This window comes from Micromonospora vinacea (assembly GCF_015751785.1).
Lineage (GTDB): Bacteria > Actinomycetota > Actinomycetes > Mycobacteriales > Micromonosporaceae > Micromonospora > Micromonospora vinacea.
In genome coordinates this window covers 7,189,644-7,246,904 of the sequence record NZ_JADOTY010000001.1, presented here as the reverse complement: position 1 = coordinate 7,246,904, position 57,261 = coordinate 7,189,644, and the positions used below count along the sequence as shown (strand labels likewise).

Sequence of the window (57,261 nt, the reverse complement as noted above, 5' to 3'; positions counted from 1 at the left end):
TCGATCCATGATGGAGGGGCCTCCCGGGCACCGAACACCACTACATCCTGGTTCGAGCGCGATCTTGGCGGCCCGTGGGCGCCCGAACCCTGGTCCCGGTCTGTCGGGGGGCGGCGTTCGTCGTCAAGATCCGCGCAATATCGGGGATGTTGCTGTCTCCTGCTTGTCGGAGGCAGCAATATCGGGGAAGTTGTGGAGATCTTGGCGCGGGGCGCGGGGCGCCGGGCGCCGGGCGCCCGGCGCGGGGCGCGGGGCGCGGGGAGCCGGGACGGGCGCGGTCGCGGCTTGGGGCGGGGTGGTTGGGAGGTCGCCGGGCCGTGCGTGGGTTTGGCGGCGGGCTTGTTGATCCGGTTGACTGTTCGGGTGCTGAGAGTGGGGTTGACCGGCGGGATCGGGTCGGGCAAGAGCGCGGTGGCCGCGCGGCTCGTCGAGCGGGGCGCGGTGCTCATCGACGCCGACCGGGTGGCCCGGGAGGTCGTGGCGCCGGGTACGGACGGGTTGGCCGAGATCGTGGCCGCCTTCTCCGACGCGGTGGTGGACGCCGATGGCGCGCTGGACCGTGCCGCCCTGGGAGCGGTGGTGTTCGCCGACGAGAGCGCCCGGCGTCGGCTGGAGGCGATCACCCACCCCCGGGTGCGGGCCCGTACCGCCGAGCTGGCCGCGGCGGCGGCACCTGACGCGATCGTCGTCAACGACGTACCGCTGCTGGTCGAGGTGGGTCTCGCGCCGACGTACCACCTGGTGGTCGTGGTGCAGACGGCCGTGTCGACCCGACTGGAGCGGCTGGCGCGCGACCGGGGGATGGGTCGCGCGGAGGCCGAGCGGAGGATCGCCGCCCAGGCCGACGACGCCCGCCGCCGGGCGGCGGCGGACGTGGTGCTGACCAACGACGGGAGTCTGACGGCGCTGCACGACGCCGTCGACCTGCTCTGGAAGCAGCGGCTGGTGCCCTATGAGGACAACCTGCGCCAGCGGCGGGTGGTTCCACCGGCTCCGGCCGAGCTGGCGGGGGCCGACGCGAGTTGGCCGGAGCAGTACGCGCGGCTGGCCGCCCGGATCCAGCACGCGCTGGGTTCGGATGCCCTACGGATCGATCACATCGGTTCGACGGCGGTGCCCGGTCTGGCCGCCCAGAACGTCATCGACGTGCAGGTGGCGGTCTCCAGCCTCGCCGACGCCGACGGGCCGTTGGCCGATCGGCTGGCGAACGCCGGGTTCCCGCGGGTGCCGGGGCAGTGGTGGGACGACCCGCGTCCGGCCGGCCGGGGCCGGTGGGAGAAGCGGCTGCATGGCAGCGCGGACCCGGCCCGCTCGGTTCGTCTGCACGTGCGGCTGGCGGATTCGCCGGGCTGGCGGTACGCGCTGCTGATGCGCGACCACCTGCGTGCCGACCCGGATCAGCGGGCCGCCTACCTGATGTTCAAGCGGGACCTGGTCGACGCGGCGCCGGAGGTCGGCGATTCCGGCACGGCCCGGAACCCGTGGTTCGACGAGGAGTACCTGCGGGCCGAGCAGTGGGCCGCGCAGACCGGCTGGCGCCCCTGAGGTCAGCGGGCACCGGGCCGAGGGGCCGAAGACCGAGGGGCTGATGGTCGAGGGGCGGCAGGCCGGGGGTTGGCGGCCAGTCGCGGTACGACGGCAGGGCGGAGATCCAGGTGGGCCCACGCACCGGCGTCGGTCCGCAACTCGAGCCGGCGGAGCGACCCGTCGCGGTCGATCCAGTAGCGCAGCCGCGCGTCCGCCGGACCCGACTCGATGATGTCCACGGTCCGTCCGGCGGCGACGTCCTCGCGTACCCGCACGGCGGTGCCGCGGTGCCCGACGGATCCGGCGGTCACGGCGGCGTCGACCAGCACGCTCAGGGCGTCCCGGCCGGGTCGGGAGACCCGCCACGCCACGGCCGGGGGCGGCAACGGCGGCCGGGCCGGCGCCTCAGCGGTGCCGCCGCCGGCACTGGCCGCCGGCAGGTCCGCCCGGGCCAGACCGGCGGCGTCGCGTCGCAGCAGCGTCCGGCGATCGGGTACGCCCAGGTCGGCGACCGCGAGGTACGCGCTACGGGCGGTCCAGCTCAGCCAGCCGGCGCCCCGCAGGTTCGTGGTCGTGCCCATCGGCGCGGTCAGCGTCAGCGTGGCGCCACCCTGGGCGCGGAGTCGGGCTGGCAGCCGGTCGAGCCGACGTTGCTCGGCGTCGGTCAGCGCGCGGGGCAGACCGGGTCGGCCGCCGAGTGCGTCCACCGGACGTAGTGTCGGCCGGTCGGCCCGGTTGAAGATCATCGTGACCGGGCCGGCGCCGGGCAGCCGGGTCACCAGCTTGTGCAGCCGGGCGTCCTGGTCCAGCCAGTACCGGGTCTGTCCGTCCGGGGCGGGCGTCGCGGCGCCGGGGGTACCGATCGCGGTGCTGGCGGCCGGCAAGCCGCGAGCCAGCGGTGCCTGTATGACGTCCAGTGCTCCGGCCGGCACGGTCTCCCGGGCGATCCAGCGTGCTCCGCTTGACGGCGCCGTCCGGGTCGTGGTGTCCGGGCGGTCGGCGGCGAGGTCGAGGAGCAGGTCGAGCACCGGTGCCAGTTGCGCCCTGGGTGCCAGTCGGTGCAGCCGCCACCGGTCCTCCGGGGCTACCAGTGGTGGCGCGGCGGGAGTGGGTACCGCCGCCGGATCGGGCCGGATCACCAGCACCGGGCCGCTCTTCTGCAACAGCCCGCGTTCGGCACCCGCGCCCGGCCCGCCAACGTCGAGGTAGAGCAGCGACCGGGACCAGTCCACCCAGCCCACCAGCTCGATGCGGGTGGCGCCAGTGCCGGCCGTGACGCGTACACCGGCGCGCAGGTCCCGCAGGTTGGTGACCCGCACGGCGGCCAGCCGCTCGCTCTCCGCCACTGTCAGCGGCCGGGCCGGCTCGGGTGGGTCGGGCGCCCAGCTCAACAGCCCGAGCACCAGGGCCGTCGCGGAGGTCACCGCCGTCAGACCGAGCAACAGCAGCACCGTACGCCGACGACGGCCGGCCGAGGTCGGGCCGGTGGTGTCGGCGGCGCCGGTGGTGTCGGCGGTGTCCGGGGTGTCGTCGCGGCGGGCGGTGTCACGGTTCTCCGCGAGGCTCCGCGCGGCGGCGGCCCGGCGCGTGTCGTCGGTCTTGCGGCCGACGGTGGCTCGGCGCGCCCCGCCGGCGGACCGGCCGGTCGTGGACCTGCTCTTGGTGTCGTTGGTCCGGCTCGCCGTGGACCTGCTCTTGGCGTCGTTGGTCCGGCCGGCCACCGAGGCGCCACCGGCCGAGCCGGTGTGGTGCCGCCCGCTGCCGCTGGCCGGGCCGCTGCCACCACTGGTTGGGCCACTGCCCCCGCCGGCCGGGCCGTTGCCGGTGCTTCCGGCCTCCGGTCGGGGTGTGGCGGTGCGGGCGGTGTCGGGCGCCGGGGTCGGAGAGGTGTCCACGGAGGTGAAACGGGCGGGGACGCGCCGGGGTGACGAGCAGGGGCGCTCGCGGCGGCCGGTCTGCGCCTCGAGCGCGACCACACGGGTGCGCACGCCGGACGAGCCGGGTGCTGCGACCGCAGTGCCGGGGGTGACCGGCCGTGATGTTGGCCTGGCCACCGGCCCGGTCGGCCGCCGCGAGCGGCCTACATGAAGAGGGTAGTCCCGGTGACATGGGCCACACAATGGGAATATTGAAGCTGATCACGTACCTGCCGTGACGGCCGTTCCTGTCGGACCTCCGGCGTACCGTTGACGGCATGGCGCTTGACATTCCCCGGCTGGACAGCCGCTTCCAGGTCGTCAGTGAGTTTCAGCCGGCCGGCGACCAACCGGCAGCCATCGACGAACTTGAGCGCCGGGTTCGGCGTGGCGACCGCAACACAGTGCTGCTCGGCGCGACCGGCACCGGCAAGAGCGCCACCACGGCGTGGCTGATCGAGCGGCTGCAACGCCCCACCCTGGTGCTCGCCCCGAACAAGACGCTCTGTGCGCAGTTGGCCAAGGAGTTCAGCGAGCTGCTGCCGCACAACGCTGTCGAATACTTCGTGTCGTACTACGACTACTACCAGCCCGAGGCGTACATCCCGCAGACCGACACCTACATCGAGAAGGACTCCTCGATCAACGAGGAGGTGGAGCGGCTGCGGCACTCGGCGACGATGTCGCTGCTCACCCGCCGCGACGTGATCGTGGTGGCGACCGTCTCGGCGATCTACGGTCTGGGCACCCCGGAGGAATACCTCAACCGGGCGGTGAAGGCACAGGTCGGGCAGGAGCTCGACCGTGACCAGTTGCTGCGCCGGCTGGTCGACATCCAGTACACCCGCAACGACATGGCCTTCCAGCGCGGCACCTTCCGCGTCCGCGGCGACACCCTGGAGATCATCCCGGCGTACGAGGAGCTGGCGATCCGCATCGAGCTCTTCGGTGACGAGGTGGAGAAGCTCTACTACCTCAACCCGTTGACCGGTGACGTGGTCCGCGAGGTCGACCAGCTGGTGATCTTCCCGGCCACCCACTACGCGGCGGGTCCGGAGCGGATGGAGCGGGCGATCCGCGACATCGAGGTGGAGCTTGCCGAGCGCCTCGCCGAGCTGGAGCGGCAGGGCAAGCTGCTGGAGGCGCAGCGGCTGCGGATGCGCACCACCTACGACATCGAGATGATGCGGCAGGTGGGCTTCTGCTCCGGCATCGAGAACTACTCGATGCACATGGACGGGCGGCTGCCCGGCAGCCCGCCGCACGCCCTGCTCGACTACTTCCCCGACGACTTCCTCACAGTGGTCGACGAGTCGCACGTGACCATCCCGCAGATCGGCGGCATGTACGAGGGCGACGCGTCGCGCAAGCGGATGCTCATCGACCACGGCTTCCGGCTGCCCAGCGCGGCCGACAACCGGCCGTTGCGCTTCGACGAGTTCCTGGAGCGGGTGGGCCAGATGGTCTTCCTCTCCGCGACCCCCGGCACGTGGGAGATGGAGCAGGCCCAGGGCGAGTTCGTCGAGCAGGTGATCCGACCCACCGGTCTGGTCGACCCGGAGGTCGTGATCAAGCCGACCAAGGGCCAGATCGACGACCTGATGCACGAGATCAAGCTGCGGACCGACCGGGACGAGCGGGTGCTGGTCACCACGCTGACCAAGAAGATGGCCGAGGACCTGTCCGACTACCTCCTGGAGAACGGCATCCGGGTGCGCTACCTGCACTCGGAGGTCGACACGTTGCGCCGGGTGGAGCTGCTGCGCGAGCTGCGCAAGGGTGACTACGACGTGCTCGTCGGCATCAACCTGCTCCGCGAGGGTCTGGACCTGCCCGAGGTGTCGCTGGTGGCGATTCTCGACGCCGACAAGGAGGGCTTCCTCCGCAGCGGCCGGTCGCTGATCCAGACCATCGGGCGGGCCGCCCGTAACGTCTCCGGTCAGGTGCACATGTACGCCGACAAGATCACCCCGTCGATGGCGGCGGCGATCGACGAGACCGATCGGCGTCGGGCCAAGCAGATCGCGCACAACGAGGCGCACGGCATCAGCCCGGAGCCGCTGCGCAAGAAGATCCACGACATCCTGGACGACATCTACCGCGAGGCGGAGGACACCGAGAATTCCCGGGTCGGGGGCGCGGTGCGTCAGCTCTCCCGGGGCAAGGCGCCGGTCAAGGAGACCCGCAGCCGGAGCCGGTCCGCCGCCGGCACCACCTCGCGGGAGGGGATGGCCCGCGCCGACCTCGCCCAGCTCATCCAGGAGCTCAACGACCAGATGTTGGCCGCCGCCCGCGAGCTGCAGTTCGAGTTGGCGGCCCGGATCCGCGACGAGGTCTCCGACCTGAAGAAGGAGCTGCGCGGCATGGACGCCGCCGGGGTGAAGTGACAGCCACCCGGTCGGCCACGCCCAGCGCTCCGCTGGGGTCCGGCCGACCGGGTCACGCGAAGGGCGGGCACTGTTGACGACGGTGGTGCCGATCGGCGAGATGGTCCTCGGTCTGCCCGATGCCAGCCTGCGTCCATTCGTCGACAGATACGTGGGCTATCGGGAACGGGCGGACGTGCCACTGGTCCGTCGGGAGTCGGCGGGCGTCTTCGTGGTGCTGATCCTGGGTTGGGGCGCTCCGCTGGACGTGACCGACCCGCGCAGCGCGGAGCGCGGTGTCACAGCTGTCGACTCGTTCGTGGCCGGCACCTTCGACAGTTGGTGCACCACGCGCACCGTGGGTGTGGGGGAGGGCGTCGAGTTGCTGCTCGCCCCGCTGACCGCCCGTCGGCTCCTCGGCCTGCCACTGAGCGAGCTGACCAATCGGGCCGTCGGCGTCGGGCAACTCCCGGGCCGTTGGCTGGATCGGCTGCGCGGCCGGCTCGCCGAGGCCCCCGGCTGGCCGGAGCGGTTCGCCCTGCTCGACAGGGTGCTCACCGCCCGGCTGGCGGCGTCCCCGCCGGTGGACCCGCGGCTCGACTGGGCGTGGCGGTGGCTCGTCGCCGATGCTGGGCGGGGGAGCGTCGGGGTGCTCGCCGACGAGTTGGGCTGGAGCCGCCGGCACCTCGCGTCCCGGTTCCGGCAGGAGGTCGGGCTGCCGCCCAAGATGGCCGCCCGGCTGCTGCGTTTCCAGCAGGCCCACGCGGCGTCGACCCAGGTCGGCGCGACCGGGCGGGCCGTCGACTGGGCCGCCGTGGCGGCGGGCTGCGGCTACTACGACCAGTCCCACCTGATCCGGGACTTCCACCAGTTCGCGGGGGCGACCCCGGCCGCGCTGCTCGCCGCCCGCTGACGCCGGCCGGCTGACCGCAGCCGCGTCGGCGACCAGCGGAGGTCACATTCGTCCAATCCGGATCGGCGCCGCCGGCAGCAGAATCGGGTCATGCGAACCATCTATCCGATCTTCCGTTATCCCGATCCCCGCGCCGCGATCGACTGGCTCGGCGCCGCCTTCGGTTTCCAGGTGCATGCCGTGCACGAGGCGCCGGACGGCACTGTGGCGCACGCCGAACTGGTCCTCGACACCGGCATGATCATGCTCGGTGGACGAGCCGACGCCCGGCCCCGGCCGGCCGACGACGACTGGTCGGTCTACGTGGCCGTGCCGGACGTCGACGCGCACTGCGCCCAGGCCCGCGCGGCCGGCGCCGAGATCACCCGCGAGCCGTTCGACACCGACTACGGCTCCCGTGACTACGCCGCCCGCGATCTGGCCGGCAACGTGTGGTCCTTCGGCACCTACCGACCCTGAGCCCCCGCCGCACCGGCGGGACGCACGGCCCGCCGGGATCGGACCTCGCCGGCCGTAACCGCTGCTGACCTGTGGAAACGGTACGTGTGGGCCGGCCCGGCCGGTCAGCGGCACCGAATGCCCTGATTGCGGTGTGCGAGCGCGCTATTGCACTGGGTGATCGTCCTGCGTAGTCTCCCTCGGTGGGGAGGCCGGGATGCCGCTGCCAACAAGTCCTGTTATTCGACGTGCACGTCTCGGCGCAGAACTGCGCCAACTCCGTCGGCGCGAGTCGCTGACCCTGGAGCAGGTCTGCGACCGGTTGGGCTGGGCCTCGACGTCGAAGCTGTCCCGCATCGAGCTGGGCCAGAGTCGCCCGGACCTCGCCGACGTGCTCGATCTGCTGGACGTCTACAAGGTTTCCACGCCCGCCCGGGAGGCGCTGATCGTCATCGCCCGGGACGCGGCGACCAGTCGGGGCTGGTGGAAGACGCTGGGCGAGATGAGCGAACGGCAGCGCACCTACGCCGAGTTGGAGGCCGGCGCCGCCGACATCGTGGAGTACCAGCCGTCGGTGGTGCCGGGGCTGCTCCAGACGCCCGCGTACGCCCGGGTGCTGGTGGCGGCCGGCGCCCAGCTCACGCCGGAGGTCGATGTGGAGGCCGAGGTGCGCGCTCGGGCCTTGCGGCAGGAGGTGCTGCGGCGGGCCTATCCGCCGCGCTACACGGCGGTGCTCGCCGAGGCCGTCTGCGACCCCGGTGACCTGCCGGTGGAGATCTGGCGCGAACAGCTGCGGCATCTGGTCGCCGTGACCGGCCTGTCCCACGTCACGGTGCGGCTGTTGCCCCGCGGGGCGGCCGGTGGCGGGCTGCACCCGCTCACACCGTATTCCTGCTACGCCTTTCCCGACCCGGCGGACCCGCGGACGGTGATGCTCGAGGCGTTGACCACCGACGTCCGGTTGGCCACAGTGCTCGACGTCGACCGCTACGAACGGATGACCGCGGCGCTGCTGGCCGCGGCGCTGTCACCGGAAGAGACGGTCACCGTGCTGGCCCGCCGCGTCGGCGAGTAACGGCTTCGGGTGTCGACGGTGCGGCGCCGCGCGGCCACCGGGCCCGGCGCCCCCGAGCCCGTCGGGACCGGCGGCCGGCGCGTGCGCCCGGCACGATAACCCTGGGGTACGACAGCTCGGCTCAGGCCGGTACGTCGAGGAAGTGTTCCACCACGGGCGGTCCCGCGAAGTGGGGCCCGATCAGCGCCCGCCACTGCTCGAACCGTTCGGTGGCCCGGAAGTTCTCCTCGTGCGCCTCGACCGAGTCCCATTCGACGAGCAGCACGAAACGGGTCGGTGACTCGATTCCTCGGGTCATCCGCACGGACCGGCAGCCGGTCGCCCCGGCGAGCACCGGGTGACCCTCGGCGTACGCCTTGGCGAACGCGTCCTCGTGTCCGGGAAGTACATCGATCAGCGCGACCTCAAGCACCATGTCGGACAGCCTCCCACGGTGGCCGGGGCCGGTGGTGTCGCGGGGGTCTGTTCCGGCGCCGGCTCCGCACCTAGGGTGGCCTCGTGATCATCGACTGGCTCACCGGCACCGCGTTTCGGGTGGCCGGTACGGGCACCACCTGGGCGGAGCTGCTGGGGTTTGCGACCGGTGTGCTCAACGTGTGGCTGGTGGCCCGGCAGAAGATCGCCAACTGGCCGATCGGCATCGCCAACGTGCTGCTGCTCATGGTGCTGTTCTGGACCGCCGGGCTGTACGCCGACGCGGGGCTCCAGGTCGTCTACGTCGCGCTCGGCTGCTACGGCTGGTGGCACTGGCTGTTCGGTGGCGAGCGGCGTAGCCGGCTCACTGTGAGCCGGACGGGGCGGCGGGAGTGGCTGGTGCTGGCCGCCGCCGGGGTGCTGCTCACCGGCGCGCTCTGGGTGCTGCTGGACCGGGGCACCGACTCGACGGTGCCGCTGCCCGACGCGTTGACAACGGCGCTGTCCCTGCTGGCCACGTACGGGCAGACCCGCAAGCGGGTGGAGAGTTGGTGGCTCTGGATCGCCGCCGATCTGATCTACATCCCGTTGTACGCGTACAAGGGACTGCACCTGACCGCAGTCCTCTACCTGGTCTTCCTCGCCCTGTGCGTACTCGGGTTGCGGGCCTGGCGGGCCGACCTGCGTCGGGCCGACCGGCCGAGCGCGGTCCCGCCCGGCCCGGCGCCGGTCACCGCGTGAACGCCGAGACGTCCGGCCCTGCTCCGGTGCCTCGCGGGCCGGCCCGCTCGGCGGAGTTCGGGCACGGGATGGTGGTGGGAAAGTTCTATCCGCCGCACGCCGGGCACCACGCGCTGATCGGGGCCGCCGCCGCCCGCTGCGCCGAGGTGACGGTCGTCGTGGCGCCCTCACGTCGGGAGTCCATTCCGCTCCCGCTGCGCCTCGGCTGGTTGCGGGAGGTGCACGCGGACACACCGTGGGTCCGTTTCGTCGGCCGGTACGACGATCACCCGGTGGACTACGCCGATCCGGCGGTCTGGGACGCGCACTGCGCGGTGTTCCGTGCCGCGGTCGGGTCGAGGCCGGTGGACGCGGTCTTCTCCTCTGAGGCGTACGGGGCCGAATTGGCGCGCCGCTTCGACGCCGTACCCGTGTCGGTGGATCCGGACCGGCGGACGGTGCCGGTGTCCGGGACGGCCGTGCGCGCGGACCCGGCAGCTCACTGGCGGTGGCTGAGCCCGCCGGTGCGGGCGTGGTTCGTCCGGCGGGTGGTGGTGGTCGGGGCCGAGTCGACCGGGACCACGACGATGGCGGCGGCCCTCGCGGGGCACTACGGCACGTCCTGGGTGCCGGAGTACGGCCGGGAGTTGACCGCTCGCAAACTGGCAGGGTTGCGCGAACGCACACCGGAGGCGACCGTCTTCGACGTCACCTGGGACCGGGACGACTTCCGCGCCGTGGTCCGCGAGCAGCAGGCGGCCGAGGACGCGGCGGCCCGGACGAGCGGGCCGCTGCTGGTCTGCGACACCGACGCGCGGGCGACGGCGGTGTGGGAGGAGCGCTACCTGGGCAGCGCATCGGAGGAGGTGCGGGCGGCGGCCCGCCGGCCGGCGCTGTACCTGTTGACCGATCACCGGGGGGTTCCGTTCACCGATGACGGGCTGCGCGACGGTGAGCACCTGCGGGCGTGGATGACCGAGCGGTTCCGCGCCGAGCTGGCGGGGTGCGGGGTGCCTGTGGTGGAGCTGACCGGGTCGCACGCCGAGCGGTTGGCCCGGGCGGTGCGGGCCTGCGACGACCTGCTCGCCGCCGGCTGGTCGCTCGCCGACCCGATCGCCGCACCCGACCTGCACTAGCCTCCTAGGAAGCCCTAGGCGAGGTGTGCCAGGCCGCAGGTGGTCAGCGCCACCCGGTGCCCGGGGTGCGATCACGGGGCGTGGTGGGCAACAATGGTCACCGAGGAGGGGAGTATTCCCCCGCAACGGAGTCGTCAGCACGGTCGATCGCCGGAACCACGGTGACCCGACCCGGCCCCGTAGGTCGCCGCCCCACTTCGGGGCGACGGCGGAAGAGACCTCCGACAGTCACCAGAGTGAGCGACAGCGGCACGCCGGCTCCCGCAGGGGCGTACGGTGTGCCCGACGCCGCGTGTCTGCCGGAGGAATGAACGTTGGACGTGTCCGGATTGGTGTGGGCGGGGACGCTTGTCGCACTGACTGCGGTCCTGCTCGTCGACCTGTTGATCATTGGTCGGCGCCCGCACGAGCCGAGTGTGCGGGAGTCGAGCCTCTGGGTCGCCTTCTACGTCGGTCTCGCCCTGCTCTTCGGCGCGGGTGTCTGGCTGACCTCCGGGGCCAGCGCGGCCGGCCAGTTCTACACCGGCTGGCTCACCGAGTACAGCCTCTCGGTGGACAACCTCTTCGTCTTCGTGATCATCATGGCCCGCTTCGGGGTGCCTCGGCAGTACCAGCAGAAGGTGCTGCTCGTCGGCATCGTGCTGGCGCTGGTGATGCGTGGCGGGTTCATCGCCGCCGGTGCGGCGCTGATCACGCAGTTCTCCTGGGTCTTCTACATCTTCGGCGCGTTCCTGATCTACACTGCGGTGAACCTGGCCCGGCAGGGTGAGCCGGACGAGGACGAGTTCTCCGAGAACGTGCTGATCCGGTGGAGCCGCAAGGCGCTGCCGATCTCGAAGGACTACGACGGCGCGAAGCTCACCACCCACGTGGCCGGCAAGCGGCTGTTCACCCCGATGCTGATCGTGATGATCGCGATCGGCACCACTGACCTGATCTTCGCGCTGGACTCGATCCCGGCGATCTTCGGCATCACCCAGGAGCCGTACCTGGTCTTCACCGCGAACGTCTTCGCGCTGATGGGCCTCCGGCAGCTCTACTTCCTGCTCGGTGGCCTGCTCGACCGGCTGATCTACCTGAGCTACGGCCTGGCCGTCGTGCTCGGCTTCATCGGGGTCAAGCTGGTGCTGGAGGCGCTGGCCGACAACCAGCTGCCGTTCATCAACGGTGGCGAGCACGTCGGCTGGGCGCCGCACATCCCGATCTGGTTGTCGCTGCTGGTCATCATCGGCACCCTGGGCATCGCCACCGCCGCCAGCCTGATCAAGTCCTCCCGGGACCGGCGTCGCGAGTTGGCCGACGCCCGACGCTGACCGGTCACCGGCCGGGTGCGGACACGCGCCCGGCCGGTGAAGGGCGGCTTCCGAAACGCGCCCTAGGGCCTGTTTCATAAGAACTGGCCGGCCTGCGGCGGGCCCGGACGACGACCGGCGGCGTTGCGGTTTCGTCCGGATACGACACCGGTATCCGGACGAAACCGCGCCTTGCCGGATCGCCGCCCGGACTCCGCCTCGGCTCGACCGCCCTTATGAAACAGGCCCTAGACCCGGTGCGCGCCGACCAGCGTGGCGGTCCGGTCGGCCGGCAGTTCCTCTTCGATGACCCGCCGCCGCCGGTAGCAGGCGTGCAGCATCCGGCGCTGACCGCCGTCGCCCGGCGTGGCGGTGACGATGCCGATGTGGTGGATCTTGCGGCCGGGTCGGGCGAAGAAATAGAGGTCGCCGGGGCGTTCCGCGCCCAACGGCAGTGGGGTCGTGGCGACGGCCTGGTCGTCGGCGTCGCGGGGCAGCAGTACCCCGAACCGCCGCCAGGCCAGATGCACCAGCCCCGAGCAGTCGATGCCGTGCGCGGAGAGCCCGCCCCAGATGTAGACCACGTCCAGCAGTCGCTGTGCCACAGCGAGCGCCTGCTTGGCGGGCGGCGTCGCTGCCGCCGCTGGGACCAGGTGCCCGTCCGGCAGCCAGAGCGGCGTGGCCCGGCCGGGGACGTGCACCGGCCGCCAGCCGTCCTGCGCGGGGCCGGCCGGGACGAGGCGGGTGCCGACGACGACGCCGGGCAACTCCACCGGCCCGTTCGGGGCGGCGTGCAGCCCGGTGACAGTGGCATCGACCACCAGCGGGTGATCGGTGCCGGTGTGGGCCGGGTCGGGGACGGCCAGCTGCCCGGCGGGCAGCCAGCCCGGGTAGCCGCGCGGGTCAAGCTTGGCGGCTGGTTGTTCGACGGCGACGACCCGGGCCCAGCCGTCCGGGCGGAGCTCGCTGACGAGGACCCGTTCGCCGAGCAGGAGTTGGCTCAGCACGCAGTCACCGACCTGCTGGTCGGTGTCCAGTCCGGAGACCCAGGTCGGGATGTCGACACCGGCGGTCAGCGCTGGGCAGTCGACCGGGCGGACCGCCTCGGGGGAGGTCCACAGCGTCGCCACGGCGACCCGGACGACGGCCTCACGGCCCGGTTGCAGCTCCACGTCAACCCCCAGATCGTGTCGGCTGTCCAGGGAACCCTATGAAAGAAACCGACAGTCATCAACCACGAGCCTGCACTTTTGCTTCAGCGAGGCCGGAGATGCCCAGGCCAGGGGCATCCGGCAACACCACTGTCGCCCCGTCGTAGCGTATGCCGCCCTGCACCGGTGACCAGGCCAGCCACCAGGCGGCGTCCAGGTCGGCGACCGCCGTCGTGCCGTACGCGGCGACCAGACTCGCCGCCGCCCCGATGCCGACCTGGCTCTCCATCATCGAGCCGACCACAGTGCCGAGCCCGTGGGCGGTGGCCAGGTCGAGGAGGGTGCGGGCCGGATGCAGTCCACCGCACTTGGCCAGCTTCACGTTGACCAGGTCGGCGGCCCGGCGACGGATCACCTCCACCAGGTCACGAACCCCGAAGACCGCCTCGTCGGCGAGAATCGGCACTGACACCCGGTCGCTGACCCAGGCCAGCCCGTCCAGGTCCCAGCGGGCCACCGGCTGCTCGACCAGCTCCACGTCCAGCCCGGCGTCCTCGATGCCGCGGATCACCCGCACCGCCTCCCGGGGCGTCCAGCCCTGATTGGCGTCCAGCCGGATCCGGATGCCCGGGCCGACGGCCGCCCGTACCGCCCGCACCCGGTCCAGGTCACTCGCCGCGTCGGTGCCGACCTTCAACTTGAGCACGCCGAAGCCGTCGGCCTGCCGCTGCCGCGCCGCGGCCGCCAGGTCCACCGCGTCGCCCGCCGCCAGCGTCACGTCCGTCGGGACCCGCAGCGTGGTGCCCCCGAGCAACCGCACCAGGGGTACGCCCAGCCGCCGCGCGGCGAGGTCGTGCAGGGCGACGTCCACCGCCGCCTTCGCTGCCTCGTTGCCGACCACCGCGCGCTGCACCTCGCCGCAACGGGTCACCAGGTCGTCCGGGTCACGGCCGATCAGCTGCGGGCCGAGCAACTCGCTGACACACGCCTGTGCGCCGGCGACCGACGCGCCGGTGACCTGCCAGACCTGGGGGGCCTCGCCGAAGCCGGATCGGCCGTCGCTGTCGACGAGTTCGACGACAATGGTGTCCACTGTGGTGGTACGGCGCAGTGCGGTGACGAACGGGGTGTGTAAGGGGGCGGAAACCCGGTGGGTGCGTACCGCCGAGATCGTCATGTCAGGCACCCTATACGGAGGTCCACCGCGGGAGGGGAGACCGGATGACCGGGCAGAGCTGGGAACTGGTGGGTGCACCGAACGCACGTGACCTGGGTGGGCTCGTCGGCGCGGACGGGCGGCGGGTCCGCGTCGGCCAGTTGATCCGCACGCCGGCGCTGGGCCGGCTGACCGACGACGACCTACCGGTGCTGGCGAAGCTGGGGCCGGCGTGCGTGGTCGACCTGCGCGACGGCACCGAGATCGCGGTCGCCCCGGAGGACCGGTTCGCCGGTGAGCCACGGGTGGTGCGCCTGCCGGTGCACGACCCGGAGCACCCGGTCTTCACGTACGTCTCGGCGGTGCTGCTCGGTCACGACCTGGACGCGTACGCGGAGCTGGCCCGGCAGGGCACGGCGGGGGCGATGGCGGCGATCTACCGCTGGTTCGTGACCGGTGAGTCGGCGCGGGTCGGTTTCGCCGAGGCGGTGCGGCTGGCGGCCCAGCCGGAGAACCTGCCGCTGGTCTACCACTGCTCGGCTGGCAAGGACCGCACCGGTTGGCTCACCGTCATCCTGTTGACGGCGCTCGGGGTGGACGAGGCGGCGATCCGCGCCGACTACCTGCGCAACAACGAGCTGACCGAGAGCCTGCGGGCGGTGATCGTCGAGGCGATGCGACGGCGGAATCCCGAGCTGGACGTCGACGCGGTGCTGCCGGTGCTGGAGGTTCGCGCCGAGTACCTCGACGCCGGCTACGCCGAGGTGCGTCGGGTGCACGGCTCGTTCGACGCGTACCTGCGCGACGGGTTGGGGCTCACCGACTCGGACCTCAGCGCGCTGCGGGTGCAACTGCTGGAGTGACCGGCGCGCCCGGTGGTGTGTCGACGCGGGTGGCCCAACCGGTGACGATCAGCGCCTGACCGGCGGCGTAGGTCGCCATGACCAGCACCGGCGCGCCGGGTGGCTGGGCGACCTCGGCCACCCCGGCGGCGATCAGCAGGTCGGAGCCGAGGAAGAGCGCGGCGCCGAGACCGATCCGCCAGCCCTGGGTGGTGGCGGTGGTGGCCATGGCGGCCAGTGCGATCGCGTAGCCGGCCACCGGTACGGCCAGCCCGACGTCGGTCAGCCCCGCCCACATCCAGGTCAGGGCGACGACGGTCAGCACCGCGTACCCCAGGGGGACGGCGACCAGCGGCGTGCGGCGCAGCGCGGTCGCGGCGCCGTGTCGGGTGAAGGCCGCGAGGTAGCAGAGGTGCGTGCCGAGGAAGCAGGCCATGCCGGCGAGGAACCAGTAGGTGCCGTCGATCATCAGGGCGACGTCGCCGCCGGTGGCGAAGGCCAGCGCGGCGAGCAGCAGCCGGTCCGGTCGGGCCGCGCGTTCGGCGCTGACCCGCCAGAGGTACGCCGCCAGCAGCGGCATCAGCAGCGGCTTGGTGAGCAGGAAGGCCAGGCCGACGCCGGTGGCGTTGGCCAGCAGGTTCGCGGCCGTCACGACGAGGAAGGCGATCAGCACGGTGCGACTGCGGGGCATCGGCGGCTCCGGGGTGGGGGTGCGAGCAGCGTAGCCGCAGTCGGCGGCGTTGGCCTCGCCGCCGAGGCTGTCGGGTCAGAGTTGGTGGCGGGCGGCCCAGACCTGCGCCGAGATGTGCGCGAGCAGCAGGCAGGCGTCGTCCTCCACCTGGTCGTCGCCCCCGGCCAGGTCGGTGGTGGTGCAGACGGCGATCAGGTACGGCGGGGCGTCGTCGGGCAGCACCACGCCGGCACCGTGACGGACGCCGCGTACCCACCCGTTCTTGTGCGCGATGCGGGTGCCCTCGGGCAGGCCGGCGGCGAGGTCCTCGCGGTGTTCCTGGGCGAGCAGGACGTCCAGCATGGTGGTGCAGGCCGCCGGTGAGGCGAGTGGGCCGGGGGTGTCGGCCCCGGTGGCCAGGGCGCCGAGCAGGGCGGCGAGGTCGGCGGCGGTGACCGTGTTGGTGATGCCGGCCTCGCGGGCGGCGAAGTCCTCGATGCCGCGGCCGGTGACGCTGGTGCGGGCGCCGGCGAGCGCCCAGACCTCGGCGACCGCGGGCAGCCCGACGTGGCTGAGGACGAGGTTGGTGGCGAGGTTGCTGGAGCGCACGATCATCCGGTCGGCCAGCCAGCGCAGCGTCGCGGTGCCGCCGATGCGGTCCCAGACCGCGTCGTCGTTGTCATAGGGCTGCGCGCACGTGAAGCGGGGCACGCCGGACTGGGCGGAGTCGAAGTCGTTGACGACCGGAACAGGGGCGTCCAGGTCCAGGGTGCCGGCCTCGGCGGCGCGGTGCAGCGCGGCGAGCACCGCCACCTTCATGGTGCTCGCGGCGTAGTGGGCGGCGTCCGCGTGCCGGGTCCAGGTCGGCGGCGCGTCGAGCCGCCCCACGTACGCGGAGACGGTGCCGGGCACCCGGTCCAGGTGGGCGTCGAGATCATCCCAGGTCATGACGGTGACCGTAGCGGATCACCTGTGGACGGGCCCGGGTGCCCGTCGGGGGGAAAGCGAACGGGCGCGCCGGCCGCAAGCGGCCGACGCGCCCGGTGTTCGGGTGCTGGTGGGTCAGCCGGCGTGCTTGCGGCGGGCGGCGGCCCGGCCCCGCAGCTGCTGGTCGAGCACCACCTTGCGGATGCGCACCGCGGTCGGGGTGACCTCGACGCACTCGTCCTCGCGGCAGAACTCCAGGGCCTGCTCCAGCGAGAGCTTGCGCGGCGGGATCAGCTTCTCCGTCTCGTCGGAGGTCGACGCCCGCATGTTGGTGAGCTTCTTCTCCTTGGTGATGTTGACGTCCATGTCGTCGGAGCGGGAGTTCTCCCCGACGATCATGCCCTCGTACACCTCGGTGGTGGGGTCGACGAAGAGCTGGCCGCGCTCCTGGAGGTTGATCATCGCGAAGGCGGTGACCGCGCCGGCCCGGTCGGCGACCAGCGAACCATTGTTGCGGGTACGCAGCTCGCCGAACCACGGCTCGTACGACTCGAAGACGTGGTGCAGGATGCCGGTGCCCCGGGTGTCGGTGAGGAACTCGGTGCGGAAGCCGATCAGGCCGCGCGCCGGCACCAGCCACTCCATCCGGATCCAGCCGGTGCCGTGGTTGACCAGCTGCTCCATGCGGCCCTTGCGGGTGGCGAGGAGCTGGGTGATCGCGCCCAGGTACTCCTCCGGGGCGTCGATGGTCAGCCGCTCGACCGGCTCGCAGGTCTTGCCGTCGATCTCCTTGGTGACCACCTGCGGCTTGCCGACGGTCAGCTCGTAGCTCTCCCGGCGCATCTGCTCGACCAGGATGGCCAGCGCCAGCTCGCCGCGGCCCTGCACCTCCCAGGCGTCCGGCCGCTCGGTGGGCAGGACCCGCAGCGACACGTTACCGATCAGCTCCTTGTCGAGCCGGTCCTTGACCATCCGCGCGGTGACCTTGGAGCCCTTGACCCGGCCGACCAGCGGCGAGGTGTTGGTGCCGATGGTCATCGAGATGGCCGGCTCGTCGACGGTGATGAGCGGCAGCGCGACCGGGTTCTCAACGTCGGCCAGGGTCTCACCGATCATGATCTCCGGGATGCCGGCGACGGCGATGATGTCACCCGGGCCGGCGGTCTCGGCCGGCTTGCGCTCCAGGCCCTCGGTCATCAGCATCTCGGAGATGCGGACCCGCTGGGTGCTGCCGTCGGTGCGGCACCAGGCCACCGTCTGACCCTTGCTGATGGTGCCCTGGCGGACCCGGCACAGCGCGAGCCGACCGAGGAACGGCGAGGCGTCGAGGTTGGTGACGTGCGCCTGCAACGGCGCGCCGTCCTCGTACGCGGGTGCCGGGATGGTGTCCAGCAGGGTGCGGAACAGCGGCTCCAGGGAGGTGCTGTCGTCGGGCACCGAGCCGTCGGCGGGCTGGGTCAGCGAGGCGATGCCGTCGCGGGCGCAGGCGTAGACGATCGGGAAGTCGATCTGCTCCTCGTCGGCGTCCAGGTCGAGGAAGAGCTCGTAGGTGTCGTCCACGACCTCCTTGATCCGGGCGTCCGGACGGTCCACCTTGTTGATCACCAGGATGATCGGCATCCGGGCCCGCAGCGCCTTGCGCAGCACGAAGCGGGTCTGCGGCAGGGGGCCCTCGCTGGCGTCGACGAGCAGCACCACACCGTCGACCATGGTCAGGCCGCGCTCGACCTCGCCGCCGAAGTCGGCGTGGCCGGGGGTGTCGATGATGTTGATGGTGACCGGGTCGGAGCCGTCCGCCGGCAGGTAGTGCACGCCGGTGTTCTTGGCCAGGATCGTGATGCCCTTTTCCCGCTCCAGGTCCCCGGAGTCCATCACCCGCTCGGTGTTCTCGCCGCGTGCGCCGTACGCGCCGGCCTGCCGCAACATGGCGTCGACCAGGGTGGTCTTGCCGTGGTCGACGTGAGCGATGATGGCGACGTTGCGGAGGTCGGTGCGAAGCTGCATACCCTCTATCCTTCCGCCTGCGCTCGCGCAGGCTGCGTCGGGGTCACCCCCAGGTGCCCCTGATCTATGGTGAAACCGCTGTGCCGGTGGTTCCCCCGGCTGGCATGCTGGCTCCCGTGTCCCGGGGGCCTGAGTGCACGACCTGCTGACCTGGGTGCAGGGTCTGCCCACCCTGTGGATCTACCTGGTCGCCGCGCTGATCGTGGCGGGCGAGACCGCGGTGATCTTCGGCCTGCTCGTGCCGGGTGAGGCTACCCTGCTGCTGGTCGGCTTCCTCACCTACAACGGTACCTTGCGGCTCGGGCCGGCGTTGCTCGCGATGATCGTCGCGGCGGTCCTCGGCGATGGGCTGGCCTTTCGCGCCGGACGGCGGTACGGCTCCCGGCTGCGCGCCGGGCTGGGTCACCGGGTCGGGCCGCAGCGGTGGGCCCGCGCCGACGCCATGCTCGCCCGCCTGGGTGGGCGCGGGGTGTTCGCCGCCCGGTGGGTGGCTTTCGCCCGCACCCTGGTGCCCCGGCTGGCCGGAGCGGCCGGCATGCCGTACCGGCGGTTCGCCCTGTGGAACCTGGCCGGGGTGGTGACCTGGGTGGGCGGCTCGGTGCTGCTCGGTCACCTGGCCGGTGAGTCATACGACACTGTCTCCCGTCTGCTCGGCCGGGCCACCGGGGTGGCGTTCCTGTTGCTGGCCGGCCTGGTCGGTGTGGTGCTCGTCGGCCGGTGGCTGGGTCGTAACCCCGACCCGGTGCGCGCGCTGCTGTCCCGGGCGGGCGCGTTGCCCCCGGTGCGGTGGCTCACCGCCCGCTACGGGGTGCTGTTCTTCCTGGTGGCCATGCGGATCGGCCCGGCGTGGACGCTGCTGCTCAATCTGGCCGCCGGGCTGCTGTTGCTGTTCGCCGCCGGGCTCGCCATCGCCGGTCTGCTCGCGGTGGCGGTGCGCAACAGTGGGCTGGCCGCGTTGGACGGCGCCATCGCGGGGTGGTTCGCTGCCCGACGGACGCCGGACGCCGCCGACGCCGTGCTGGTCGTGGTGTCGGTGGTACGCGGGTCGGTGCTGATCCTGTTGGTGGCGCTGGTGGCGGCGGTGCTGGCGTGGCGCAACCGGCCTTGGCGGGCGGACCTGCTCAGCGTGGTCGGCACGGTGGGCGCGTTCGTGCCGTTGGTGGTGCTGGCAGTGGTGGCCGAGCTGACCGGCCCGAACGGGACCGCCCCGGGCGGCGGTGAGGCGGCCCCACTCTCGACCCAGAACGCCGTGGTCGCGGCGAGCTTCTGCACCCTGGCCTGGCTGGTGTCGCGCAGCGCCCACTGGCCGGTGGCCGTGGCCGCCTGGACCGCCGCCGCTGCGGGGGTGCTCGGTGTCGGCGGCGCGCGGCTCTACCTGGGGTTGGACACGGCGAGCGGGACCGCCGCGGCGGTGCTGCTCGGTGTGCTCTGGACGGTGGTGTTCATGGTCGCGTGGGCGACCCGGGACCGGGCGGTGGGCAATGGTCAGCCCCCGGTGGACCAGGCCCGGCGGCCGTCGCAGGGGCACCGCCGCCCGGTGGAACCTTGTTAGGGTGCGGCGACAGCCACACGGGGGAGGCAACGGCATGGTCCGACGGACCGATCGGCTGGCCGCCGCGGTGCTCGCCGGGCTCCTGCTGGCGAGCGCGCTGGTCGGCTGCGCCGGCAAGGGGGAGAGCCCATCGGGCCTGGCCGCGCCGGTCGCCGTCGCCGACGGGGCGACGGATGCCCCGTCCGACGAGGCCGGCGGGGAGCCGAGCCCGTCGGTGAGCGCCGTGGAGGCGATGGGTTCCGCGCCGAGTCGTAGCGCGACCCCGACCCCGAAGCCGACGAAGAAGCCGACCACTGTGGCGCCGAAACCGCGTGCGGTGGCGAAGCCGCCCACCGAGACCGAGGTTCCTCCGGCGCCACCGAAGCCGGCGCCGAGCTCCTGCAAGCCGACGTACAAGGGCAGCCAGGCGACCCGGGCCGAGGTGAAGGCGGCGCTGACCGACGCGGCCAACCGCACCTACTGGCCGGTCTCGGCGCCGGACATCACGATCCCGCTCACACTGCTCAAGGCCACCGCCTGGCAGGAGAGCGGTTGGCAGTCCAACATCTACGCCTGCGACGGTGGGGTAGGGCTGTTGCAGGTGATGCCGGACACCGCGACCTGGATGAACCAGCGGTTCGAGAAGAGCTACAAGATCGACGCCTACCGGGACAACGCCTACCTCGGGGCCACCTACCTGGCCTGGGCGACGAAGTACATCGGCGACATGTACTTCGAGTCCGACTTCCGTCTCGACCCGGCACTGTGCACCAGCGAGCTGAATTCCTGCCTGCTCAACGCGGTCATCGCCGCGTACAACTTCGGGCACGGCGCGGTGGCGCAGGAGGGGAAGCCACTGGCCATCCCCAACCCGTCGTACGTGCGCAACGTGCGGGCCTTGATGAGCGAGTGCGTCTGCCTGGCGTACTGACCTCGTCGGGGCCGTGCCGGATTGGCCACGGCCCCGACGTGTCGGTCAGTCGTGCGCGGCCACCGGCTCGGGCGAGCGCGGGGTGTCCGGCACCGGGTCGCGGGTGATGCGGCCGGGCCACCAGAAGCGGTCACCGAGCAGGAACGCCAGCGCCGGCACCAGGACCGTGCGGACCAGCAGGGTGTCGAGCAGGACACCGATGCAGACGATGATGCCGATCTGGGTCAGGGTGATCAGCGGCAGCACGCCGAGTACCGCGAAGACCGCGGCGAGCAGCACTCCGGCACTGGTGATCACGCCGCCGGTGACCCGCAGGGCGGAGAGCATGCCGTCGCGGGTTCCGGCGCTGCGGGCGTCCTCCCGGGCCCGGGTGACCAGGAAGATGTTGTAGTCCACCCCGAGCGCCACCAGGAACACGAAGGCGAGCAGCAGCACCCCGCTGTCCAGGGCGGGGAAGCCCAGCACGTGGTCGAAGAGCAGCCAGGCCGCGCCGAGGCTGGCGAAGAACGACGCGATCACGGTGAGCACCAGCAGCAGCGGTGCGAGCAGGCCGCGCAGCAGGAGCACGAGCACACCGCCGACCAGCAGCAGGATGATCGGCAGGATGAGGCGTAGGTCACGGTCGTTGGCCTCGTCGGAGTCGTAGGTGGCGGCCACGGAGCCACCGACGATCGCCCCGGACGGGGCGTCGGCGCCGGCGGCGGCCGGCGGCGCGGAGTCAGGCACGGCGGCGACAGCCGCGCGCAGCGCCTCGATCGCCCGGTCCGAGGCGGTGGTGCCGGGTTCGGCGTCGAGGACCACGTCGACCTGGGCGACGGCCGCGCCGGCGTCGCCGGGGCGCGCCGAGGCGACACCGGGAACCGCGGTGGCGGCGTCGGTGACCGCCCGCACCGCCGCCGGGGTGGTGATCACGGCGACGGGTTGGGTGCTGCCGGCGGGGAAGGCCCGCGCCAGGGTCTGCGCCCCGGTCACCGCCTCGGGCTCGGCCCGGAACTGTTCGGTCTCGGACAGGCCGGTGCGGATGCCCAGCCCACCCAGTGCCAGGCCGCCGAGCAGCACTGTGGCCAGCGTGGCGACCACCACCGGGCGGCGTTGCACTGTGGCGCCGAGTCGACCCCAGAGGCGGCCCTCGCGGACCGGCCCGCCGATGCGGGGTACGAACGGCCAGAACAGGCCGCGACCGAAGAGCACGAGCACGGCGGGGAGCACGAACAGGGCCGAGAGCATGGCGAAGACCACACCGGTGGCGCAGGCCACCGCCAGTGCCCGGTTGGTCTCCTGCTCACTGAGCAGCAGGGTGAGAACGCCGAGTACGACCGTGCTACCGCTGGCCAGGATGGGTTCCGCGGTGCGGCGCAGCGCGGCGCGCATCGCCGCGAACCGGTCCTCCTCGCGGCGCAGCTCCTCCCGGTAGCGGGCGATGAGCAGCAGCGCGTAGTCGGTGGCGGCGCCGAAGACCAGCACGCTGGCGATGCCGGTGACCTGGCCCTGCTGAAGGTTGATGCCGACGGCCGGCACGATGACGTCCACAGCGCGCAGGGTGAGCTGTTCGGTCGCGGCGACCACGACCAGCGGCACGATCCACAGGAACGGGCTGCGGTAGGTGATCAGCAGGAGCAGCGCGACAACGGCGGCGGTCACCGCGAGCAGGGTGATGTCGGCGCCGTCGAACACCGAGGAGAGGTCGGCGGTGAAGGCCGGGGAGCCGGTCACCTCGGCGGTCAGCCCGCCGGGCAGGTTCGCGAGGGCGGTGCGCAGCTGGGTCACCGTGTCGGTGACGGCCTCCTGCCCACCGGCGGTGTCCAGTGGCACGGCGACGAGGGCCACCGCGCCGTCCGGGGAGAACTGGGCGGGGCTGACCTGCCCACCCGCCGCGAAGCGGCGCAGGTCGTCGGCGCGAGCGCCGACGGTGGCCCGGTCGGCCTCGCTCAGCGCACCGCCGTCGCCCCGACTGACCACCACGATGGCCGGCTGCACGTCGCTGGAGGGCAGTTGGTCCTGGAGACGCTGCACCTGGGTCGACTGCCACTGCACGGACAGTCCGGTGGCGGAGACCGGTGCCGGGTTGTCAGGCTGGGGCGTTGCGAAGACGGCCGCGCCCACGACGATCGCGGCGGCCACGGTGAGCCAGGCGGCCAGCCGGCCACGAGCGACTCTGGTGAACACAGACATCAGATGACCCCAAGGTCTTTCGGAAGTCGAGTATCTTGATAGCCGAGATTATCCAGAGCTGTTCTATGCTGCAACCCGGGGGACCGACGACGGGAAGAGCGGCGCGAGGTGGCGACTCACGGCATGTACCGACGGCGCGACACGCGCCGCGAGCAGCTGGTCGCGGAGATCACCAACAACCTTCGGCGGTACGCGGTGGACGCCCAACAGGTCGGCCACGCCTTCGCCAACCTGCACGGCCTCAACCCGACCGACCTCCAGGCGTTGATCGCGGTGATGGACGCCGAGCTGCTCGGTGACCCCATCACCCCCGGCCGCCTCGGTGAGCAGCTCAACCTCTCCTCCGGCTCGGTCACGGCCCTGATCGACCGGCTGGAACGGGCCGGGCACATCCGCCGCGACCGGGACACCGTCGACCGGCGCAAGGTGCTGCTGCACTACGCCGACCAGGGCGCCGCCCTGGCCATGGAGTTCTTCCAACCGCTGGGCGCCCGTACCGACACGGTGATGGCCCGCTTCGGCGAGGACGAGCTGGAGGTCGTGCACCGGTTCATGGCCGAGATGAGCGAGTCGCTGCGGGGGCACCGCGACGCGGTGCGCGCCGCCCGGCCGGAGTCACCCCGCCGACCGACGGGCTGACCGGTGCCGGACCGGCTCGTCACCCGCCTCGCCAGCGCCGCGCTGCGCCTGCCACCGACCCGCCCCGGCCCGGTGCGGGTCACCCGTGACCTCCCGGTGCGGGCCCGCGACGGTGTGGTGCTGCGTACCGATCACTACGCCCCGGCCGTCGGCCCCGCGCCGACAGTGCTGATCCGCACCCCCTACGGGCGCGGTGGGCCCCTGCGGCTGCTCGGTCGGCTGCTCGCCGCCCGTGGTCGACACGCGGTGATCCAGTCCTGCCGCGGCACCGGTGGCTCCGGTGGGACGTTCGCCCCGCTGGTGCACGAGCGCGACGACGGGGTGGACACCCTGGACTGGCTGCGTCGCCAACCCTGGTGGTCCGGGCAGCTCGGCATGTTCGGGGTCAGCTACCAGGGCTTCGCGCAGTGGGCACTGGCCGCCGACGCCGGCGAGGAACTGCGCGCCATGGTCGCCGTGGTGACCGCCTCGGCCACCCGCGACTCGACGTACGCGGGGGAGTCCTTCGCCCTGGACACCGTGCTGACCTGGGCCGAGCTGCTGCACGCGCAGACCGTGCCGTGGCTGGCCCGGCAGTGGGAACTCAAGCGTGGGCAGCCCCGCCTGGCCGCCGCGCTGGAGCACCTCCCGCTGGCCGACGCCGACCGGGTGGCCACCGGGGTGACCATCCCGTTCTTCCAGGAGTGGCTGCGCCACCACACCCCGCAGGCCGCGTACTGGCGGACCCGGGTCTTCGCCGACCGGGTCGCCCAGGTGCGGGCGCCGGTGGTCATGGTCACCGGTTGGCACGACATCTTCCTGCCCGCCCAGCTCGACGACCACGCCGTGCTGCGCGCCGCCGGCACACCGTCGCGCCTGGTGATCGGCCCGTGGACGCACGGCAGCCCCGGCCTGTTCGTGGCCGCGCTGCGCGAGGGGTTGGCCTGGCTCGACGAGCACCTCCCGGCCGCGCCCCGACCGAACGGGCGGGCACGGTCAACCGTGCCACCCGTCCGGCTGTACGTCGGCGGGGCCGGCGGTGGCTGGCGGGACCTGCCGGACTGGCCGCCACCGGCGGTCGAGACCGCCTGGCACCTGCAACCCGGTGGTGGGCTGGCGGCGCGCCCTCCGGTCGCGTCGACGCCGGACGAGTTTCGCTACGACCCCGCCGACCCCACTCCGTCGCTGGGCGGGCCACTGCTCGTCGCCCAGCGGGCCGGCCCGGTGGACAACCGGAGCGTCGAGGCCCGGCGCGACGTGCTGACCTACACCAGCGCCCCGCTGACCGGGCCGGTCGAGGTGGTCGGCCCGGTCCGCGCCGAGATCCACGTCCGCAGCGACCTGCCGTACCTGGACGTCTTCGTTCGTCTGTGCGACGTGGACCGCCGGGGTCGCTCGTGGAACGTGTGCGACGGTCTGGTGCGGGTCACCCCCGAACGGTTCCCCGCCGACCCCTCCGGGGCGCTGCGGATTCCGGTGCCGCTCTGGCCGACCGCGTACCGGTTCGCCTCCGGGCACCGGCTGCGGGTGCAGGTCTCCGGTGGCGCCCATCCACGGTGGGCCCGCAACCCCGGCACCGGGGAACCCCTCGGCGCGGCGGTGACGCTGCGTGCCGGCCAGCGGCAGGTTCTGCACGACCCGGCACATCCCTCGGCGCTGCTGCTACCGATCGTCCACTCTGCCCCACCGCAACCTCCAATCTGAACAGACCCATCCTGAGCTGGGCGTTTGCCGAAAACGCGGGCTATGGTTGAGTCAACGCCCGGCGCCGTGCACCAGTAGGCCGGGCTCGTCCGAAGCCCAGCACCGCGTACGCGGTGTGATGTCGTGCCCGGTCCCCACCTCTCGGAAAGGGGGACCCCATGACCCGGGCCCCGGCTAATCTTCTGGCCGTCCGAAGCCTCCTCCTCACTCACCTCGACAACGCCCCCGGGCCGGACGACCTGGACCCGGGCGAGGTCGGCATCGTCGGCGACTCGGCCCACCGGGGCGGCTACCACTGCGGATCGGACCGGGTGGTGACCAACGACTACTCGGTGGTCGAGTCGCCCCGCGACCGGGCCGGGCTGACCCTCGACGCGGCGGCGCTGGATGTCGGCCAGTTCGACGTCCGCTCCGGTGGCCGTACCAACACCCTGGCCAGCTTCTCGGTCTGGTGTGTGGCGCAGTGCGCCGCGAACGCTGCCGACACCCGGGACATCCGGGAGATCATCTACAGCCCCGACGGCACCACTGTGAAGCGGTGGGATCGCCTCGGCAAGCGCACCAGCGGCGACAGCTCACACCGCTGGCACACCCACTTCAGCTTCTTCCGCGACGCCATCAAGGCGGGCCGCGACCAGCGGCCCCTGTTCCGCCGCTACCTCAGCTCCATCGGACTCCTGGAGGACGACGACATGACCCCCGAAGAGCACAACTGGCTGGCCACCGTCCACAAGAACCTCACCAGGCTGGACGGCCGTAACCCGGTCGGGCAGATCTACACCCGGATGGCGATGGGTGAGGACGTCACCGTCCCGAACTACAAACCGGCCCACCCGACGCTCAGGACGCTCGCCGCTCAGCTGACCGCGGTGCAGACGGCGCTGACGGCGCTGTCCAACCAGGACTTCACCGACGAACCGGCGATCGTCCAGGGCGTGCTGGCCTCGCTGACGCCGGAGAAGATCGCCGCGGCCATCCCACCCACAATGGCCAAGCAGGTCGCCGACGAGCTGGCCCGCCGGCTGGCCGCCTGAGCGAGGGGCGGCCCGAGGCCGCCGGGCCGCCCCTCTTGGCGCATCCGCAACAGCTGTTGAGCAACAACCATTGCACAAGAGTTGTTGCGGATGTCATGCTGTCGGCATGGACAGCTCCGACGTACGCCAGATCACCGACTCCCGGGTGCTGGCCGCCATGTCCCACCCCCTGCGCCGACGGCTGATGGACGTGTTCAAGGTCCACGGGCCCTCCACCGTCGGGATGCTCGCCGAGCGCACCGACCAGGCCCCCGCGAACGTCAGCCACCACCTCAAGGTCCTCGCCAACGCGGATCTCGTCACCGAGGCGCCCGAGCTGGCCCGGGACCGGCGCGAGCGGTGGTGGCGCCTGGTCACCCGAGGGCTGCGCTGGTCCAACGCCGACTTCGACGCCGACCCGGCCGCCCGGGCGGCCGCCGACGCCGCCACCTCGCTCAACCTGGACCGACACGTCGCCCTGGCACGGGCCTGGCACGCCGCCGACGAGGTCGAGCAGGCATCCTGGCACGACGCCGCGTTCTCCACCGACCACTGGCTGCGCCTCACACCCGAGGAACTGGCCGAGCTGAGCCGCGAGATGATCGACCTTCTCGCGCGCTGGGCCAACCGGGAGCTGCCCGACGACGACGCCGAGCGCAGGCCGGTCTTCGTGTTCGTCCACGGCGTGCCGGCCCGCCCGTGACCACAGTCACCCGCGGTGGCCCGACCGACGCCCGGCCGACCGGCGGGCTGCTGCGCCACCGCGACTTCCGACTGCTCTGGGCCGGCCAGGCGGTCAGCAGCGTCGGCAGCAACGTCACCACTGTCGCGTTGCCCCTGGTCGCGGTCGCCGTCCTCGACGCCGGCACCTTCCAGGTGGCGGTGCTCACCGCCGCGGCCTGGCTTCCCTGGTTGCTGATCGGTCTGCCGGCCGGTGCGTGGGTCGACCGGCTGCCCCGACGACCGGTGATGGTGGTCTGCGACCTGCTCTGCGCGGCGGCCTTCCTCAGCGTGCCGCTGGCCGCCCTGCTGGGCCGGCTCACCGTCGCGCAGCTGCTGGTGGTCGCCCTCAGCGCCGGCGCCGCACGGGTCTTCTTCGAAACCGCCGACCAGGTCTACCTGCCGGTGCTGCTGCGACCGGGTCAACTGCCGGAGGGCAACGCCAAGCTCCAGGCGACCCAGACCGTCAGCTACGTCGTCGGCCCCGGCCTCGCCGGCCTGATCGCCCAGCTCACCGGTGCCGTCGCCGCACTGCTGCTGGACGCGCTCACGTTCCTGCTCTCCGCGGTGTTCCTGCTGCGCATCCGCACCCGCGAACCACGCGCACGCCGCGCGGAGCGGTCCCGATCGCTGCGCCGGGACATCATCGAGGGGCTGCGCTTCGTCATCCGGGACCCGTACCTGCGGGTGCTCACGGTTTTCGGCGCGGCCAGCAACATCGGGCTGACCGGCTACCAGGCCGTCCTGGTGGTGTTCCTGGTGCGTGACCTGCGTCTCGAGCCGGGCCTGGTGGGCGCACTCGTCGGCGTGATGAGTGCCGGCGGGATCATCGGAGCGCTGGTCGCCACCACTGTGGCCCGGCGCTGCGGCACCGCGCGCGCCCTGCTGATCGCGGCGGCGCTCACCGGCCCGCCCGCGCTGCTCATCCCCCTCGCCGCGCCCGGCATCGGGCTGGCCTGGCCGGCCCTCGGCGGCCTGCTGATCGGCCTGGGGGTGGCCATCGGCAACGTGGTGAAGGGCGCCTTCCGGCAGACGTACACGCCGCACCACCTGCTGGGCCGGGTGACGGTGAGCATGCATCTGCTCAACTACGGCACGATCCCGCTGGCAGCCGTGCTGGCCGGTGTGATCGGCGCGCGCTACGGCGTCGGGACGGCAATCGTCGTGATGACCGCCTGGCTGGCGCTCACCCCGTTGATTCTGTTCGTTGGGCCAATCCGGAGGCGGCGGGACCTGCCCGCCGCCCCGGTGGCGTCTTGAGTGCGCTGCGACGGCGGCCGGAGAACCGACCGCCGCCACCGGCACGGAGCTACATCGGGCGGACGTTGTCCGCCTGCGGACCCTTCTGCCCCTGGGTCACCTCGAACTCGACCTTCTGGCCCTCGTTGAGCTCCCGGTAGCCGCTCGAAGCGATGGCGGAGTAGTGGACGAACACGTCCGGCCCTCCACCGTCCTGCTCGATGAAGCCGAAGCCCTTTTCCGAGTTGAACCACTTAACCGTGCCGGTTGCCATGCATCTCTCCCTGTTCAAAGCGGCTGACCCTCGGCCTCTGGCCGATGATCGCCCGTACCTGTTCGACAGTAACGGGCAAAACCCCGATCCGCTGGCCGAAGTGCCGTAGGTCTTTGACTGAACTCGGGTGAACTCTGCGCGGCGGCATGCGAAACCCGCCCCGACCAACCGCCGCTGGGGCATGCTTGCGCCGATGAGGGATGCCGCAGCCGACGCGCTGACCGAGCTGGAACGCGAGATCAACTCGCCCGGCGCCGGTCTGGACCGGCTCCGGTTGATGCCCACCCCGTTCGTCCCCGAGGTGCGGCTGCACCTGGCCGAGGACGCGATCGTCTGGTGGGCCCGGATGGAAGCCGTCGCGGGGCACGCGCTGCCGGCGCCGTACTGGGCGTCCGCCTGGGCCGGCGGGCAGGCCCTGGCCCGCCACCTCCTGGACCACCCGGAGCTGGCCGCCGGTCGCCGGGTGCTCGACCTCGCCTCCGGATCCGGGCTGGTGGCCATCGCCGCCGCGCTGGCCGGCGCCGCAGAGGTCACCGCGAACGACATCGACCCGTACGCCGTCGCCGCCGTCACCCTCAACGCCCGGGCCAACCACGTGGCCGTCGACGCCACCGGGGACGACCTGCTCGACAGCACCGAGGCGAAGGTCGACCTCGTGGTCGCCGGAGACGTCTTCTACGACCGCGCGATGGCCGACCGGGTACTGCCCTTCCTGCAGCGGGCCGCCGCCGCAGGCGCCGACGTGCTGGTCGGCGACCCCGGCCGCGGACACCTACCGACGGACCGCCTGAGCGTGCTGGCCGACTACCCGGTGCCCACGACCGAACCGTCGGTCGACTCGTCGCTACGCCACGTGCAGGTGCTGCGCCCCGTCTGAGGCGGTACCCCGACTCAGGGGCGACCCCGAGGCGGATACCAGGGGTCACTGGGGGCTACGACCCGATGTCCGAAGTGGCACATCGGCCATAGCGTCGACGCATGACGCAATGGCTGGCCCAGATCGGAGAACTACCGGTTCTGCTGCTGATGGGTGCGCTCGGGCTCGTCATGCTCTTCGACGCCGTACCCCTGCTGGGTGTCCTCATCCCCGGCGACATCGCGATCCTCGCCGCGGTCGGCGTCGGCCGCCCGAGCACCGGGCTGGCCACCTTCGCCGCGGTGCTGATCGGCTGCCTGGCCGGCTGGTCGCTGAGCTTCCTGATCGGCCGTCGCTACTCCGACCGGCTGCGCCACAGCCGCATCGGCGGCTGGATCGGCGAGACCCGCTGGACAGCGGCGGAAGGCATCCTGCGCCGCGGTGGCGGCCGGATGATGGTCGTCGCGCCGTTCCTGCCGGTCTTCAACGCGCTACTGCCACTGGCCGCCGGCGGGCTGCGGATGTCGTACCGCCGATTTCTCGGCTGCGCGACGATCGGCGCGGCCGCCTGGGCCGGTCTCTACCTCGCTCTGGGCACCGCGTCGCGGTCGGTGGCCGCGCTGCTGCCGGGCGACCCCAGCCCGCTGGTGGTCACGATGGGGGTCGGGCTGGTGCTGGCCTCCGTCGCGTTGCTGGGGGCGCGGCGGCGGTTGTTCGCCGTCGTCGGCTGAGTTGTCTTCGTGCCGGGGGCACGGGGGTGTGGGGGCGTTTGGAGCCGGGTTGCGGTGGGTGGGGGCGGGGGCCCGCCGTACCCGGCTCCGGGCGGTCAGGCTTGATCCCTGCGCCGGGCACGGCGGGCCCCCGCCCCCGTCGTGGTTTCGGCTCGCGCGCGGAGTGCCACCACGTCGGTTGAGTTGTGATCTTGGTCGTGAACGGTCGACGGTTGGTGATCTTGATTGGTGGTGGGGGGGTTACCAGCCCCTTGCTTTCCACTGGGGGAGGGCGGGGCGTTCGGCACCCAGGGTGCTGTCCTTGCCGTGGCCCGGGTAGAACCAGGTGTCATCCGGTAGCTGGTCGAACAGCTTCTGCTCGACGTCACCGATCAACGCCGCGAAGCGTTCCGGGTCCTTGTCCGTGTTGCCAACGCCACCTGGGAAAAGGCTGTCCCCAGTAAAAAGATGCGGGGTGCCGGCCGGGTCCCGGTAGAGCAGCGCGATCGAACCCGGGGTGTGCCCCTTGATGTGGATGACCTCCAACGCGCAGTCGCCGACCGCCACGGTGTCGCCGTCGGCCAGCCGCTCCGCCTCGATCGGCAGCCCCACCGCGTCGTCGGCGTGCACCAGCGCCCGCGCACCGGTCTTGGCGACGACCTCCTCCAGCGCCACCCAGTGATCCATGTGCTGGTGGGTCGTCACCACGGCGGTGAGCCCACCGTCACCGATCAGTTCGAGCAACCGGGGGGCCTCGTTGGCGGCGTCGATCAACACCTGATCACCGGTGCCCGTGCACCGCAGCAGGTAGGCGTTGTTGTCCATCGGGCCCACCGAGAGCTTGCTGATGGTCAGCCCGTCCAGCTCCCGAACCGCCGGTGCGCCGCCGTGCGTGACGTCTCCGCTGTATGTCATGACGTTTCTAGATCCATTCCGGTGGAGTAGGCAGGGGACCGTCGGGGACGACGGAGAGCGGGGCGCCGTCGGCACGGCCGATCAGCCAGGCGGCGAGATCGGGGGCGGGACCGGCGACGATCGGGGCGCCGACGCGTTCCCCGATCACCACCTCGTGCTCGGTGCCGTCGAGGCGCAGCACCATCGACGGCGGTGTCGGCCCCATGGCGTGGTGGCTGGCCGCCTCGCGCAGCAGTCGGTGGGCGAACGTCTCCGACCAGTGCGCGGCCTGGTAGTCGGCGGCCAGATCGAGGTGGTGCACCTCGATCTCCCGCAGCCGACCCCAGACGAGCAACGCGGCCGGCCAGGGGCCCTTACGCGCCTGTACCGTCGCCGCCCAGGCGTCGGCCGGCATCGCCGCGACCGCCTCGGAGAACAGGTCCGCGGTGCGGCGCAGGTCGTCCAGATGCTCGGCCGGTGGCCGGCTCGAACCAGCTTCGATGTCCGCCGTGCGGGCCTCCAGCGAGGCGTACATCGGCAGCGCCTCCCCGGTGCGGGCCGAGGTGAGCAGGTTGACGAAGCCGTCGGCGTTGCGCGCCAGATGCGCCAGCACGTGGCCGCGCGTCCAGCCGGGCAACAGCGACGCGGCGGCAAGGTCCGCGGCGTCGAAAGACGCAGCGGTACGGAGTAGTCGGCTGGTGGCCGCGTCCACCTCGCCCATCAGCAGCAGCGGATCCGTGGTCACCCGTCGACCCTAGCGGTCCGCCGTCGCGCCGTCGCCGGGGAAATCGCTTTCGGCGCGTCGGCGCGCGACCTACCGTCAGCGGCAGACGCGGCACCGGGACATCGGACGGAGGTGGTGATCATGCCGGACGTGGCACGCGTGTTCCGCCATCACCAGCTTCGACACCGATGAGGATGCCATGACGATCGATCTGACCGCCCTCGGCTGGGACGCCGAGCGGACGGCGTACGCCGCACGCCGCGGCGAGCACCAGCCGGGGCGGGTGGCCCGGGTGGACCGTGGGGTCTGCACAGTGCTCAGCGCGGCCGGCCCGGTCCGGGCCAGCCTGGGTGGGGCGGTGCTGGCCGCCGCGGCGCGGGACCCGTCCGCGCTGCCCTGCGCCGGGGACTGGGTACTGCTCACCCACTGGCCGGACCGCCGCGTCACAGTGGAGGTGGTGCTGCCGCGGCGCGGCGCGCTGATCCGGCGTACCGCGGGCAAGGACGCCAGCGGCCAGGTGCTGGCCGCCAACCTCGACGCCGCCGCCGTGGTGGAGCCGGTGCACCCCGAACCGGACGTGGGCCGGATCGAGCGGCTGCTCTCCCTGGCCCACGAGTCCGGCGCCCGGCCCCTGGTCGTACTGACCAAGGCGGACCTCGCGGCCGACCCGGCCGCGCTGGCCCGCCAGCTGGCCGCGGTCGCCCCCGGAGTGCCGGTGCTGCCGGTCAGCGCCGAACTCGGCCTCGGGCTGGACCCACTGCGCGCCGAGGTGGCGCCCGGCCGCACGCTCGGCCTGCTCGGCCCGTCCGGGGCGGGCAAGTCGAGCCTGGTCAACGCGCTCGTCGGGGCGGTGATGATGCCCACCCAGGCGATCCGGCGCGTCGACGGCAAGGGTCGGCACACCACCACCTGGCGGGCGCTCGTACCGATCCCCGGCGGCGGGGCGGTGATCGACACACCCGGCGTGCGGGCGGTCGGCCTGCTGGACGGCGCGGTCGGGCTCGACCGGGCATTCGCCGACATCGCCGGGCTGGCCGAGGGCTGCCGGTACGCCGACTGCGGCCACGACGGCGAGCCCGCCTGCGCGGTCCGGGAGGCGCTGCACACCGGCGAACTCTCCACCCGCCGGTGGGAGAGCTGGCGACGGCTGCAGGGTGAGGTGGCCCACGAGAGCCGACGGCGGGAGGCCCGGGTGGCGGCCGAGCGGCGCGGCGGGTGGCGTTCGGCCCGACGCCGGGCGGCGCGTCCGCCGACGCCCGGCGGCTTCTGACCGGGCGCCCGCCGACGCGCGGGCGCCCGGGCTTCCGGGTGGCGCGTGTTTTCGGGTGGCCCGGGCTTCCGGATGGCGCGGCCGACCGGGCTGAGCTGGGGGAATGTGCGGGCGAGGGAAACTGTCGTACCTCGGGGCTAGAGTTGCCGAGGCGTGTTTTCCGCGCCCGCACGACCGCTCAAGACCACCCAGAGCGGGACACATCCTTCGCTTTTTCTTCTCCCGGGAGTACACGCACCGTGGCCGACCGACTGATCATCCGTGGCGCGCGCGAGCACAACCTGCGTGACGTCAGTCTCGACCTGCCCCGGGACGCACTCATCGTGTTCACCGGGCTGTCCGGGTCGGGCAAGTCGAGCCTGGCCTTCGACACGATCTTCGCCGAGGGGCAGCGCCGCTACGTCGAGTCGCTCTCCTCGTACGCCCGGCAGTTCCTCGGCCAGATGGACAAGCCGGACGTCGACTTCATCGAGGGCCTGAGCCCGGCCGTCTCGATCGACCAGAAGTCCACCTCGCGTAACCCGCGTTCGACTGTCGGCACCATCACCGAGGTCTACGACTACCTGCGCCTGCTCTACGCCCGCATCGGTGAGCCGCACTGCCCGGTCTGCGGCGAGCGCATCTCCCGGCAGAGCCCGCAGCAGATCGTCGACCGGGTCCTCGCCATGGCCGAGGGCACCAAGTTCATGGTGCTCGCCCCGGTGATCCGCGGCCGCAAGGGCGAATATGTCGACCTCTTCGCCGAGCTGCAGGCCAAGGGCTACGCCCGGGCCCGGGTCGACGGCGTGGTGCACCCGCTGACCGAGCCGCCGAAGCTCAAGAAGCAGGAGAAGCACACCATCGAGGTGGTGATCGACCGGCTCACCGTCAAGCCGAGCGCCAAGCAGCGGCTCACCGACTCGGTCGAGGCCGCGCTGGGCCTCTCCAGTGGCCTCGTCCTGCTCGACTTCGTCGACCTCCCCGAGGACGACCCGGACCGCGAGCGCCGCTACTCCGAGCACCTGGCCTGCCCCAACGACCACCCGCTCGCCATCGAGGATCTCGAGCCGCGGGTCTTCTCCTTCAACGCGCCCTACGGCGCCTGCCCGGAGTGCACCGGCCTGGGCACGAAGAAGGAGGTCGACCCGGAGCTGCTGGTCCCCGACCCGGAGCGCAGCCTGCGTGAGGGCGCCATCCAGCCCTGGTCCACCGGGCACAACCTGGAATACTTCCTGCGCCTGCTGGAGGCGCTCGGCGAGGCCCAGCACTTCGACATCGACACGCCGTGGCGGGCGTTGCCGGCGCGGGCGCAGAAGACGATCCTGCACGGCTCCGACGACCAGGTGCACGTGCGCTACCGCAACAAGTACGGCCGCGAGCGCTCCTACTACACCGGCTTCGAGGGCGTGGTGCAGTGGATCGAGCGCCGGCACTCCGACACCGAGTCCGAGTGGTCCCGCGACAAGTACGAGGGCTACATGCGCGACGTGCCGTGCGCGGCGTGCGGCGGTGCCCGGCTCAAGCCCGAAGTGCTCGCTGTCACGTTGGCCGGCAAGAGCATCGCCGAGGTCTGCAACCTGTCCGTGGGGGAGTGCGCCGATCTGCTCGCCGGCATCGAGCTGACCGACCGGCAGAAGATGATCGCCGAGCGGGTCCTCAAGGAGATCAACGCCCGGCTGCGGTTCCTGCTCGACGTCGGCCTGGACTACCTCTCCCTGGACCGCCCGGCCGGCACGCTCTCCGGCGGTGAGGCGCAGCGCATCCGGCTGGCCACCCAGATCGGTTCCGGCCTGGTGGGCGTGCTCTACGTGCTCGACGAGCCGTCGATCGGGCTGCACCAGCGCGACAACCACCGGCTGATCGAGACCCTGATCCGGCTGCGCGGGCTGGGCAACACGCTGATCGTGGTCGAGCACGACGAGGACACCATCCGCACCGCCGACTGGATCGTCGACATCGGGCCGGGCGCGGGTGAGCACGGCGGCAAGATCGTGCACAGCGGTTCGGTGCCGGCGCTGCTGAAGAACAAGGAGTCGATCACCGGGGCGTACCTGTCGGGTCGCCGGTCGATCCCGACGCCGACGGGCCGCCGTCCGCAGGATCCGGCCCGCGAGCTGGTGGTGCACGGCGCGCGGGAGCACAACCTGCGCAACCTGACCGTCTCGTTCCCGCTGGGCCAGCTGATCGCTGTCACCGGGGTCAGCGGCTCGGGCAAGTCGACGCTGGTCAACGACATCCTGTACGCGGTGCTGGCCAACCAGATCAACGGCGCCCGGCTGGTGCCCGGCCGGCACACCCGGGTCTCCGGTCTGGAGCACGTGGACAAGGTCGTCGGCGTGGACCAGTCGCCGATCGGCCGGACGCCGCGCTCCAACCCGGCCACCTACACCGGAGTCTGGGACCACGTCCGCAAGCTGTTCGCCGAGACGACCGAGGCGAAGGTACGCGGCTACGGCCCGGGACGGTTCTCCTTCAACGTCAAGGGCGGGCGCTGCGAGGCGTGCTCGGGTGACGGCACCATCAAGATCGAGATGAACTTCCTCCCCGACGTGTACGTCCCCTGCGAGGTCTGCAAGGGCGCCCGGTACAACCGGGAGACCCTGGAGGTGCACTACAAGGGCAAGACCGTCTCGGACGTGCTGGAGATGCCGATCGAGGAGGCCGCCGAGTTCTTCTCCGCCATCCCGGCCATCCACCGGCACCTCAAGACGCTCGTCGACGTCGGCCTGGGCTACGTCCGCCTCGGTCAGCCCGCGCCGACCCTCTCCGGTGGTGAGGCGCAGCGGGTCAAGCTCGCCTCCGAGCTGCAGAAGCGCTCCACCGGGCGGACGGTCTACGTGCTCGACGAGCCGACCACCGGTCTGCACTTCGAAGACATCCGCAAGCTGCTGATGGTGCTGGAAGGGCTTGTCGACAAGGGCAACACGGTGATCACCATCGAGCACAACCTCGACGTGATCAAGACCGCGGACTGGCTGATCGACATGGGTCCCGAGGGTGGTCACCGCGGCGGCACCGTGCTCGCCACCGGCACCCCCGAGGAGGTCGCCGAGGTGGCCGAGAGTCACACCGGCGAGTTCCTGCGCCAGGTGCTCAAGCTCGACGGCAAGGCCAAGGGTGCGGCTGCCGCCACCACCCGGGCCGCCAAGGCCAACGGCGCGACCAAGGCGCGGGCCAGCCGTAAGGTGCCGGCCGGGGCGCGCTGACCTCTGTGCGTGTTCGCGTGGCGGGGCGGGTCGGTCGACGACCCGCCCCGCCCCATTTGCCGGGTCGGACGAATGCCGCGATGAACCATCCGGCACAGTTGCCCGTGTGGAGAAGTGTGGCCGGCTATCGACCGGCAGCGGGCTAGAGAGAGGCGAGGCATGAGTGACGATCAGGCGCTGACCGGTCCGGGTACGCAGACACGCCGTACCCTGCTCACCGGCGTCGGGGCGGTCGGCGCGGCCGTCGTCCTGGCTGCCTGCGGCAGCGACGACGGCGGCAGCGGCAGTGACGCACCCACCAGTGGCGGCCCCGCCGTGCCCAGCACGGGTGACGCCGGCGGCGGCGACCGCCAGGGTTCCCAGTCGTTGGCCACCACCGCCGACATCCCGGTCGGTGGCGGCAAGGTCCTCGCCGCCGAAGGTGTGGTCATCACCCAGCCCACGGCCGGCCAGTTCAAGGGCTTCAGCCCGATCTGTACGCACCAGAACTGCCCGGTGACGAACGTCGACGGCGGCACCATCAACTGCACCTGCCACGGCAGCAAGTTCTCGATCGAGGACGGCTCGGTGAAGGGCGGCCCGGCCACAAAGCCGCTGCCGCCGAAGAACATCAAGGTCACCGGCGACCAGATCTCGCTGGCCTGATCCGACGCGGGGCCAGCGGGCTGGCCCCGCCGCCGGACGCTGACCGGCCGGTCGGCCCGGCGCCGCACTATCGAATCGCGTTTCGGCAAGTCGGGGTGTCTGCGGTGTGCCGACACCCCGACTTCCCGGACGCGGAGTGGATCACGCTTGCGGTGGGCTGTCGGTGCTGCGGACTAGGCTTGTTGGCGTGGCTGACCCCTCGACCTACCGTCCCGCACCCGGCACCATCCCGGAGCTACCGGGGGTCTACCGCTTCCGCGACGGCACCGGCCGGGTGATCTACGTCGGCAAGGCGCGAAATCTGCGCAGCCGACTCAACTCCTACTTCGGCGACGTCTGGAACCTGCACGAGCGCACCCGGCAGATGGTCACCACCGCCGAGTCGGTGGACTGGATCACCGTCGGCACCGAGGTCGAGGCGCTCCAGCAGGAGTTCACCTGGATCAAGCAGTACGACCCGCGGTTCAACGTCCGCTACCGCGACGACAAGTCGTACCCCTATCTCGCCGTCACCCTCGACGAGGAGTACCCACGGCTGCAGGTGATGCGCGGCGCCAAGCGCAAGGGCGTGCGGTACTTCGGCCCCTACTCGCACGCCTGGGCCATCCGGGAGACCCTCGACCTGCTGCTGCGGGTGTTCCCCGCGCGGACGTGCTCCGCCGGGGTGTTCAAGCGGGCCGGCCAGGTCGGTCGTCCCTGCCTGCTGGGCTACATCGGCAAGTGCTCGGCGCCGTGCGTCGGCACCGTCTCCGCCGACGAACACCGGGCCATCGTCGACGGGTTCTGCGACTTCATGGCCGGGCGCACCGACACCATGGTCCGCAAGATCGAACGCGAGATGACCGAGGCGAGTGAGCAGCTGGAGTTCGAGCGGGCCGCCCGGCTGCGCGACGACGTGGCCGCACTGCGCCGGGCCATGGAGAAGCAGACAGTGGTGCTCGGCGACGGCACCGACGCGGACGTCGTCGCGTTCGCAGACGACCCACTCGAGGCTGCCGTGCAGGTCTTCCACGTCCGCGACGGTCGGGTCCGCGGCCAGCGCGGCTGGGTGGTGGAGAAGACCGAGGATCTGACCACCGGAGACCTGGTGCACCACTTCTGCACCCAGGTGTACGGCGGCGAGCACGGTGAGGCCGACGTGCCTCGCGAACTGTTGGTGCCCGAGCTGCCCGCGGACGCTGACGCGCTGGCCGAATGGCTCTCCAACCACCGGGGCAGTCGGGTGTCGCTGCGGGTGCCGCAACGTGGCGACAAGCGCTCCCTGATGGAGACGGTGGAGCGCAACGCCAAGGACGCGCTGGCCCGGCACAAGCTGAAGCGCTCCGGTGACCTGACCACCCGGGGCAAGGCACTGGACGAGATCAGCGAGGCGCTGGGCATGAGCACCTCGCCGCTGCGCATCGAGTGTTTCGACATCTCCCAGATCCAGGGCACCGACGTGGTCGCCAGCATGGTGGTCTTCGAGGACGGGCTGCCCCGCAAGAGCGAGTACCGGCGGTTCATCGTCCGGGGCGCCACCGACGACCTCTCCGCGATGTCCGAGGTGCTCCGGCGCCGCTTCGCCCGCTACCTGGACGCCAGGGCCGAGACGGGCGAGGTGGGCGTGGAGTCGGCCGACGACTCGGCCGCCCCGGGAGGCGCCGTCGATCCGCAGGTCGGTGTCCTGATCGACCCGACCACCGGCCGGCCCCGAAAATTCGCGTACCCGCCGCAGCTGGTGGTCGTCGACGGCGGCGCCCCACAGGTCGCGGCCGCCGCGCAGGCGCTCGCCGACCTGGGCATCGACGACGTGGCCCTGTGCGGGCTCGCCAAGCGGCTGGAGGAGGTGTGGCTCCCGGACGACGAGTTCCCGGTCATCCTCCCGCGCACCTCCGAGGGGCTCTACCTGCTGCAACGGGTGCGCGACGAGGCCCACCGGTTCGCCATCACCTTCCACCGGCAACGCCGCTCCAAGCGGATGACCGAGTCGGCGCTGGACCACGTACCCGGCCTGGGTGAGGTGCGTCGCAAGGCGCTGCTGCGGCACTTCGGCTCACTCAAGCGACTCTCGGCCGCGACGGTCGAGGAGATCACCGAGGTGCCGGGGGTGGGTCGGCGCACCGCCGAGGCGATCCTGGCCGCCCTGGACACTGACACGAAGGCCGGCGACGGCGCGGAGGCGAAGGCCGGCGACGGCACAACGGCTAAGGCCGGCGACGGCACAACGGCGAAGGCCGGCGACGGCGCGGAGGCGAAGCCCAGCACCTGAGCGCGGCTCGCGCTCGCCCTCGTCGGGTGGTCGCGACCCGCATGATCGTGCTCGATCCTTGTTGTAGTGGCCTCGTGGCATGGGGAAGGCCCTGTTTCCTGGATCGAGCGCGATCTTGGGCTGGGTTCGCGCGGTGTTTCTATCCCGAAGTGGGCCTGCGCGCGTGGCGATCTGCACCCGGGGTGGCGCTCCGCGCCGGGGCATGTCCACGATCTGCGCACTATCGGTGAAAGCGCTGCCTCACGGCGTGCCGAGGCAGCACTTTCACCGACGTTGCGCGGATCTTGGGGCGGAGCGGCGTGGTGTGGGTTTCAGGCAGGGCGGTGGGTTCGGGGCTGGGTCGGTTTGGGCCGGGCCGGGTCGGGCCGGGCCGGGTCGGGCCGGGTGCACCAACGGCGCAGACCGGCTTGATCCACTCGGCTTTCATGATGTCGGGGTATCCCCGGCACCTGGACGCCGCGTTTTCCATGAACCCGAGTCGATCACCCCGCCCTGACCGCCATGTCCGTTTCGCCGGCTGGGTGCCTTGTCCGGTTTGACCCCGGCTGTCGGGTGGTCGGGGCCACCCCGACGGTGGAATCGGCGGCCGGCCGGGGTCGTTATACCTGGCATGCCACCGCGACCGCCGGGTCGTGGGGCCACGGTAGCCGCCGGGAACATCCGGCAGGCCGCCCCGGTTACATCCCCGCACGGCCGAGCACCACAACGGCCAGCGGCCGAGCACCACAACGGCCAGCGGCCGAGCACCACAACGGCCGACCCCCAGCAGGTAGGCGGAATGACCCGCCACCGGCAACCGTTACACCCTGTCCCGACGCCGACCTCCCTCGCGGGTCGCCGGGCAACAAGCTTTCCCCGCACGACCACACCCCCTGAGGTGGTGCGGGCACACCCCCGATGCAGAGGAGCACGCCATCATGCGTACCGATCTGATCCGTAAGACCGCCCTGACCGCCGCCGGCCTCGCGTTCACCGGAGGCGCCATCGCCGGCCCCGTCACCACCGCCTTCGCCGCCCCCACCACCGGCAAGCCGGCCACCCAGACCCAGACCGACCGCAAGGGCCACGGCGAGCGCGAGTTGGGTGTGCGCTACGAGGCGCAGCCGAACTTCTACTACTGCGGCCCCGCCGCCACCCGTAACGCCCTGTCCGTGCAGGGTAAGGACATCAACGTCGATGACATGGCCAAGGAGATGGGCACCACCGAGGCCGGCACCAACTCCATCAACGACATCACCCCCGTGCTGAACAAGGAAACCGGCAAGAACGACGCCTACCGGTCGGTCGAGATCAGCACCCCCGACGCCAACACCAAGCAGACCGACACGCTGCGCGCCGACATCGTCAAGACCGTCGACGACGGCCGGGCCGTGGTCGCCAACATCGCCGGCACCAGCACCGACACCGACGGCGGCGTGCACTCCTACGAGGGCGGGCACTACATCAGCGTCGTCGGCTACCGCGACAACGGCAACACGGTGAAGATCGCCGACTCCGCCGACCCGAACACCGCCTCCTACTGGATCAGCGTCGAGCACCTCGCGGACTGGATCGCCACCCGCGGCTACGCCACCAGCTGACCCACCGCACCACGACGAAGGGCCGGACCCCACCACCGGGGTCCGGCCCTTCGGCATGACGTCAGTCGGTGGCGAGGACGGCCAGGATCTGCTCGCCGTACTTGGCGAGTTTGTTCTCGCCGACGCCGCTGACCCGGGACAGCTCGGCCAGTGTGCTGGGCGCGTCGCTGGCGATCTGTCGCAGCGTGGCGTCGTGGAAGATCACGTACGCCGGGACGCCCTGCTCCTTGGCGGTGGTCGCGCGCCAGCCGCGCAGCCGCTCGAACAGTGACGCGGCGGCCGGGGTCAGCTCGGCCACGACTGTGGACGCGCCACGCGGCTTCGATGAGCGGCTCGACGCCGGCTTCTCCGGCTCACGCCGCAGGGTGACCGTGCGGCGGCGGCCGAGGACGTCGGCGCTCGCCTCGGTGAGCGCCAGCGTGCCGTAGTCGCCCTCCACGGCGAGCAGCCCTTCGGCGAGCAGTTGCCGGACCACGCCCCGCCACTCGGCCTCGCTGAGCTCGGCGCCGATGCCGAATACCGTCAGCGAGTCGTGACCGTACTGGCTGATCTTGTCGGTCTGCTTGCCGAGCAGGATGTCGATGCAGTGCCCGGCGCCGAAGCGTTGGTTGCGTTCGCGGTCGAGCCGGAAGACGGCGGAGAGCAACTTCTGGGCGGGGACGGTGCCGTCCCAGGACTCCGGTGGGGTGAGGCAGGTGTCGCAGTTGCCGCAGGCGGCGGTCGTCGTCTCGCCGAAGTATTCGAGCAGTTGGACCCGTCGGCAGCGCACCGTCTCGCAGAGGGCCAGCATCGCGTCCAGGTGCGCGGCCAGGTTGCGGCGGTGGGCGAGGTCGCCGTCGGACGTCTCGATCATCTTGCGTTGCTGGACCACGTCCTGCAGCCCGTAAGCCAGCCAGGCGGTGGACGGCAGGCCGTCGCGGCCGGCGCGGCCGGTTTCCTGGTAGTAGCCCTCGACGGACTTGGGTAGGTCGAGGTGGGCGACGAACCGGACGTCGGGCTTGTCGATGCCCATGCCGAAGGCGATGGTGGCCACCATGACCAGGCCGTCTTCCCGCAGGAAGCGCTGCTGGTTGGCGGCGCGGGTGCCCGCGTCAAGCCCGGCGTGGTACGGCAGGGCGGCGACCCCGTTGGCGGTGAGGAACTCCGCCGTCTTGTCGACCGAGGCCCGGGACAGGCAGTAGACGATGCCGGCGTCGCCGGGGTGCTCGTCGCGCAGCAGGGTCAGCAGCTGCTTGCGGGGCTCGCGCTTGGGCACGATCCGGTACTGGATGTTGGGCCGGTCGAAGCTGGCCACGAAGTGCCGGGCGTCGTCGAGCTTGAGCCGGGTCGCGATCTCGGTGCGGGTGGCGCTGGTCGCGGTGGCGGTCAGGGCGATGCGGGGCACCTGCGGCCAGCGCTCGTGCAGCATCGACAGCGCGAGATAGTCGGGGCGGAAGTCGTGCCCCCACTGGGACACGCAGTGCGCCTCGTCGATCGCGAACAGGGAGATGCGGCCCCGGTCGAGCAGGGCGAGGGTGGATCGGACGCCGAGCGCCTCCGGGGCCAGGTAGAGCAGGTCCAGCTCGCCGGCGACGAAGGCGGCCTCGACCCGCCGCCGGGCGTCCAGGGTCTGGGTCGAGTTGAGGAACCCGGCGCGTACGCCGACCGCGGTGAGGGCGTCGACCTGGTCCTGCATGAGCGCGATCAGCGGGGACACGACGACGGCGACCCCGTCGCGGACCAGGGCCGGGATCTGGTAGCACAGGGACTTGCCACCACCGGTGGGCATCAACACCAGCGCGTCGCCGCCGGCGACCACATGGTCGATCACGTCCTGCTGGAAACCACGGAACGCGTCGTAGCCGAAGACCCGGCCCAGCACGTCCAGGGCGTCGGAGGCGGCACGCAGGTCGGTGGGAGAAGCCATCCGGGGAGTCTACGAGCCCACCCCGACGGCGCCCGTCCGGCGCACCCGGGCCGGGTGCACCGGACGTGCGACGCGGTCAGCCGGGCTGGCTGGACCGGTTGGCCAGGCCGCGTGGCGGGGCCTTCATCCCGACCACGATGTCGACGATCTCGATGTAGCGGGCCTTGTTGCCCATTCGGAAGGCGGTGGCCGCCGCGTTGATCTCCTCGAGGGTGTCGGCCTCGACCATGGTGACCTGGTCGTACTTGCCGTTCACCCCGGTGCAGACGACGTGGGTGAGCTGCTTGGCGAAGCGGCCCAGGTCGCGGGCGTGCTCGGCGGAGATCTCGTGGATGCCCTCGCGGCCGAGGGCGAAGTACTCGGGGCTGATCCGCATGAACAGGAAACCGACGTACTTGTTCTTGTCCGCCAGGTCGTGCATCGCACCCTCCAGATGTCGGTCTGACCTGCGACGATCACGTTGAGCGTATTGACAACTACTGATCGTCATCAAGTGCCCTCGGGTGTCGGGAGGGCGACCGTCGAAGAGGTCAGCGGGCGCCGCCCGGCCACGGGTGCCGGGTCGCGACCCGGTGGCGGGATAGAGTCGCTGATTGACCAATCGCGGCCGAGGGCGGCCGCGGCGCCACGGCTTGGGGGTACGGGTGAGCGAGGCGCGCACAACCGGTGACCGGATCGACGGCCCGGATGCCGGTGACGAGCAGGTGGCGGCCGAGTCGGAGACCACCCTCGTGGTGGTCACCGGCCTCTCCGGGGGTGGCCGCAGCACTGTCGCCCGGGCGTTGGAGAACGTCGGCTACTACGTCGTGGACAACCTGCCGCAGGCCCTGATGCTGGACATGGCCGAGCTTGCGTTCAAGGCGGGCGGCGCGGCCCGGCGTACCGCCATGGTGCTGGACGTGCGGTCGCGGGCCTTCTCGACGGACCTGGCCGGGGCGATCCGGGAGCTCAAGGAGCGCGGGTTCTCGCCCCGGGTGGTCTTCGTCGACGCCGACGACGAGGTGCTGATCCGGCGGTTCGAGAGCGTTCGGCGTTCGCACCCGTTGCAGGGTGACGGGCGGCTGGCCGACGGCATCGCCGTGGAGCGCGGTCTGCTGGAGGAGGCCCGCGACCAGGCCGACGTGATCATCGACACCAGCCACCTGAACGTCAACCAGCTCCGGCGGCGCATCGAGGAGTTGTTCGGCGGCGAGGACGCCCGCCGGCTGCGGCTGACCGTGCTGTCGTTCGGCTTCAAGTACGGCCTTCCGCCGGACGCCGATTTCGTGCTGGACGCCCGCTTCCTGCCCAACCCGTACTGGGTGCCGGAGCTGCGTGAACACACCGGGCGGGAGGAGGCGGTCAGCGCGTACGTGCTGGGTCAGGAGGGCGCGGACGCCTTCGTGGCCTCGTACGCCGACCTGGTCAACGCCACCACGACCGGCTTCGAGCGGGAGGGCAAGCGCTACCTCACCGTCGCCGTGGGCTGCACCGGCGGCAAGCACCGCAGCGTGGCCATCTCCGAGGAGTTGGCCAGCCGACTGCGTCACTCCGGGCTGGCGGCGAACGCCCAGCACCGCGACCTGGGGCGGGAATGACGGCCCGGCGGGTGGTGGCGTTCGGCGGAGGGCACGGGCTGTCCGCCTCGTTGCGTGCGCTGCGCCACTGCGCTCCCGAACTCGACCTCGACATCACCGCTGTGGTCACTGTGGGCGACGACGGCGGCTCCAGTGGCCGGCTGCGGGCCGAGCGGGGCGGCCTGCCCCCGGGAGACCTGCGCCAGGCCCTGGTGGCGTTGGCCGGGGACCACCCGGCCACCCGGCGCAGCGCCGGGCTGTTCCAGCACCGCTTCGCCGCCGTACCGGTGGGCGTACCCGAAACTGGAGCGACCGAGCCGGGCCCGGCGGCGGGCGACGGCCCGGACCGCGACGGCGCGGCCCGGCGGGGCACCGACGGGGCGTCGGCCGGCACCGACGGTCTGACCGGTCACGCGGTGGGCAACCTGGTGCTCTGCGGCCTGATGGAGCTGCTCGGCGACCCGGTGGCCGCGCTGGAGCACGCCGGAGCGATGCTCGGCGCGGTCGGCAGGGTGTTGCCGATGTCCCGTCAACCGGTCGGCATCGAGGCGCGGGTACGCGGTGCCGACCCGGCCGCCCCCGACGAGGTGCGCACTGTGAGTGGCCAGCACCAGGTGGCCGTCACCACCGGGCGGGTCGAGTCGCTGCGTCTCACCCCGAGCGCCCCACCGGCCTGCGCCGAGGCCATCGAGGCGATCCGGGCGGCCGACTGGTTGATCTTCGGGCCGGGCAGTTGGTACACCAGCGTGCTTCCGCACCTGCTGGTGCCGCAGCTGGCCGACGCGATCGTGTCCACCTCGGCCCGGCGGCTGGTCACGCTGAACCTCGCCGCGGAGAAGGAGACCCTCGGGCTCTCCGTCGCCGACCATCTCGCGGCGCTGCACTGGTACCTGCCCGAGCTCAAGGTGGATCTTGTGCTCGCCGATGCCAAGGCGGTGGGTGACCCCGAACCGGTCGAACGTGCGGCAGAATCGCTGGGTGCCCGCCTGGTCCTCGCCCCCGTCGCCGTTGTCGACGGGACTCCCCGCCATGATCCGGCTGCCCTGGGCGCCGCGCTGGTGCCTGTCCTGGGCGCCGATCGTTAGACACGTACGTAATCTCCGGCGACACGCCGGAACAGGTCCGTGAGGGGACGCACAATGGCGATGACGGCCGCGGTCAAGGACGAGCTGAGTCGGGTCGACGTGCCCAAGCCCTGCTGCCGACGGGCGGAGATGGCCGCACTGCTGCGCTTCGCTGGCGGGCTGCACATCGTCTCCGGCCGCGTGGTGGTGGAGGCTGAACTGGACACCGGGGCGGTCGCCCGGCGGCTGCGCCGGGAGGTCGCCGAGGTCTACGGCTACCCCAGCGAGATCCACGTGCTGGCCTCCGGTGGGCTGCGCAAGGGCAGCCACTTCATCGTGCGGGTGGTCAAGGACGGCGAGGCCCTGGCGCGGCAGACCGGTCTGCTCGACGTGCGGGGTCGCCCCGTGCGCGGGCTGCCCCCGCACGTGGTGGCGGCCAACGTCTGCTGCGCGGTCTCCGCGTGGCGGGGCGCGTTCATGGCTCACGGCTCGCTCACCGAGCCGGGTCGCTCCAGCGCGCTGGAGATCACCTGCCCGGGGCCGGAGTCGGCGTTGGCGCTGGTCGGGGCGGCCCGCCGGATCGGCATCACCGCGAAGAACCGCGAGGTACGCGGGGTGGACCGGGTGGTCGTCAAGGACGGTGACGCGATCGCCGCGCTGCTCACCCGGATCGGCGCGCACTCCAGCGTGCTGGCCTGGGAGGAGCGCCGGGTACGCCGCGAGGTGCGGGCCACCGCCAACCGGCTCGCCAACTTCGACGACGCCAACCTGCGCCGTTCGGCGCGGGCAGCGGTCGCCGCCGCCGCCCGGGTCACCCGTGCGCTGGAGATCCTCGCCGACGAGGCGCCCAACCACCTGACCGACGCCGGTCGGCTGCGCCTGGAGCACCGGCAGGCGTCGCTGGAGGAGTTGGGGGCGCTGGCCGAGCCGCCGCTGACCAAGGACGCCATCGCGGGGCGGATCCGCCGGCTCCTGGCGTTGGCCGACAAGCGGGCCCGCGACCTTGGCATCCCGGATACGGAAGCAGCCGTCACGCCCGACATGCTCGTGGTCTGATAGGACGGTGGGGCCGCACGGTGCGTCCGGGAGCACGACCCGGCGCAGCGTGGTCTCGCGCGCTCGGATAGGGTCGCTGCGTACGGCAAGGGGGCCGACACCGGCATTCCTCGTCGTGCCCCACCGCCTCGGGCGGTCAGGTCCTCAGACCGCGCGGCGGGGTGGCCGAGATGAACCGTCGACGGCCGGCTCCAACGGTCGGCGCACACCATTCCCGCCGGCCCGTTGTCTGAAGCCGGCGGACCAGAACGCGAGGAGATGGGACCTGTGACCATCCGGGTTGGCATCAACGGCTTTGGCCGAATCGGCCGTAACTTCTTCCGGGCAGTGCTGGCGTCTGACGCCGACATCGAGGTCGTGGCGGTGAACGACCTGACCGACAACGCCACGCTCGCCCACCTGCTCAAGTACGACAGCATCCTCGGTCGCCTGCCCTACGAGGTCAAGGCCACCGCCGACGAGATCACCGTCGGTGGCAAGACCATCAAGGCGTACGCCGAGAAGGACCCGTCGAAGCTGCCGTGGGGCGAGGTCGGCGCCGACGTCGTCATCGAGTCGACCGGCTTCTTCACCGACGCCACCAAGGCCAAGGCGCACGTCGACGGCGGGGCCAAGAAGGTCATCATCTCCGCCCCGGCGAAGAACGAGGACGTCACCGTCGTCATGGGTGTCAACCACGACACCTACGACCCGGCGAAGCACACCATCATCTCCAACGCCTCGTGCACCACGAACTGCCTCGCCCCGATGGCGAAGGTCCTGCACGACACGTTCGGCATCCAGCACGGTCTGATGACGACGATCCACGCGTACACCCAGGACCAGAACCTCCAGGACGCGCCGCACTCGGACCTGCGTCGGGCCCGCGCCGCCGCGCTGAACATCGTCCCGACCTCGACCGGCGCCGCCAAGGCGATCGGCCTGGTCCTGCCGGACCTCAAGGGCAAGCTCGACGGGTACGCCCTGCGGGTGCCGATCCCGACCGGCTCGGTCACCGACCTCACCGTCAACGTGGGTCGCGAGACCACCGTGGACGAGGTCAACGCCGCGCTGAAGGCCGCCGCGGACGGCCCGCTCAAGGGCATCCTGGTCTACAACGAGGACCCGATCGTCTCCACCGACATCGTGACCGACCCGGCGTCGTGCATCTTCGACGCGCCGCTGACCAAGGTCGTCGGCAACCAGGTCAAGGTCGTCGGCTGGTACGACAACGAGTGGGGCTACTCCAACCGGCTGGTCGACCTCGTCAAGCTGGTCGGTTCGTCGCTGTGAGCATCCGGACCCTCGACGACCTGCTCGCCGAGGGGGTGTCGGGTCGGCGCGTGCTGGTGCGCGCCGACCTGAACGTCCCGCTCGACAAGCAGACCGGTGCCATCACCGATGACGGCCGGATCCGCGCGGTGCTGCCGACTCTCGGCGCGCTGGTCGAGGCCGGCGCGAAGGTGGTCGTCTGCTCGCACCTGGGCCGCCCGAAGGGCGCTCCGGACCCGCAGTTCAGCCTGGGCCCGGTCGCCGGGCGGCTCGGTGAGCTGCTCGGCGCGCCGGTGCACTTCGCCACCGACACCGTCGGTGACTCCGCCCGCTCCACAGTCGCCGACCTGGCCGACGGCCAGGTCGCCCTGCTGGAGAACCTGCGCTTCAACGCCGGTGAGACCAGCAAGGACGAGGCCGAGCGGGGTGCCTTCGCCGACCAGCTCGCCGCGTTCGGTGACGCGTACGTGGACGACGCGTTCGGTGCCGTGCACCGCAAGCACGCCAGCGTCTTCGACGTGCCGGCCCGGTTGCCGCACGTCGCGGGTCGGCTGGTGCTGCGTGAGGTCGAGGTGCTCTCCAAGCTCACCGGTGACCCCGAGCGCCCGTACGTGGTGGTGCTCGGTGGGTCGAAGGTGTCCGACAAGCTCGCCGTGATCGAGGCTCTGCTGCCGACGGTCGACCGGCTGCTCATCGGTGGCGGGATGTGCTTCACCTTCCTCAAGGCCCAGGGCCTGGAGGTGGGCACCTCGCTGCTGGAGAAGGACATGGTCGAGACCTGCCGCAACCTGCTGGAGCGGTCCGGCGGCAAGATCATGCTTCCGGTCGACGTGGTGGTCGCGGACGCGTTCGCTCCGGACGCGGCGCACGACACGGTCCGGGTCGACGGCATCCCGAGTCACCGGCTCGGCCTGGATGTCGGCCCGGAGACGGTGGCGGGCTTCAGCGCCGCGCTGTCCCAGGCGAAGACGATCTTCTGGAACGGCCCGATGGGCGTGTTCGAGATGGCGGCCTTCGCGGCGGGCACCCGGGGGATCGCCGAGGCGATCACCAAGGCCGACGCGTTCAGCGTCGTCGGCGGCGGTGACAGCGCGGCGGCGGTCCGTGCCCTGGGGCTGGACGAGTCGTCCTTCGGGCACATCTCCACCGGTGGTGGCGCCTCCCTGGAATACCTCGAGGGCAAGACCCTCCCCGGCATCGCGGCCCTGGAGAACTGAATGTCGAGCACCACCCGCCGGCCGCTGATGGCCGGCAACTGGAAGATGAACCTCAACCACCTCGAGGCCAACCTGCTGGTGCAGAAGCTGGCGGCCAGCCTCACCGAGAAGCAGCTCACGGCCGTCGAGACGGTCGTGCTGCCGCCCTTCACCGACCTGCGCACCGTGCAGACGGCTGTGGACGGGGACAAGCTGCTGATCGGCTACGGCGGGCAGGACCTCTCCCCGCACGCGTCCGGCGCGTACACCGGGGACATCTCCGGGCCGATGCTGGCCAAGCTCGGCTGCACGTACGTGGTGGTCGGGCACTCCGAGCGGCGGGCCTACCACAACGAGGACGACGCGCTGGTCAACGCCAAGGTCAAGGCGGCGCTGACGCACGGCCTGACGCCGATCCTCTGCGTGGGGGAGGGGCTGGACATCCGCGAGCAGGGCACCCACGTGGCGCACTGCTCCGACCAGCTCGACGGGGGCCTCGCCGGGCTCACCCCCGAGCAGGTGCGGCAGGTCGTGATCGCGTACGAGCCGGTCTGGGCGATCGGCACGGGCAAGACCGCGACGCCGGACGACGCCCAGGAGGTCTGCGGGGCGGTCCGTCAGCGGCTGGCGGAACGCTTCGACCAGGAGACCGCCGACCAGGTGCGGGTCCTCTACGGCGGCTCGGTCAAGGCGTCCAACATTGCCTCGATCATGGCGCAATCGGACGTGGACGGGGGCCTGGTGGGGGGCGCCAGCCTGGACGCGGAGGAATTCGCTCAGATCTGCCGGTTCCCGGAGCACCTCGCCCGCTGATCGCTCGGTATCCTTGACACCGCCCGTCCGCCGGTCGGTGCCGCCGTGCCCGATCAGACCGGGCGAGGATCGCTACGAGAGGAACTGACCCCAGCCATGCCGATCTGGTTCGCATACACGTTGATCGTGTTGCTGGTCATCACGAGCATTCTGCTCACCCTGCTGATCCTGCTGCACCGCGGCAAGGGCGGCGGTCTGTCGAGCATGTTCGGCGGTGGCGTCAGCTCCAGCCTCGCAGGCTCCTCGGTCGCGGAGAAGAACCTGGACCGCTACACCGTTCTGGTGAGCGTCGTCTGGTTCGCCGCGATCATCGGGCTCGGGCTCTGGCTGCGCCTCCAGATGAACAGCGTCACCTGAGCAGGCTCAGTAAGTCGTACAATCTGCGCGCGGTCCGTCACTCGACGGGCCGCGCGCAGGCTTTTCTCCGCTGCACCGCGTCGCCCGCCGCTCCACCCCCGAAGACGGCGGGTCCCCTCCGACGACAGGAGCGAGCAGCCGTGCCGAATGGCAACGTTATCCGGGGAGCCCGGGTCGGATCCGCACCGATGCGCCCGGACGAGCGGCACCAACCCGCCCCCCGACAGGACGTCAGCTACTGGTGCCGTAACGACCACCGGGTCGACATCCGGATCGCCGCGGACGTCGAACCGCCAGCCCTGTGGGACTGCCCCCGCTGCGGTCTACCCGCCGGTCGGGACGCCCAGAACCCGCCGGGCCGGGTCCGCGCCGAACCGTACAAGAGCCACCTGGCGTACGTGAAGGAGCGGCGTACCGCCGAGGAGGGGGAGGCCCTGCTCGCTGAGGCGCTCGCCGCACTACGACGTCGACGCGGCGAGTAGCGGGCTTCCCCTCACGCTCAGCGCAGGCTACGCAGCCGGGCGGGCACGTCGACTGCCGCCGCCCGGTCCAGCAGCCAGCGGGTGCGGCCCACGCCCCGCACGCCGGCCGCAGGCAACTGCACCGGCCCGGCGCCGGCCAACGCCATACCCACCGCGCGAGCCTTGTCGGCGCCGGCGGCCACCAGCCAGATCTCCTCGGCGGTGTTGATCGCCGCCAGGGTGAGGGTGGTCCGCGTCGGCGGCGGCTTGGGGCTGCCCCGCACCGCGCTGACCGGCCGGGTCTCGTAGCTGACCGGGTGCTCGGGGAAGACCGAGGCCACGTGGCCGTCCTCGCCGACGCCCAGCATCAGCACGTCGAAGTGCGGCAGGGTTGCGTGCCCGGGCCGGGCGGCACGGGCCAGCTCCTCCGCGTACGCGGCAGCGGCCGCCTCGGGGTCGTTGCCGGCCGGGCCGTCCGAGGCCGGCATCGGGTGCACTCGGGCCGGGTCCAGCGGCACCACGTCCAGCAGGGCGGCCCGCGCCTGGGTCTCGTTGCGGTCCGGGTCACCGGCGGGCAGGAACCGTTCGTCGCCCCACCACACGTCGACCCGGGACCAGTCCACCGCGTCGCGGGCCGGCAGCGTGGCCACCGCCCGGTACACGGCCGCGGCGACCCGACCTCCGGTGAGCACCACCGAGGCTTCGCCCCGGTCGGCCTGAGCGTCGAGCAGCTTCACCAGCAGCCGGGCCGCCACCGCCTGCGCCAGCAGGTCGGCGTCGGCGTGGACGGCGACACTCGCCTCACTCATGGTTGCGCCTTCGTTTCCCGACCGCGGTGCGGTCGCTGTCGTGCCCGGGGCGGTGTGCCCGAGGTGGTGGGACGGAGAACCCCGGAGGGTGCGGGGCAGGGCCGGCTTGTACCGGCCCTGCCCGACGTGGTGCCCCGGCTGGGCTCAGCCCTCGCCGCTCGTGCCGACGTGCGCGGTGACCCCGGCCTCGGCGCGCTGCGCGGTGGCCGGATCCTTCCAGACGTGGACCCGCTGCGGGGGGCGCTGCTCCAGCCCGCGCAGCCCGACCGTCGCGCCCAGCGCCTCCGCGTACACCTGGTCGGCGTCCAGACGGCGCAGCTCCTCGGCCAGTTCGTCGCCGAGCGGGCGGCGGACCAACGGCAGGGCCCTGTCGTCCTGGCCGGTCCGCCGGAACACCGCCATGCTGTCCTCGCGGGTCAGCGTCAGCTGGTCGCCGTTGGCGCAGCTGAGCTGCACCTCCCGCATCCGCGGGAACTCGTTGCTGTCCACCCGTCGTGGGGTGATGCCGAGCCGGCTGGACAGCCAACCGGCCATCAGCGCCGCCGTCGGGTCGGTGGCCGGCGCGACGATGGTCGCCTCGGTGACCTGGGCGCTGGTGGTGTCGAAGGCCCCGGCGACCAGGGTGCGCCACGGGGTGATCCGGGTCCACGCCAGGTCGGTGTCGCCCGGGGCGTAGTCCCGGGCCCGCTGCCGCAGCGCCTCCACCGGGTCGGCGGCCTGCGCGGAGTCGGTGATCCTCCGGTCGGCCACCACCCCGAGGAAGTCGGTCGCGATCTCCGCCGGCGGCTCGCCGTGCCACCAGGTCACCACCGGTACGTCCGGGACGAGCAGTGGCATCACTACCGACTCGGCGTGCAGGGACAACCGGCCGTACATCCGGGTGACCACCGCCTCGCAGGGGCCGAGCCGGCCACCCACCACGATCTCCGCGTCCAGTCGGTTGCGGTCCCGCTCGATCTCCGAGCGCACCACCACCAGGAGCCGGCACGGGTGGGCGGCCGCGGCGATCGTCGCCGCGGCCTCCGCCTCCCGCACCCGCTTCTCGTCCACGACCACGATGAGGGTGAGTGCCATGCCGCTGGCCACCCCGCCGGCGCTGCGCCGCTCGGCGGCGAGCGCCTTGACCACCTCGTTGCCGGTGGTGTCCCACAGCCCGATCATGCTCGTCTCCAGGCGCGGCCCTCGCGGGCCAGCATCTCGTCGGAGGCCCGGGGGCCCCACTCGCCGGCCCGGTACGGCTCCGGGGTGGTGCCCTCCCAGGCGTGCTCCAGGGGGTCGATCACCTGCCAGCTCTGCTCGACCTCGGCCGCGTCCGGGAACAGGGTGCGGTCACCGATCAGCACGTCCAGCACCAGCCGTTCGTACGCCTCGGGGCTGGACTCGGTGAACGCCTCGCCGTACTGGAAGTCCATCGCGATGTCGCGGACCTCCATGGTCGTCCCCGGCACCTTCGAGCCGAACTTGAGCACCACACCCTCGTCCGGCTGCACCCGGATGACCAGCTGGTTGTTGCCCAGCGACTCCATGTCGGCGTCGTTGAACGGCAGGTGCGGCGCCTTCTTGAACATGATGGCGACCTCGGTGACCCGCCGGGGCAGCCGCTTGCCGGCCCGGATGTAGAACGGCACCTCCGCCCAGCGGCGGTTCTGGATGCCCAACCGCACCGCCACGTACGTCTCGGTGGTGGAGCCGGCGGGGACGTCCCGCTCATCCAGGTAGCCGACCGCGCGTTCGCCGCCGACCCAGCCGGGCAGGTACTGACCGCGGACGGTGTCCCGGGCGACGTCCTTGGGCAGGGTGATGGCCTTGAGCACCTTCAACTTCTCGGCCCGGATCTCGTCGGCGTCGAAGCTTGTCGGTTCCTCCATCGCCACCAGGGCGAGGAGTTGGAGCAGGTGGTTCTGCAGCACGTCACGGGCGGTGCCGACGGTGTCGTAGAAGCCGGCGCGGGTGCCGATGCCGACGTCCTCCGCCATGGTGATCTGCACCGAGTCGACGTACTTGGAGTTCCACAGCGGCTCGAACAGGTTGTTGGCGAACCGCAGGGCGAGGATGTTCTGAACCGTCTCCTTGCCCAGGTAGTGGTCGATGCGGAAGACGTCCTGCCGGGTGAACACGTCGTCGACGAGGTCGTTGAGTGCCTTCGCCGACGGCAGGTCGTTGCCGAACGGCTTCTCCACCACGACCCGGCGCCAACCGCCGGACTTGTCGTTGTCGGCCATCCCGGTGCGGGCCAGCTGCTTGAGCACGACGGGGAACGCGGCCGGCGGGATGGAGAAGTAGAACGCCGCGTTGCCGGCGATGCCGTGGGTCTGGCGCAGGTCGTCCAGCGTCGAGGCGAGTTGGTCGAAGGCGGCGTCGTCGTCGAACGAGCCGCCGACGAACTTGATGTTGCCGGCCAGCCGCGCCCACACCTCGTCCCGCCAGGGGGTACGGGCGTGCTTGCGGGCAGCCTCGCAGGCCAACGTCTCGAAGTCGCCGTCACCCCAGTCGCGGCGCGCGAAACCGAGCACCACGAAGCCCGGCGGTAGCAGCCCCCGGTTGGCCAGGTCGTAGACCGCAGGGAGCAGCTTCTTGCGGGCCAGGTCGCCGGTCACCCCGAAGATCACCAGAGCGCAGGGCTCCGGGATCCGGGGCAACCGGCGGTCCTGCGGGTCGCGCAGCGGGTTCACCGAACCACCTCCTCGCTCCGCTTCAGTCACGTCGTCCATCCTCACGCCCGCAGATCACCGGCCGCGTCCAGTAGTTGGGCGACACCGGCGGCCCGGTCGGTCAGGTGCAACCGCAGCAGCGGCCGCTCCCGACCGGCGAGAGCCTGCCGGTCCCCGGCGGCCTGCGCCGCCTGGAGCTCACCGAAGGTGTACGGCTTGCCCGGCACGGCCAGATCCTCGGCGACCGCGCCGGTCACCTGGAGGTAGCTGCCCACCTGCGGGCCGCCCTTGTGGTACTGGCCCGTCGAGTGCAGGAACCGGGGACCCCAACCGAAGGTGACCGGCCGGCCACCCGCCTGGGCCAGCAGCGGCCGCAGCCGGGCCGCGTCGGCGTCGGCGAACCGGTCGAGGTACGCCATCACCGCGAGGTAACCGTCGTCGCCCAGCCCGTCGAGCAGCCAACGCAGCACACCGGCCAGGTCCTCGGGAGCGCCCTGCGGGGCGTACACCTCGATCGCGCCCTCGGTGAACGACGGCGTCTCCGCCGGCAGGCCCGAGGCCAGGATCTTGTTGGTGTTCTCCTTGGACTCGGTGACGTTCGGCTGGTTGAACGGGTCGATGCCGAGCACCACCCCGGCCACCGCGGTGGCGTACTCCCAGGCCAGGAACTGTGCCCCCAGCGGGCCGTTGACGGCCACGTCCGGGGCGGCGCCGCCGCCCGGCACGTCACCGGGAGCCAGCGCGCCGCCGTAGCTGACGGTCAGCACGTCCGCGCCGGTGGCGCCGGGGCTCTGCGGGGACTCCACGACCACCGGCAGGATGCCCACCCCGGCCTTGCCTGTCGACTCGGCGATCAGCTGCTCGGCCCAGTCGCCGAGCCCGTCGATGCCGGTGCCGTCGGAGACCAGGGCGACCTTGTCCCGGGCCAGCGTGGCTGCGGCGCCCAGGGCAGCGCCCAGCGCCAGCGCCGGGTTGTTCTGGTCCGCGCCGAGCGACGTGGCCAGCGCGTCCGCCTGGTCGAGCAGTTCCGCGACCTCGACCCCGGCCAGAGCCGAGGGCACCAGACCGAACGCCGTCAGCGCCGAGTACCGGCCGCCCACGTTCGGGTCGGCGAGCACTGTGAACGCGCCCATCTCGGCCGCAGTGGTCTCCAGCGGCGAACCCGGGTCGGTGACGATGACGAAGTGCCGTCCGGCCTCCGCCTCGGTCATCCCGGCGTCCAGGAACGCCTGCCAGTAGGCGCGCCGGTGGCTGTCGGTCTCCACCGTCGACCCGGACTTGCTCGCCACCACCACGACGGTGCGCTCCAGCCGGTCACCGAGCGCCGCCCGGACCTGGCCCGGGTCGGTGGTGTCCAGCACTGTCAGCGGGCGACCCAGCGTCCGGGTGATCACCTCGGGCGCGAGCGAGGAGCCGCCCATGCCGGCGAGCACCACGTGATCCAGGTCGGCCAGCTCGGCGGTCAGCTCGGCCAACTGCACGAGCAGCTCACGGCTGCGCCGGTGGGTGTCCACCCAGCCCAGCCGGACCTTCGCCTCGGCCTCGGCGTCCGGGCCCCACAGGCTCGCGTCCTTGCCCGCCAGCTTGCCCGGAACGCCGGCCTTGACCAGCGCGTCCCGGGTCGAGGCGGGCGCGGCCTTGTCGACCGCGTCCGCGCCGTACACGGCGAGCCCGGCGGCTGCCTCCACCGGCCCAGCGAGCAGGTCGCTCATGCGTTACCCCCAGCCTTCTCGGCGGCCTTGGCGTTGCCCTTGGCGGCCTTGTTCGGGGCACCCTTGCCCTTGGCCGCCGCCTCCAGGGACTTGCGGACGCCGTCGAGAAGCTCCTGCCAGCTGGCCTCGAACTTCTCCACGCCCTCGCGCTCAAGGGTGACGATCACGTCGTCCATGTCCACCCCGACCGACTCCAGGTCGGCGAAGACCTTCCGGGCCGCGTCGTAGGCGCCGGTGATGGTGTCGCCGCGGGTCTCGCCGTGATCGGCGTACGCGTGGATGACCGACTCCGGCATGGTGTTGACAGTGCCGGGGGCGATCAGTTCCTCGACGTAGATGACGTCCCGGTAGTCCGGGTTCTTCGTCGAGGTGGACGCCCACAGCGGCCGCTGCGGGTGCGCGCCGGCGGCGGCGAGCGCCTTCCAGCGGTCGGAGGAGAAGACCTCGGTGTAGCGCTCGTACGCCAGCTGCGCGTTGGCGATGGCGGCCTTGCCCTTGAGGGCCTTCGCCTGGTCGGAGCCGACCTTCTCCAGCCGCTTGTCGACCTCGGAGTCGACCCGGGAGACGAAGAACGACGCCACCGAACCGATCTTGGACAGGTCGTGGCCGTTCGCCTTGGCCTGCTCCAGACCGGCCAGGAACGCCTCCATGACCGCCGAGTAGCGGTCCAGGCCGAAGATCAGCGTGACGTTGACGCTGATCCCCTCGGCCAGGGTGGCGGTGATCGCCGGGAGGCCGGCCTCGGTGGCCGGGATCTTGATGTAGAGGTTGGGGCGGTCCACGAGCCACCACAGGGCCTTGGCCTCGGCCACCGTCCGGTCGCTCTCGTGGGCCAGCCGGGGGTCCACCTCGATGGAGACCCGGCCGTCGACACCGTCGCTGCCGTCGTACGACGGGCGCATCACGTCGCAGGCCCACCGCACGTCGTACGTGGTGAGCATGCGCACCGACTCCTCGACCTCGACGCCACGGACGGCGAGGTCGTGCAGTTGCCAGTTGTACTCGTCGGCGTCGCTCAGCGCCTTCGCGAAGATCGTCGGGTTGGTGGTGACGCCGGCCACGTGCTTCTCGCGGCGGAGCTTGTCCAGCCCGCCAGAGCTCAAACGCACCCGGGAAAGATCGTCGAGCCAGACCGCCACACCCGCGGCGGTGAGCTCATTCAGCTTGTCCGTCATGCCATCCACGCTCCCTCAGTTGCCGGTCGTGAAACCGGTGATGTCGCCCACCCGGGCCAGCGAGGCGTGTGCTGCCGCCACGATCCGGTCGGGGGTGAACCCGAACTGCTCGAAGAGCACGGTGTGCGGGGCGCTCGCTCCGTAGTGCTCCAGGCTCACGCTCTCGCCCAGGTCACCGACGACGCCGCGCCAGGACATCGCGATGCCCGCCTCCACGCTCACCCGTGCCTTTACCCCGCGCGGGAGCACCGACTCCCGGTACGCCTCGTCCTGCTCGTAGAACCACTCCTGGCAGGGCATCGAGACGACCCGGGTCGGGGTGCCGTCGGCCTCCAGCCGCTCCCGGGCGGTCAGGCAGAGCTGCACCTCGGACCCGGTGCCGACGATGATCAC

The 57,261-nt window shown here is 71.9% G+C and carries 50 protein-coding genes (1 of these 50 cut by a window edge); 31 read left to right on the top strand and 19 right to left on the bottom strand.

Going from position 1 to position 57,261, the window contains the following annotated elements:
- Nucleotides 1–363: 363 nt before the first annotated feature.
- Nucleotides 364–1,545, top strand: coding sequence for a dephospho-CoA kinase (gene coaE, locus IW249_RS33635; protein ID WP_196924455.1), 1,182 nt, complete (start codon nucleotides 364–366; stop codon nucleotides 1,543–1,545).
- A gap of 2 nt (nucleotides 1,546–1,547) precedes the next feature.
- Here coaE and IW249_RS33630 read toward each other — a convergent pair whose 3' ends face one another.
- Nucleotides 1,548–3,515, bottom strand: coding sequence for a hypothetical protein (locus IW249_RS33630; protein ID WP_196924454.1), 1,968 nt, complete (start codon nucleotides 3,513–3,515; stop codon nucleotides 1,548–1,550).
- 206 nt (nucleotides 3,516–3,721) lie between these two features.
- Here IW249_RS33630 and uvrB point away from each other — a divergent pair, with 206 nt between their 5' ends.
- From uvrB to IW249_RS33610, 4 genes are all read left to right on the top strand, one after another.
- Nucleotides 3,722–5,830 carry an excinuclease ABC subunit UvrB gene (uvrB, locus tag IW249_RS33625; RefSeq protein ID WP_196924453.1) on the top strand — a complete coding sequence of 703 codons (2,109 nt, stop codon included), beginning with the start codon at nucleotides 3,722–3,724 and terminating at the stop codon, nucleotides 5,828–5,830.
- Between the two features lie 82 nt (nucleotides 5,831–5,912).
- Nucleotides 5,913–6,722: an AraC family transcriptional regulator gene (locus tag IW249_RS33620; protein WP_307788845.1), complete on the top strand. Its 810-nt coding sequence runs from the start codon at nucleotides 5,913–5,915 to the stop codon at nucleotides 6,720–6,722.
- Between the two features lie 90 nt (nucleotides 6,723–6,812).
- A complete protein-coding gene (locus IW249_RS33615) occupies nucleotides 6,813–7,181 on the top strand; it encodes a VOC family protein (protein WP_196924452.1) in 369 nt (122 codons plus the stop codon).
- A gap of 196 nt (nucleotides 7,182–7,377) precedes the next feature.
- A complete protein-coding gene (locus tag IW249_RS33610) occupies nucleotides 7,378–8,235 on the top strand; it encodes a helix-turn-helix domain-containing protein (RefSeq protein ID WP_196924451.1) in 858 nt (285 codons plus the stop codon).
- A 121-nt stretch (nucleotides 8,236–8,356) separates the two neighbouring features.
- On the opposite strand, the gene IW249_RS33605 is transcribed toward IW249_RS33610, so the two are convergent.
- Entirely contained in the window at nucleotides 8,357–8,650 is a 294-nt protein-coding gene (locus IW249_RS33605; RefSeq protein WP_196924450.1) for an antibiotic biosynthesis monooxygenase family protein, read from the bottom strand.
- A gap of 83 nt (nucleotides 8,651–8,733) precedes the next feature.
- Here IW249_RS33605 and pnuC point away from each other — a divergent pair, with 83 nt between their 5' ends.
- The 3 genes from pnuC (at nucleotide 8,734) to IW249_RS33590 (ending at nucleotide 11,818) form a co-directional block, all read left to right on the top strand.
- Entirely contained in the window at nucleotides 8,734–9,390 is a 657-nt protein-coding gene (gene pnuC / locus IW249_RS33600; RefSeq protein WP_196924449.1) for a nicotinamide riboside transporter PnuC, read from the top strand.
- Nucleotides 9,387–10,505: an AAA family ATPase gene (locus IW249_RS33595; RefSeq protein WP_307788793.1), complete on the top strand. Its 1,119-nt coding sequence runs from the start codon at nucleotides 9,387–9,389 to the stop codon at nucleotides 10,503–10,505. The genes pnuC and IW249_RS33595 overlap by 4 nt, the downstream gene beginning before the upstream one ends.
- A gap of 314 nt (nucleotides 10,506–10,819) precedes the next feature.
- Nucleotides 10,820–11,818, top strand: a complete 999-nt coding sequence (locus IW249_RS33590) for a TerC family protein (RefSeq protein ID WP_196924448.1) — start codon at nucleotides 10,820–10,822, stop codon at nucleotides 11,816–11,818.
- Nucleotides 11,819–12,045: 227 nt separating this feature from the next.
- On the opposite strand, the gene IW249_RS33585 is transcribed toward IW249_RS33590, so the two are convergent.
- Together IW249_RS33585 and IW249_RS33580 are read right to left on the bottom strand one after the other, a co-directional pair.
- Nucleotides 12,046–12,969 carry a C40 family peptidase gene (locus tag IW249_RS33585; protein ID WP_196924447.1) on the bottom strand — a complete coding sequence of 308 codons (924 nt, stop codon included), beginning with the start codon at nucleotides 12,967–12,969 and terminating at the stop codon, nucleotides 12,046–12,048.
- 58 nt (nucleotides 12,970–13,027) lie between these two features.
- Nucleotides 13,028–14,125, bottom strand: a complete 1,098-nt coding sequence (locus IW249_RS33580; protein ID WP_196924446.1) for a mandelate racemase/muconate lactonizing enzyme family protein — start codon at nucleotides 14,123–14,125, stop codon at nucleotides 13,028–13,030.
- Nucleotides 14,126–14,169: 44 nt separating this feature from the next.
- On the opposite strand from IW249_RS33580, the gene IW249_RS33575 reads away from it, so the two are divergent.
- Nucleotides 14,170–14,967 carry a tyrosine-protein phosphatase gene (locus IW249_RS33575; protein WP_196924445.1) on the top strand — a complete coding sequence of 266 codons (798 nt, stop codon included), beginning with the start codon at nucleotides 14,170–14,172 and terminating at the stop codon, nucleotides 14,965–14,967.
- Here the strand turns inward: IW249_RS33575 and IW249_RS33570 are convergent.
- From IW249_RS33570 to typA, 3 genes are all read right to left on the bottom strand, one after another.
- Complete coding sequence (locus tag IW249_RS33570; protein WP_196924444.1) at nucleotides 14,936–15,637, bottom strand: lysoplasmalogenase; 702 nt, start codon at nucleotides 15,635–15,637, stop codon at nucleotides 14,936–14,938. The two genes, IW249_RS33575 and IW249_RS33570, sit on opposite strands and share 32 nt — an antisense overlap.
- A 75-nt stretch (nucleotides 15,638–15,712) precedes the next feature.
- Nucleotides 15,713–16,564: a serine hydrolase gene (locus IW249_RS33565; RefSeq protein WP_196924443.1), complete on the bottom strand. Its 852-nt coding sequence runs from the start codon at nucleotides 16,562–16,564 to the stop codon at nucleotides 15,713–15,715.
- Between the two features lie 114 nt (nucleotides 16,565–16,678).
- Entirely contained in the window at nucleotides 16,679–18,547 is a 1,869-nt protein-coding gene (gene typA / locus IW249_RS33560) for a translational GTPase TypA (protein ID WP_196924442.1), read from the bottom strand.
- 133 nt (nucleotides 18,548–18,680) lie between these two features.
- Between typA and IW249_RS33555 the strand changes: the two genes are divergently transcribed.
- Nucleotides 18,681–20,099 carry a DedA family protein gene (locus tag IW249_RS33555; protein WP_196924441.1) on the top strand — a complete coding sequence of 473 codons (1,419 nt, stop codon included), beginning with the start codon at nucleotides 18,681–18,683 and terminating at the stop codon, nucleotides 20,097–20,099.
- Between the two features lie 34 nt (nucleotides 20,100–20,133).
- A complete protein-coding gene (locus IW249_RS33550; RefSeq protein ID WP_196924440.1) occupies nucleotides 20,134–21,009 on the top strand; it encodes a lytic transglycosylase domain-containing protein in 876 nt (291 codons plus the stop codon).
- A 45-nt stretch (nucleotides 21,010–21,054) separates the two neighbouring features.
- Here IW249_RS33550 and IW249_RS33545 read toward each other — a convergent pair whose 3' ends face one another.
- The gene (locus IW249_RS33545) at nucleotides 21,055–23,181 is read right to left on the bottom strand and encodes an MMPL family transporter (RefSeq protein WP_196924439.1); all 2,127 of its coding nucleotides are present in this window, start codon (nucleotides 23,179–23,181) and stop codon (nucleotides 21,055–21,057) included.
- A gap of 123 nt (nucleotides 23,182–23,304) precedes the next feature.
- Here IW249_RS33545 and IW249_RS33540 point away from each other — a divergent pair, with 123 nt between their 5' ends.
- The 5 genes from IW249_RS33540 (at nucleotide 23,305) to IW249_RS33520 (ending at nucleotide 28,496) form a co-directional block, all read left to right on the top strand.
- On the top strand, nucleotides 23,305–23,820 hold the full coding sequence (locus IW249_RS33540; protein WP_184187997.1) for a MarR family winged helix-turn-helix transcriptional regulator: 516 nt from the start codon (nucleotides 23,305–23,307) through the stop codon (nucleotides 23,818–23,820).
- Between the two features lie 3 nt (nucleotides 23,821–23,823).
- Entirely contained in the window at nucleotides 23,824–25,503 is a 1,680-nt protein-coding gene (locus IW249_RS33535; RefSeq protein WP_196924438.1) for a CocE/NonD family hydrolase, read from the top strand.
- Between the two features lie 158 nt (nucleotides 25,504–25,661).
- The gene (locus IW249_RS33530; RefSeq protein ID WP_196924437.1) at nucleotides 25,662–26,537 is read left to right on the top strand and encodes a hypothetical protein; all 876 of its coding nucleotides are present in this window, start codon (nucleotides 25,662–25,664) and stop codon (nucleotides 26,535–26,537) included.
- A gap of 106 nt (nucleotides 26,538–26,643) precedes the next feature.
- Entirely contained in the window at nucleotides 26,644–27,219 is a 576-nt protein-coding gene (locus IW249_RS33525; protein WP_196924436.1) for an ArsR/SmtB family transcription factor, read from the top strand.
- Nucleotides 27,216–28,496, top strand: coding sequence for an MFS transporter (locus tag IW249_RS33520; RefSeq protein WP_196924435.1), 1,281 nt, complete (start codon nucleotides 27,216–27,218; stop codon nucleotides 28,494–28,496). Before IW249_RS33525 ends, IW249_RS33520 begins: the two co-directional genes overlap by 4 nt.
- 49 nt (nucleotides 28,497–28,545) lie before the next feature.
- Here IW249_RS33520 and IW249_RS33515 read toward each other — a convergent pair whose 3' ends face one another.
- The gene (locus IW249_RS33515) at nucleotides 28,546–28,749 is read right to left on the bottom strand and encodes a cold-shock protein (protein WP_007462771.1); all 204 of its coding nucleotides are present in this window, start codon (nucleotides 28,747–28,749) and stop codon (nucleotides 28,546–28,548) included.
- 193 nt (nucleotides 28,750–28,942) lie between these two features.
- Here IW249_RS33515 and IW249_RS33510 point away from each other — a divergent pair, with 193 nt between their 5' ends.
- Together IW249_RS33510 and IW249_RS33505 are read left to right on the top strand one after the other, a co-directional pair.
- Complete coding sequence (locus IW249_RS33510; RefSeq protein ID WP_372433019.1) at nucleotides 28,943–29,626, top strand: class I SAM-dependent methyltransferase; 684 nt, start codon at nucleotides 28,943–28,945, stop codon at nucleotides 29,624–29,626.
- Between the two features lie 101 nt (nucleotides 29,627–29,727).
- Nucleotides 29,728–30,336, top strand: coding sequence for a DedA family protein (locus tag IW249_RS33505; protein WP_196924434.1), 609 nt, complete (start codon nucleotides 29,728–29,730; stop codon nucleotides 30,334–30,336).
- Nucleotides 30,337–30,576: 240 nt separating this feature from the next.
- On the opposite strand, the gene IW249_RS33500 is transcribed toward IW249_RS33505, so the two are convergent.
- Entirely contained in the window at nucleotides 30,577–31,230 is a 654-nt protein-coding gene (locus IW249_RS33500) for an MBL fold metallo-hydrolase (RefSeq protein ID WP_196924433.1), read from the bottom strand.
- Nucleotides 31,231–31,237: 7 nt separating this feature from the next.
- Complete coding sequence (locus IW249_RS33495; RefSeq protein WP_196924432.1) at nucleotides 31,238–31,954, bottom strand: maleylpyruvate isomerase family mycothiol-dependent enzyme; 717 nt, start codon at nucleotides 31,952–31,954, stop codon at nucleotides 31,238–31,240.
- Nucleotides 31,955–32,132: 178 nt separating this feature from the next.
- On the opposite strand from IW249_RS33495, the gene rsgA reads away from it, so the two are divergent.
- The 5 genes from rsgA (at nucleotide 32,133) to IW249_RS33470 (ending at nucleotide 40,861) form a co-directional block, all read left to right on the top strand.
- A complete protein-coding gene (gene rsgA / locus IW249_RS33490; protein ID WP_196924431.1) occupies nucleotides 32,133–33,203 on the top strand; it encodes a ribosome small subunit-dependent GTPase A in 1,071 nt (356 codons plus the stop codon).
- Between the two features lie 239 nt (nucleotides 33,204–33,442).
- A complete protein-coding gene (gene uvrA / locus IW249_RS33485; protein WP_196924430.1) occupies nucleotides 33,443–36,388 on the top strand; it encodes an excinuclease ABC subunit UvrA in 2,946 nt (981 codons plus the stop codon).
- A gap of 159 nt (nucleotides 36,389–36,547) precedes the next feature.
- Nucleotides 36,548–37,033: a Rieske (2Fe-2S) protein gene (locus tag IW249_RS33480; RefSeq protein ID WP_196924429.1), complete on the top strand. Its 486-nt coding sequence runs from the start codon at nucleotides 36,548–36,550 to the stop codon at nucleotides 37,031–37,033.
- 187 nt (nucleotides 37,034–37,220) lie between these two features.
- On the top strand, nucleotides 37,221–39,281 hold the full coding sequence (uvrC, locus tag IW249_RS33475; protein WP_307788792.1) for an excinuclease ABC subunit UvrC: 2,061 nt from the start codon (nucleotides 37,221–37,223) through the stop codon (nucleotides 39,279–39,281).
- Nucleotides 39,282–40,198: 917 nt separating this feature from the next.
- The gene (locus tag IW249_RS33470; protein ID WP_196919247.1) at nucleotides 40,199–40,861 is read left to right on the top strand and encodes a C39 family peptidase; all 663 of its coding nucleotides are present in this window, start codon (nucleotides 40,199–40,201) and stop codon (nucleotides 40,859–40,861) included.
- A gap of 61 nt (nucleotides 40,862–40,922) precedes the next feature.
- Here the strand turns inward: IW249_RS33470 and recQ are convergent, their stop codons facing one another.
- Nucleotides 40,923–42,767, bottom strand: coding sequence for a DNA helicase RecQ (gene recQ / locus IW249_RS33465; protein ID WP_196924428.1), 1,845 nt, complete (start codon nucleotides 42,765–42,767; stop codon nucleotides 40,923–40,925).
- A 76-nt stretch (nucleotides 42,768–42,843) separates the two neighbouring features.
- The gene (locus IW249_RS33460) at nucleotides 42,844–43,188 is read right to left on the bottom strand and encodes a hypothetical protein (RefSeq protein ID WP_091403656.1); all 345 of its coding nucleotides are present in this window, start codon (nucleotides 43,186–43,188) and stop codon (nucleotides 42,844–42,846) included.
- A gap of 253 nt (nucleotides 43,189–43,441) precedes the next feature.
- Here IW249_RS33460 and rapZ point away from each other — a divergent pair, with 253 nt between their 5' ends.
- The 8 genes from rapZ to IW249_RS33420 all read left to right on the top strand — a co-directional run bounded on the left by rapZ (nucleotide 43,442) and on the right by IW249_RS33420 (nucleotide 50,542).
- Nucleotides 43,442–44,344, top strand: a complete 903-nt coding sequence (gene rapZ, locus IW249_RS33455) for an RNase adapter RapZ (protein WP_196925089.1) — start codon at nucleotides 43,442–43,444, stop codon at nucleotides 44,342–44,344.
- Nucleotides 44,341–45,408, top strand: a complete 1,068-nt coding sequence (locus IW249_RS33450; protein ID WP_196924427.1) for a gluconeogenesis factor YvcK family protein — start codon at nucleotides 44,341–44,343, stop codon at nucleotides 45,406–45,408. Before rapZ ends, IW249_RS33450 begins: the two co-directional genes overlap by 4 nt.
- A 54-nt stretch (nucleotides 45,409–45,462) precedes the next feature.
- The gene (gene whiA / locus IW249_RS33445; RefSeq protein WP_053656981.1) at nucleotides 45,463–46,443 is read left to right on the top strand and encodes a DNA-binding protein WhiA; all 981 of its coding nucleotides are present in this window, start codon (nucleotides 45,463–45,465) and stop codon (nucleotides 46,441–46,443) included.
- A 267-nt stretch (nucleotides 46,444–46,710) separates the two neighbouring features.
- Nucleotides 46,711–47,715, top strand: coding sequence for a type I glyceraldehyde-3-phosphate dehydrogenase (gene gap, locus IW249_RS33440; RefSeq protein ID WP_124853956.1), 1,005 nt, complete (start codon nucleotides 46,711–46,713; stop codon nucleotides 47,713–47,715).
- The gene (locus IW249_RS33435; RefSeq protein ID WP_196924426.1) at nucleotides 47,712–48,911 is read left to right on the top strand and encodes a phosphoglycerate kinase; all 1,200 of its coding nucleotides are present in this window, start codon (nucleotides 47,712–47,714) and stop codon (nucleotides 48,909–48,911) included. Before gap ends, IW249_RS33435 begins: the two co-directional genes overlap by 4 nt.
- Entirely contained in the window at nucleotides 48,912–49,703 is a 792-nt protein-coding gene (gene tpiA, locus IW249_RS33430) for a triose-phosphate isomerase (protein ID WP_196924425.1), read from the top strand.
- A gap of 96 nt (nucleotides 49,704–49,799) precedes the next feature.
- Entirely contained in the window at nucleotides 49,800–50,060 is a 261-nt protein-coding gene (gene secG, locus IW249_RS33425) for a preprotein translocase subunit SecG (RefSeq protein WP_196924424.1), read from the top strand.
- 140 nt (nucleotides 50,061–50,200) lie between these two features.
- On the top strand, nucleotides 50,201–50,542 hold the full coding sequence (locus IW249_RS33420; protein ID WP_196924423.1) for an RNA polymerase-binding protein RbpA: 342 nt from the start codon (nucleotides 50,201–50,203) through the stop codon (nucleotides 50,540–50,542).
- 17 nt (nucleotides 50,543–50,559) lie between these two features.
- Here IW249_RS33420 and pgl read toward each other — a convergent pair whose 3' ends face one another.
- The 6 genes from pgl to tkt all read right to left on the bottom strand — a co-directional run.
- Nucleotides 50,560–51,330: a 6-phosphogluconolactonase gene (gene pgl / locus IW249_RS33415; protein ID WP_196924422.1), complete on the bottom strand. Its 771-nt coding sequence runs from the start codon at nucleotides 51,328–51,330 to the stop codon at nucleotides 50,560–50,562.
- Nucleotides 51,331–51,474: 144 nt separating this feature from the next.
- Nucleotides 51,475–52,491 (bottom strand): glucose-6-phosphate dehydrogenase assembly protein OpcA, encoded by a 1,017-nt coding sequence (locus IW249_RS33410; protein ID WP_196924421.1) that lies wholly within the window; start codon nucleotides 52,489–52,491, stop codon nucleotides 51,475–51,477.
- On the bottom strand, nucleotides 52,488–54,041 hold the full coding sequence (zwf, locus tag IW249_RS33405) for a glucose-6-phosphate dehydrogenase (RefSeq protein WP_196924420.1): 1,554 nt from the start codon (nucleotides 54,039–54,041) through the stop codon (nucleotides 52,488–52,490). Before zwf ends, IW249_RS33410 begins: the two co-directional genes overlap by 4 nt.
- Before the next feature lie 2 nt (nucleotides 54,042–54,043).
- The gene (locus IW249_RS33400; protein ID WP_196924419.1) at nucleotides 54,044–55,693 is read right to left on the bottom strand and encodes a phosphoglucose isomerase-related protein; all 1,650 of its coding nucleotides are present in this window, start codon (nucleotides 55,691–55,693) and stop codon (nucleotides 54,044–54,046) included.
- Nucleotides 55,690–56,868 carry a transaldolase gene (gene tal / locus IW249_RS33395; RefSeq protein WP_196924418.1) on the bottom strand — a complete coding sequence of 393 codons (1,179 nt, stop codon included), beginning with the start codon at nucleotides 56,866–56,868 and terminating at the stop codon, nucleotides 55,690–55,692. The genes IW249_RS33400 and tal overlap by 4 nt, the downstream gene beginning before the upstream one ends.
- 15 nt (nucleotides 56,869–56,883) lie before the next feature.
- Nucleotides 56,884–57,261, bottom strand: the 3' portion of a protein-coding gene (gene tkt / locus IW249_RS33390; protein WP_196924417.1) for a transketolase. 1,761 nt of this gene lie beyond the right edge of the window; the window shows 378 of its 2,139 coding nt (coding positions 1,762–2,139); its start codon lies beyond the right edge, outside the window; its stop codon occupies nucleotides 56,884–56,886.

Bases quoted from the DNA above. Each gene is read 5' to 3' on its own strand.
- IW249_RS33500 (WP_196924433.1), bottom strand. From the start codon at position 31,230: ATGACATACAGCGGAGACGTCACGCACGGCGGCGCACCGGCGGTTCGG.
- IW249_RS33525 (WP_196924436.1), top strand. From the start codon at position 26,644: ATGGACAGCTCCGACGTACGCCAGATCACCGACTCCCGGGTGCTGGCC.
- recQ (WP_196924428.1), bottom strand. From the start codon at position 42,767: ATGGCTTCTCCCACCGACCTGCGTGCCGCCTCCGACGCCCTGGACGTG.
- IW249_RS33460 (WP_091403656.1), bottom strand. From the start codon at position 43,188: ATGCACGACCTGGCGGACAAGAACAAGTACGTCGGTTTCCTGTTCATG.
- pgl (WP_196924422.1), bottom strand. From the start codon at position 51,330: ATGAGTGAGGCGAGTGTCGCCGTCCACGCCGACGCCGACCTGCTGGCG.
- IW249_RS33580 (WP_196924446.1), bottom strand. From the start codon at position 14,125: ATGACGATCTCGGCGGTACGCACCCACCGGGTTTCCGCCCCCTTACAC.
- typA (WP_196924442.1), bottom strand. From the start codon at position 18,547: ATGCAGCTTCGCACCGACCTCCGCAACGTCGCCATCATCGCTCACGTC.
- IW249_RS33605 (WP_196924450.1), bottom strand. From the start codon at position 8,650: ATGGTGCTTGAGGTCGCGCTGATCGATGTACTTCCCGGACACGAGGAC.
- uvrB (WP_196924453.1), top strand. From the start codon at position 3,722: ATGGCGCTTGACATTCCCCGGCTGGACAGCCGCTTCCAGGTCGTCAGT.
- IW249_RS33410 (WP_196924421.1), bottom strand. From the start codon at position 52,491: ATGATCGGGCTGTGGGACACCACCGGCAACGAGGTGGTCAAGGCGCTC.
- IW249_RS33570 (WP_196924444.1), bottom strand. From the start codon at position 15,637: ATGCCCCGCAGTCGCACCGTGCTGATCGCCTTCCTCGTCGTGACGGCC.
- IW249_RS33615 (WP_196924452.1), top strand. From the start codon at position 6,813: ATGCGAACCATCTATCCGATCTTCCGTTATCCCGATCCCCGCGCCGCG.
- secG (WP_196924424.1), top strand. From the start codon at position 49,800: ATGCCGATCTGGTTCGCATACACGTTGATCGTGTTGCTGGTCATCACG.
- IW249_RS33565 (WP_196924443.1), bottom strand. From the start codon at position 16,564: ATGACCTGGGATGATCTCGACGCCCACCTGGACCGGGTGCCCGGCACC.
- tal (WP_196924418.1), bottom strand. From the start codon at position 56,868: ATGACGGACAAGCTGAATGAGCTCACCGCCGCGGGTGTGGCGGTCTGG.
- rsgA (WP_196924431.1), top strand. From the start codon at position 32,133: ATGACGATCGATCTGACCGCCCTCGGCTGGGACGCCGAGCGGACGGCG.
- IW249_RS33540 (WP_184187997.1), top strand. From the start codon at position 23,305: ATGTACCGACGGCGCGACACGCGCCGCGAGCAGCTGGTCGCGGAGATC.
- IW249_RS33530 (WP_196924437.1), top strand. From the start codon at position 25,662: ATGACCCGGGCCCCGGCTAATCTTCTGGCCGTCCGAAGCCTCCTCCTC.
- IW249_RS33505 (WP_196924434.1), top strand. From the start codon at position 29,728: ATGACGCAATGGCTGGCCCAGATCGGAGAACTACCGGTTCTGCTGCTG.
- IW249_RS33480 (WP_196924429.1), top strand. From the start codon at position 36,548: ATGAGTGACGATCAGGCGCTGACCGGTCCGGGTACGCAGACACGCCGT.
- IW249_RS33610 (WP_196924451.1), top strand. From the start codon at position 7,378: ATGCCGCTGCCAACAAGTCCTGTTATTCGACGTGCACGTCTCGGCGCA.
- IW249_RS33550 (WP_196924440.1), top strand. From the start codon at position 20,134: ATGGTCCGACGGACCGATCGGCTGGCCGCCGCGGTGCTCGCCGGGCTC.
- IW249_RS33545 (WP_196924439.1), bottom strand. From the start codon at position 23,181: ATGTCTGTGTTCACCAGAGTCGCTCGTGGCCGGCTGGCCGCCTGGCTC.
- IW249_RS33575 (WP_196924445.1), top strand. From the start codon at position 14,170: ATGACCGGGCAGAGCTGGGAACTGGTGGGTGCACCGAACGCACGTGAC.
- whiA (WP_053656981.1), top strand. From the start codon at position 45,463: ATGGCGATGACGGCCGCGGTCAAGGACGAGCTGAGTCGGGTCGACGTG.
- tpiA (WP_196924425.1), top strand. From the start codon at position 48,912: ATGTCGAGCACCACCCGCCGGCCGCTGATGGCCGGCAACTGGAAGATG.
- zwf (WP_196924420.1), bottom strand. From the start codon at position 54,041: ATGGACGACGTGACTGAAGCGGAGCGAGGAGGTGGTTCGGTGAACCCG.
- IW249_RS33515 (WP_007462771.1), bottom strand. From the start codon at position 28,749: ATGGCAACCGGCACGGTTAAGTGGTTCAACTCGGAAAAGGGCTTCGGC.
- IW249_RS33450 (WP_196924427.1), top strand. From the start codon at position 44,341: ATGACGGCCCGGCGGGTGGTGGCGTTCGGCGGAGGGCACGGGCTGTCC.
- IW249_RS33470 (WP_196919247.1), top strand. From the start codon at position 40,199: ATGCGTACCGATCTGATCCGTAAGACCGCCCTGACCGCCGCCGGCCTC.
- IW249_RS33510 (WP_372433019.1), top strand. From the start codon at position 28,943: ATGAGGGATGCCGCAGCCGACGCGCTGACCGAGCTGGAACGCGAGATC.
- IW249_RS33400 (WP_196924419.1), bottom strand. From the start codon at position 55,693: ATGAGCGACCTGCTCGCTGGGCCGGTGGAGGCAGCCGCCGGGCTCGCC.